General features: G+C 73.3%; 45 protein-coding genes and 2 pseudogenes (1 of these 47 running past the window's edge). 21 read left to right on the top strand and 26 right to left on the bottom strand.

The features are described 5' to 3' along the window. The 3 genes in view from HCJ94_RS13930 to xylA are tightly spaced (at most 55 nt apart) and all read right to left on the bottom strand, a layout consistent with a single transcriptional unit that may run on beyond the window. A protein-coding gene (locus HCJ94_RS13930; RefSeq protein WP_168001438.1) for an MFS transporter crosses the window boundary here: on the bottom strand, window positions 1–1,152 show its 5' portion. Its footprint begins 273 nt before the window's first position; 1,152 of the gene's 1,425 nt are visible here — the first part of the coding sequence; the start codon lies at window positions 1,150–1,152; its stop codon lies beyond the left edge, outside the window. 55 nt (window positions 1,153–1,207) lie between these two features. After that, window positions 1,208–2,653, bottom strand: a complete 1,446-nt coding sequence (xylB, locus tag HCJ94_RS13925; RefSeq protein ID WP_168001437.1) for a xylulokinase — start codon at window positions 2,651–2,653, stop codon at window positions 1,208–1,210. Further along, entirely contained in the window at window positions 2,653–3,840 is a 1,188-nt protein-coding gene (gene xylA, locus HCJ94_RS13920; RefSeq protein WP_168001436.1) for a xylose isomerase, read from the bottom strand. Before xylA ends, xylB begins: the two co-directional genes overlap by 1 nt. A 76-nt stretch (window positions 3,841–3,916) precedes the next feature. Here xylA and HCJ94_RS13915 point away from each other — a divergent pair, with 76 nt between their 5' ends. Beyond that, entirely contained in the window at window positions 3,917–5,158 is a 1,242-nt protein-coding gene (locus tag HCJ94_RS13915) for an ROK family transcriptional regulator (protein WP_309227272.1), read from the top strand. A gap of 840 nt (window positions 5,159–5,998) precedes the next feature. Further along, window positions 5,999–7,030: a PP2C family protein-serine/threonine phosphatase gene (locus HCJ94_RS31185; RefSeq protein ID WP_309227271.1), complete on the top strand. Its 1,032-nt coding sequence runs from the start codon at window positions 5,999–6,001 to the stop codon at window positions 7,028–7,030. Window positions 7,031–7,098: 68 nt separating this feature from the next. Here HCJ94_RS31185 and HCJ94_RS13905 read toward each other — a convergent pair whose 3' ends face one another. Further along, a complete protein-coding gene (locus tag HCJ94_RS13905) occupies window positions 7,099–7,620 on the bottom strand; it encodes a MarR family winged helix-turn-helix transcriptional regulator (protein WP_168001435.1) in 522 nt (173 codons plus the stop codon). 98 nt (window positions 7,621–7,718) lie between these two features. On the opposite strand from HCJ94_RS13905, the gene HCJ94_RS13900 reads away from it, so the two are divergent. Beyond that, the gene (locus tag HCJ94_RS13900) at window positions 7,719–8,849 is read left to right on the top strand and encodes a PP2C family protein-serine/threonine phosphatase (protein WP_168001434.1); all 1,131 of its coding nucleotides are present in this window, start codon (window positions 7,719–7,721) and stop codon (window positions 8,847–8,849) included. Window positions 8,850–8,856: 7 nt separating this feature from the next. Here the strand turns inward: HCJ94_RS13900 and HCJ94_RS13895 are convergent, their stop codons facing one another. From HCJ94_RS13895 to HCJ94_RS13860, 8 genes are all read right to left on the bottom strand, one after another. Then, window positions 8,857–10,338, bottom strand: coding sequence for a sugar transferase (locus HCJ94_RS13895; RefSeq protein ID WP_168001433.1), 1,482 nt, complete (start codon window positions 10,336–10,338; stop codon window positions 8,857–8,859). 214 nt (window positions 10,339–10,552) lie between these two features. Beyond that, complete coding sequence (locus HCJ94_RS13890; RefSeq protein ID WP_168001432.1) at window positions 10,553–12,310, bottom strand: substrate-binding domain-containing protein; 1,758 nt, start codon at window positions 12,308–12,310, stop codon at window positions 10,553–10,555. A 134-nt stretch (window positions 12,311–12,444) separates the two neighbouring features. Further along, on the bottom strand, window positions 12,445–13,482 hold the full coding sequence (locus HCJ94_RS13885) for a lactonase family protein (RefSeq protein WP_309227270.1): 1,038 nt from the start codon (window positions 13,480–13,482) through the stop codon (window positions 12,445–12,447). Between the two features lie 114 nt (window positions 13,483–13,596). Continuing rightward, the gene (locus tag HCJ94_RS13880; protein ID WP_168001430.1) at window positions 13,597–14,199 is read right to left on the bottom strand and encodes a GTP-binding protein; all 603 of its coding nucleotides are present in this window, start codon (window positions 14,197–14,199) and stop codon (window positions 13,597–13,599) included. Next, entirely contained in the window at window positions 14,180–14,566 is a 387-nt protein-coding gene (locus HCJ94_RS13875; protein ID WP_168001429.1) for a DUF742 domain-containing protein, read from the bottom strand. Before HCJ94_RS13875 ends, HCJ94_RS13880 begins: the two co-directional genes overlap by 20 nt. Then, a complete protein-coding gene (locus tag HCJ94_RS13870) occupies window positions 14,556–14,981 on the bottom strand; it encodes a roadblock/LC7 domain-containing protein (protein ID WP_309227269.1) in 426 nt (141 codons plus the stop codon). Before HCJ94_RS13870 ends, HCJ94_RS13875 begins: the two co-directional genes overlap by 11 nt. After that, window positions 14,978–17,623 (bottom strand): sensor histidine kinase, encoded by a 2,646-nt coding sequence (locus HCJ94_RS13865; protein ID WP_168001427.1) that lies wholly within the window; start codon window positions 17,621–17,623, stop codon window positions 14,978–14,980. The genes HCJ94_RS13870 and HCJ94_RS13865 overlap by 4 nt, the downstream gene beginning before the upstream one ends. A gap of 223 nt (window positions 17,624–17,846) precedes the next feature. Then, entirely contained in the window at window positions 17,847–18,185 is a 339-nt protein-coding gene (locus HCJ94_RS13860; protein ID WP_168001426.1) for a hypothetical protein, read from the bottom strand. A gap of 400 nt (window positions 18,186–18,585) precedes the next feature. Here HCJ94_RS13860 and HCJ94_RS13855 point away from each other — a divergent pair. The 8 genes and pseudogenes from HCJ94_RS13855 (at window position 18,586) to HCJ94_RS13825 (ending at window position 23,404) form a co-directional block, all read left to right on the top strand. Beyond that, a pseudogene (locus HCJ94_RS13855) lies at window positions 18,586–19,382 on the top strand (helix-turn-helix domain-containing protein). Next, on the top strand, window positions 19,369–19,557 hold the full coding sequence (locus tag HCJ94_RS13850; RefSeq protein WP_168001425.1) for a DUF397 domain-containing protein: 189 nt from the start codon (window positions 19,369–19,371) through the stop codon (window positions 19,555–19,557). The pseudogene HCJ94_RS13855 and the gene HCJ94_RS13850 overlap by 14 nt, the downstream one beginning before the upstream one ends. Window positions 19,558–19,739: 182 nt before the next feature. Next, window positions 19,740–20,441, top strand: coding sequence for a hypothetical protein (locus HCJ94_RS13845; RefSeq protein WP_240944211.1), 702 nt, complete (start codon window positions 19,740–19,742; stop codon window positions 20,439–20,441). Window positions 20,442–20,451: 10 nt separating this feature from the next. Continuing rightward, window positions 20,452–21,507: a hypothetical protein gene (locus tag HCJ94_RS13840; protein WP_168001424.1), complete on the top strand. Its 1,056-nt coding sequence runs from the start codon at window positions 20,452–20,454 to the stop codon at window positions 21,505–21,507. A gap of 354 nt (window positions 21,508–21,861) precedes the next feature. After that, complete coding sequence (locus HCJ94_RS30170) at window positions 21,862–22,326, top strand: sodium:solute symporter family transporter (RefSeq protein ID WP_309227268.1); 465 nt, start codon at window positions 21,862–21,864, stop codon at window positions 22,324–22,326. After that, window positions 22,259–22,570 (top strand): hypothetical protein, encoded by a 312-nt coding sequence (locus HCJ94_RS30165; protein WP_240944210.1) that lies wholly within the window; start codon window positions 22,259–22,261, stop codon window positions 22,568–22,570. The genes HCJ94_RS30170 and HCJ94_RS30165 overlap by 68 nt, the downstream gene beginning before the upstream one ends. A gap of 16 nt (window positions 22,571–22,586) precedes the next feature. Beyond that, window positions 22,587–22,919: a hypothetical protein gene (locus HCJ94_RS13830; RefSeq protein ID WP_240944209.1), complete on the top strand. Its 333-nt coding sequence runs from the start codon at window positions 22,587–22,589 to the stop codon at window positions 22,917–22,919. A gap of 101 nt (window positions 22,920–23,020) precedes the next feature. Further along, the gene (locus tag HCJ94_RS13825; protein ID WP_168001423.1) at window positions 23,021–23,404 is read left to right on the top strand and encodes a hypothetical protein; all 384 of its coding nucleotides are present in this window, start codon (window positions 23,021–23,023) and stop codon (window positions 23,402–23,404) included. A 148-nt stretch (window positions 23,405–23,552) separates the two neighbouring features. Here the strand turns inward: HCJ94_RS13825 and HCJ94_RS13820 are convergent, their stop codons facing one another. Further along, window positions 23,553–25,331: a glycoside hydrolase family 6 protein gene (locus tag HCJ94_RS13820; protein WP_168001422.1), complete on the bottom strand. Its 1,779-nt coding sequence runs from the start codon at window positions 25,329–25,331 to the stop codon at window positions 23,553–23,555. 534 nt (window positions 25,332–25,865) lie between these two features. Between HCJ94_RS13820 and HCJ94_RS13815 the strand changes: the two genes are divergently transcribed. Then, on the top strand, window positions 25,866–26,798 hold the full coding sequence (locus HCJ94_RS13815; protein ID WP_168001421.1) for a hypothetical protein: 933 nt from the start codon (window positions 25,866–25,868) through the stop codon (window positions 26,796–26,798). A gap of 1 nt (window position 26,799) precedes the next feature. Next, the gene (locus HCJ94_RS13810) at window positions 26,800–27,531 is read left to right on the top strand and encodes a class F sortase (protein ID WP_168001420.1); all 732 of its coding nucleotides are present in this window, start codon (window positions 26,800–26,802) and stop codon (window positions 27,529–27,531) included. Between the two features lie 58 nt (window positions 27,532–27,589). On the opposite strand, the gene HCJ94_RS13805 is transcribed toward HCJ94_RS13810, so the two are convergent. Further along, complete coding sequence (locus tag HCJ94_RS13805; RefSeq protein ID WP_168001419.1) at window positions 27,590–32,644, bottom strand: NAD-glutamate dehydrogenase; 5,055 nt, start codon at window positions 32,642–32,644, stop codon at window positions 27,590–27,592. Between the two features lie 289 nt (window positions 32,645–32,933). Here HCJ94_RS13805 and HCJ94_RS13800 point away from each other — a divergent pair, with 289 nt between their 5' ends. Further along, the gene (locus HCJ94_RS13800) at window positions 32,934–34,892 is read left to right on the top strand and encodes a penicillin-binding transpeptidase domain-containing protein (RefSeq protein ID WP_168001418.1); all 1,959 of its coding nucleotides are present in this window, start codon (window positions 32,934–32,936) and stop codon (window positions 34,890–34,892) included. Window positions 34,893–34,903: 11 nt separating this feature from the next. Here the strand turns inward: HCJ94_RS13800 and HCJ94_RS13795 are convergent, their stop codons facing one another. The 5 genes from HCJ94_RS13795 to HCJ94_RS13775 all read right to left on the bottom strand — a co-directional run bounded on the left by HCJ94_RS13795 (window position 34,904) and on the right by HCJ94_RS13775 (window position 41,430). Next, window positions 34,904–36,214 (bottom strand): arginase family protein, encoded by a 1,311-nt coding sequence (locus tag HCJ94_RS13795; protein ID WP_373684292.1) that lies wholly within the window; start codon window positions 36,212–36,214, stop codon window positions 34,904–34,906. A gap of 69 nt (window positions 36,215–36,283) precedes the next feature. Continuing rightward, window positions 36,284–37,204 (bottom strand): tetratricopeptide repeat protein, encoded by a 921-nt coding sequence (locus HCJ94_RS13790; protein ID WP_168001417.1) that lies wholly within the window; start codon window positions 37,202–37,204, stop codon window positions 36,284–36,286. A gap of 188 nt (window positions 37,205–37,392) precedes the next feature. Further along, window positions 37,393–39,081 carry a coenzyme B12-dependent isobutyryl-CoA mutase large subunit gene (icmA, locus tag HCJ94_RS13785; protein WP_168001416.1) on the bottom strand — a complete coding sequence of 563 codons (1,689 nt, stop codon included), beginning with the start codon at window positions 39,079–39,081 and terminating at the stop codon, window positions 37,393–37,395. A 103-nt stretch (window positions 39,082–39,184) separates the two neighbouring features. Then, window positions 39,185–40,186, bottom strand: coding sequence for a methylmalonyl Co-A mutase-associated GTPase MeaB (gene meaB, locus HCJ94_RS13780; protein ID WP_168001415.1), 1,002 nt, complete (start codon window positions 40,184–40,186; stop codon window positions 39,185–39,187). A gap of 44 nt (window positions 40,187–40,230) precedes the next feature. Then, entirely contained in the window at window positions 40,231–41,430 is a 1,200-nt protein-coding gene (locus HCJ94_RS13775; RefSeq protein ID WP_168001414.1) for an acetyl-CoA C-acetyltransferase, read from the bottom strand. Window positions 41,431–41,492: 62 nt separating this feature from the next. Between HCJ94_RS13775 and mce the strand changes: the two genes are divergently transcribed. From mce to HCJ94_RS13750, 5 genes are all read left to right on the top strand, one after another. Further along, window positions 41,493–41,966 carry a methylmalonyl-CoA epimerase gene (mce, locus tag HCJ94_RS13770; protein WP_168001413.1) on the top strand — a complete coding sequence of 158 codons (474 nt, stop codon included), beginning with the start codon at window positions 41,493–41,495 and terminating at the stop codon, window positions 41,964–41,966. Between the two features lie 291 nt (window positions 41,967–42,257). Continuing rightward, the gene (gene ccrA, locus HCJ94_RS13765; RefSeq protein ID WP_168001412.1) at window positions 42,258–43,613 is read left to right on the top strand and encodes a crotonyl-CoA carboxylase/reductase; all 1,356 of its coding nucleotides are present in this window, start codon (window positions 42,258–42,260) and stop codon (window positions 43,611–43,613) included. Between the two features lie 288 nt (window positions 43,614–43,901). Further along, window positions 43,902–45,146, top strand: a complete 1,245-nt coding sequence (locus HCJ94_RS13760; RefSeq protein WP_168001411.1) for a DivIVA domain-containing protein — start codon at window positions 43,902–43,904, stop codon at window positions 45,144–45,146. A gap of 166 nt (window positions 45,147–45,312) precedes the next feature. Further along, window positions 45,313–47,640 carry a hypothetical protein gene (locus HCJ94_RS13755; protein WP_168001410.1) on the top strand — a complete coding sequence of 776 codons (2,328 nt, stop codon included), beginning with the start codon at window positions 45,313–45,315 and terminating at the stop codon, window positions 47,638–47,640. Between the two features lie 152 nt (window positions 47,641–47,792). Then, window positions 47,793–49,109: an AI-2E family transporter gene (locus tag HCJ94_RS13750; RefSeq protein ID WP_309227267.1), complete on the top strand. Its 1,317-nt coding sequence runs from the start codon at window positions 47,793–47,795 to the stop codon at window positions 49,107–49,109. A gap of 1 nt (window position 49,110) precedes the next feature. Here the strand turns inward: HCJ94_RS13750 and HCJ94_RS13745 are convergent, their stop codons facing one another. The 5 genes from HCJ94_RS13745 to HCJ94_RS30920 all read right to left on the bottom strand — a co-directional run bounded on the left by HCJ94_RS13745 (window position 49,111) and on the right by HCJ94_RS30920 (window position 54,150). Then, on the bottom strand, window positions 49,111–49,920 hold the full coding sequence (locus tag HCJ94_RS13745; protein WP_168001409.1) for an alpha/beta hydrolase: 810 nt from the start codon (window positions 49,918–49,920) through the stop codon (window positions 49,111–49,113). A gap of 70 nt (window positions 49,921–49,990) precedes the next feature. Beyond that, complete coding sequence (locus HCJ94_RS13740) at window positions 49,991–50,317, bottom strand: Rv1322 family protein (protein WP_168001408.1); 327 nt, start codon at window positions 50,315–50,317, stop codon at window positions 49,991–49,993. A gap of 88 nt (window positions 50,318–50,405) precedes the next feature. Then, a complete protein-coding gene (locus HCJ94_RS13735) occupies window positions 50,406–52,196 on the bottom strand; it encodes a 3-hydroxyacyl-CoA dehydrogenase family protein (protein ID WP_168001407.1) in 1,791 nt (596 codons plus the stop codon). 223 nt (window positions 52,197–52,419) lie between these two features. After that, entirely contained in the window at window positions 52,420–53,487 is a 1,068-nt protein-coding gene (locus HCJ94_RS13730) for an alpha/beta hydrolase (RefSeq protein WP_205801238.1), read from the bottom strand. Window positions 53,488–53,586: 99 nt separating this feature from the next. Continuing rightward, on the bottom strand, window positions 53,587–54,150 hold the full coding sequence (locus tag HCJ94_RS30920) for an FHA domain-containing protein (protein WP_168001405.1): 564 nt from the start codon (window positions 54,148–54,150) through the stop codon (window positions 53,587–53,589). A gap of 287 nt (window positions 54,151–54,437) precedes the next feature. On the opposite strand from HCJ94_RS30920, the gene HCJ94_RS13720 reads away from it, so the two are divergent. After that, window positions 54,438–55,934: an aldehyde dehydrogenase family protein gene (locus HCJ94_RS13720; protein ID WP_168001404.1), complete on the top strand. Its 1,497-nt coding sequence runs from the start codon at window positions 54,438–54,440 to the stop codon at window positions 55,932–55,934. Between the two features lie 25 nt (window positions 55,935–55,959). Here HCJ94_RS13720 and nucS read toward each other — a convergent pair whose 3' ends face one another. Next, the gene (nucS, locus tag HCJ94_RS13715) at window positions 55,960–56,619 is read right to left on the bottom strand and encodes an endonuclease NucS (protein WP_168001403.1); all 660 of its coding nucleotides are present in this window, start codon (window positions 56,617–56,619) and stop codon (window positions 55,960–55,962) included. A 127-nt stretch (window positions 56,620–56,746) separates the two neighbouring features. Between nucS and HCJ94_RS13710 the strand changes: the two genes are divergently transcribed. Beyond that, window positions 56,747–57,361, top strand: coding sequence for a DUF4126 domain-containing protein (locus tag HCJ94_RS13710; RefSeq protein ID WP_168001526.1), 615 nt, complete (start codon window positions 56,747–56,749; stop codon window positions 57,359–57,361). Between the two features lie 99 nt (window positions 57,362–57,460). Here HCJ94_RS13710 and HCJ94_RS13705 read toward each other — a convergent pair. Further along, window positions 57,461–57,671: pseudogene (locus HCJ94_RS13705) on the bottom strand (hypothetical protein); the annotation flags it as partial.

Below are 57,671 nucleotides of genomic sequence, written 5' to 3'. Positions count from 1 at the left end.
GGCGATCAGCGCGAACCAGTTGGGCGAGTTGGCCGAGGTCAGCGCGAGCGCCAGCAGCGCCGCGAGCAGGCTGAGCCCGACCGTCGGCTCGGTCAGCACGCTGGCCAGCACCGCACGGACCACGGCGCCGCCGCCGGCGCCGTCGGGCACGTCGATGCGGATCGGCACGAAGAAGAGCACCAGGTAGAACGGGAGCGCCGCGAGGATGCCGACCGCCGCGACCAGCGCCCGGCCGGAGGGCGTACGCCGTTGCAGCGCGTCCCCGACCAGCCCGCCGACGATGGAGAAGACGCCGCCGAGCTGGAACAGGGTGGCGAAGACACTGCCGACCACGACCGCCGTGGCGGTCGAGTAGCCCTGCGCCTCGGCCCGCTCGGTGAAGAGCACGGGCAACCACACCAGCGACCCGAACGCGGCCTGCGCGGTGAGCCCCTGGAGGATCAGCCAGCGGTTCGTCCGCCGCCCCAGGATCCTCGGCAGGTCGGCCCGGCTGATCCGGTAGTCGTACTCCGCGCCGCCGGCGAGCACCTCGGCGAGTTCCGGTTCGCTCTGCCCGCGCCGGATGTCGTACGTGAACAGGTACGCCGCGGTGGCGGCGAGGCCGACCACGGTCAGCACCAGGAAGGGCCGCCGCCAGTCGGCCGCGCCGAGCAGGCCGCCCACCAGCGTGCCGGCCAGCGTCCCGACGCCCTGGGAGAGCCCCCAGAAGCTCATCACCAGGCCCCGCCGGCGCGGCGAGATGAGGTCGGTGACCACCGAGAACCCGACCGACCCGACCGCGCCCAGCCCGATCGCCCCGATCAGCTGGGCGGCCAGGAACGTGGGGTACGTCCCGGCGACCGCGCTGCCCCCGGTGCCCACAGCCCAGATCAGGGTGCCGAGCATGAGCAGTGGCTTGCGGTTCGCGCGGTCCCCGACGTACGCCCAGCCGACCGCCGCCACCGCGCTGACCAGGAAGCTGACGGCGGTGACCAGGCCGAGCAGGCGCTCCGGCACCTCGAACGCCTCGGCGATCGAGCCGTACAGCGGGGGAACCAGGCCGATCGCCACGTTGTCCAGCGAGGCGAGCAGCACGAACACCACCACGCTGTAGAACCGGTGCCCCGCGCCGCCGCCCCAGGCGCGTACCGTGCCGTCCCTGGCCACCGTCATGCCCGGCAGCCAATCAGGACGAGATCACGGCCCGGTCACCGGGGTCGGCGGCGCCTCACCTCCAGCGGTTCAGGACGTGCTCGCGGGCCTGCGCGTACCGGTCGCGGATCGCGGGGACGGGATCCGCCTCGTACGTCTCCGCGTCGCCGGGTGTCCACAGCGGCGGCTCCGCACCGCCCAGGGCGACCCAGGCGGCCTGGCGGGCAGCGCCGTCGGCGACGTACTCGCCGGGTGGCGGGACGACCACCGGGACACCGAAGACCTGCGGGGCGATCCGCCGCACCGCCGCCGACCGGGCCCCACCGCCGACGAGGATCACCCGGCGGACGGTGGCACCCTGCGCGACGAGCGCGTCCAGGCCGTCGGCGAGGGCGCACAGCATCCCCTCGACGGCCGCCCGGGCCAGGTGCGCCGGCGTCGAGGTGCGCAGGGTGAGCCCGTGCACCGCGCCGGTGGCGTCCGGCCGGTTCGGCGTCCGCTCCCCCTCCACGTACGGCACCTGGACCAGCCCGTCCGCGCCGGGCGGCGCGGCGAGCGCCAGATCGGCCAGTTCGTCGAGGTCGACCCGGAGCAGCCCGGCGGCGGCGTCGAGCACCCGCGCGGCGTTGAGCGTGCAGACCAGCGGCAGGAAGCGGCCGGTGACGTCGGCGAAGCCCGCGACGATGCCGCTCGGGTCCGCCGCCGGGGTGTCCGCGACGCTGAAGACCGTGCCGGAGGTGCCGATGGAGACGACCACGTCGCCGGGGCCGGCGCCGGCCCCGAAGGCCGCGGCGGCGTTGTCGCCGGCACCGGGACCGAGCAACGCCGGGGCGGGCCCCGCGGCCGCGCCCCCGAGGACGGTCCGGTCGAGCTGACCGGCCGCCTCGGCCGGGCCGAGCACCCGGGGCACCGCCACGACCCGGCCGAGCGCGCGCTCCAGCAGGTCCGGGCGGTACTCGCCGGTCGCCGGGGACCAGTAGCCGGTGCCGCTGGCGTCGCTGCGGTCGGTGCGCAGGGCGTCGAGGCCGGGGGCGCCGGCCAGCCGCCAGGTGAGCCAGTCGTGCGGCAGGCAGACCGCGGCCACCCGGGCGGCGTTCGCCGGCTCGTGCCGCGCCAGCCAGCGCAGTTTGGTGACGGTGAAGCTGGCCACGGGCACCGCGCCGACCGCGTCGGCCCAGAAGCGGCGGCCCTCCTCCCCGCCCCCGGCCTCGGCGACCAGGTCGGCGGCGGCGCCGGCCGAGCGGGTGTCGTTCCACAGCAGCGCCGGGCGGACCACCTCACCGGCCGCGTCCAGGCAGACCATGCCGTGCTGCTGGCCGGCCACGGAGACCGCCGCGACGTCGCCGAGCCCGCCGGCGCCGGCCACCGCGTCCCCCAGCGCGGACCACCACGCGGACGGGTCGACCTCGGTGCCGTCCGGGTGCGCCGCCCGGCCCTCGCGGACGAGGACGCCGGTCTCCGCGTCCCGGACGACCACCTTGCACGACTGGGTCGAGGAGTCGACCCCGGCCACGAGGGGCATCAGCGGGCGCCGAGCAGGTGCTCGACGGCGAGCTGGTTGAGCCGGACGAAGCCGAAGCCGCGGGCGGCGGCCGCGTCGACGTCGTACTCCTCGAAGGCGGACCGGTCGGCGAGCAGGTCGGCGTAGCTCTCGCCGTCGGCCAGCGTCGGCGTGGCAAGCTCGCCCACCCGGCTGGCGGCGAGGGCCTCGGCCACCTCCGGGTCCGCCCGGAAGGCGGCGGCCCGCTCCTTGAGGAGCAGGTACGTGCGCATGTTCGCCTCGGCCGAGGCCCACACGCCGGTCATGTCCTCGGTGCGGGAGGGCTTGTAGTCGAAGTGGCGGGGTCCGTCGTACGCCGGGCCGCCGTTCGGGCCGCCGTGCTCCAGGAGGTCGACCAGCGCGAAGGCGTTGAGCAGGTCGCCGTGGCCGAAGACCAGGTCCTGGTCGTACTTGATCCCGCGCTGGCCGTTGAGGTCGATGTGGAACAGCTTGCCCTGCCAGAGGGCCTGCGCGATGCCGTGCGCGAAGTTCAGCCCGGCCATCTGCTCGTGGCCCACCTCCGGGTTGAGGCCGACCCGCTCCGGGTGGGCCAGGGTGGAGATGAAGGCGAGGGCGTGGCCGACGGTGGGCAGCAGGATGTCGCCGCGCGGCTCGTTCGGCTTGGGTTCGAGGGCGAAGCGCAGGTCGTAGCCGCGGTCGACGACGTACTGGCAGAGCAGGTCGACGGCCTCGCGGTACCGGTCCAGGGCGGAACGGACGTCCTTGGCGAGGTCGTACTCGGCGCCCTCGCGGCCACCCCACATGACGAAGGTGCGGGCACCCAGCTCGACGGCGAGGTCGACGTTGCGGAGCACCTTGCGCAGCGCGTACCGCCGCACGTCCCGGTCGTTGCTGGTGAAGCCGCCGTCCTTGAACACGGGGTGGGTGAAGAGGTTCGTGGTGACCATCGGCACCACCAGCCCGGTCTCGTCCAGCGCTTTGCGGAAGCGGGTCAGGTGGGCGTCCCGGGTGGCCGCGTCCGCGCCGAAGGGCACCAGGTCGTCGTCGTGGAAGGTGATGCCGTACGCGCCGAGCTCGGCGAGCCGGTGCACGGCCTCGACGGCGTCCAGCTCGGGCCGGGTCGCGTCGCCGAACGGGTCACGGGCCTGCCAGCCCACCGTCCAGAGGCCGAAGGAGAACTTGTCGGCGGGGGTGGGACGGGGTGCCATGACAGACCTCCGGGGATGTCGTCCACTATTTGTTCAGTGGTTGAATTATTTGACCGGCGTATGGCACTGTCAAGGGGTGAGCCGTACCGCCGCCGTACCCGTCGGGGCCGCCCGGCAGGGCAGTCTGCGCGAACTCAACCTCGCGCTCGTGCTCGGCCGGATCGCCGACGCCGACCGCCCGCCCTCCCGGGCCGACCTCGCCGCCCGCACCGGGTTGACGCGCGCCACGGTCTCCGCGGTCGTCGAGGACCTGCTGCTCGGCCGGCTGGTGGCCGAGGTGGAGCCCGCACCGCGCGCCGGCGCCGGGCGACCCGCACGCGGGCTGGTCCTCGCCGGCGACGGCCCGGCCGGGCTGGGCCTGGAGGTGAACGTCGACTACCTCGCCGTCTGCGTGGTCGACCTCGCCGGCCGCGTGCGGCACCACACGGTCGAACGGGCCGACCTGCGCCCGGTCCCGCCCGCCGAGGCGCTCGGCCGGCTGGCCGCCCTGGCGGCGGCCGCCCGCGCCGACGCGGCCGACCAGGGCCTCACGCCGGCCGGCGCCGCCCTCGCGGTGCCCGGGCTCGTGGACGACGCCGGCCTGGTCCGCCTCGCGCCCAACCTGGGCTGGCGGGACGTGCCGGTGCCCGCGCTGCTGGCCCGGCACCCGGCGCTGACCGAGCACGTCGACGGCGTACCACCCCTGGTGGTCGACAACGAGGCCAACCTGGCGGCGCTCGGCGAACTGCACGCCGGCCCGTCCGGCGCGGCGAGCTTCCTGCACATCTCCGGCGAGGTGGGCATCGGCGCCGGCATCGTGCTGGACGGGAGGCTGTTCCGGGGCGTGCGCGGCTGGAGCGGAGAGATCGGCCATGTCCCGGTCCGTCCGGACGGGCGGCCGTGCCGCTGCGGCGGGCGCGGCTGCCTGGAACGGTACGCGGGCCAGGAGGCCGTCCTCGCCGCCGCCGGGCTGGCCGGGGCCGACCTGCCGGCGGACACCGCGGCGTACCGCCTGGCCGAGCTGGCGCGGGCCGGTGACGCGGCCACCCTGGCCGCGCTGCACGACGCCGGGACCGCGCTCGGCGTGGCGGTGGCCGGCGTGGTGAACCTGCTCGACCTGGACACCGTGGTCCTCGGGGGCGGATACGCCCCGCTCGAGCCGTGGCTGCGCCCGCCGGTGCTGGCCGAGATCTCCCACCGGGTTCTGACCGCCGCGTGGTCGCCGGTGACCGTGCGACCCGCGACCCTGGGCACCCAGGCAGCGGCCGTCGGCGCGGCCGGTTCGGTGGTCCGCCGCATCCTCGCCCGGCCCGGCGGCTGGCTGGCGCACCGGTCCTGATCCCAGCGGCCCGCGTCGATGTGCCGGCGCGAGCCGCCGAGACTCAGGCGGCGATCCGGCACGGCCGGGCGGTGCCATCGACACCGGCCCGGAGTCCGCCGTGGGCGTACGGCCGCGCGCCTCGGTACCCTTGCTGTCGAGCAACGACATCCACCCGAGGAGTGCACGACCAGCATGCGCACAGGTCGACGGACCCGGGCGCCCGGCGCCGCACGGTGACCAGGCCCCCGCGTGGGGGCGTCACCGGCCCGGTCGGCACCCGCGGGCGGACCGCCCGCCACGACGCTCCGCGCTCCCCCGGGATCTCCCTGCCGACCGACTCCGGACTGGCCCGGGAGCTGCTGGACGGGCTCACGGACGCCGTGGTGACGGCCGACGACACCGGGGTCGTGACGTTCGTCAACGGCAGGACGGCGGAGCTGCTGCCAGAGATCGTCCCGGGCACCGACCTGGCCGCCGGCGTCCTGCCCGTGCTCGCCGCGGCGGAGACGTTCGACGCCGAGCATCGCGGCCGGCGGCTGCGGGCGGTGCGGCGGTGCCTCACCGGCGGCCGGTACGCCTGGTACGTACGGGACGTCACCGACGAGTACGCGCGGACCGCAGCCCTGCTGGCGGAACGGTCGCGGACGGCGTTCCTCGCCCGGGCCGGCAGCCGTCTCGGGCTGTCGCTGCACCGGGACCACGCGTTACGCACCGCGGCCACGATCGCCGTTCCCTACCTCGCCGACCTGGCGCTGGTCGTGCACCGGCCGCCCACGCCGGCGGAGAACCTGCTGCCGCACTGGCTGCGGTACGCCGACGGCGACCCCGCCCCGGTCACCGGCGTCGCCCCCCTGGGCCGTGACGAGCGCCCTGCCCGGCCTCCGGGAGGCGTTCGCCGGTGCGGCCACCGACCCGAGCCCCTGGCCCCACGCCGACGTGGCCGACCTGGCCGACCTGCTCCCGGCCGGATTCGGCCGGCCCCGCACGGTGCTGGTCAGCCCGATGCTCGCCGCCGGCCGTCCCGCCGGGGCGCTGGTGCTGGTCCGCCGGGCCACCACGTTCGACGCGCGCGACGTCGAGGTCGCCCGGGAGTTCGCCGCCCGGGCCGGCGCCGCCCTCGCCACCGCCGACCTGTACGGGGAACAGGCGCACCTGGCACGCGTGCTGCAGGCCAGCCTGCGCCCGCCCGAACTGCCCGCCGTACCGGGCATCGCCCTCGCCGGCGGATACCGCGCCGCCGGGGACACCCTGCGGATCGGCGGCGACTTCTACGAGGTCTTCCCGACCGCCCGGGGCGCCATGTTCACCCTCGGCGACGCGTGCGGCAAGGGCGTCGGCGCGGCCGTCCTCACCGGCCGGGTCCGCCAGTCCCTCCAGACCCTCCGTCTGGTCGAACAGCGCCCGCTGGAGCTCATCCGGCTGCTCGACCGGGCGCTGCTCGACACCCCGGACGCGGCCCGCCGAAGCCAGTTCACCACGCTGCTGCTCGGCACGCTCGACCGGGAACCGGACGGCGGGCTACGGACCACGATCGCCGGCGGTGGGCACCCCTCCCCGCTACTGGTACGGCCGGACGGCACCGTCGAGCCGGTCCCGGTCGGCGGGATGCCGGTAGGTGCGCTCGCCGCCGCCCGCTTCGGTCAGGCCACCGTCCGGCTGGCCCCCGGCGAGCTGCTCCTCGCGTACAGCGACGGGGTGACCGAGGCGCGCGGCGGGCCCCGCGACGCCGAGATGTTCGGCGAGGGCCGGCTGGGCCGCGCGCTCGCCGCCGCCGCCGGCCTGCCCCCCGCCGCGCTGGTCGACCGGCTGCTCCAACTCGTCGACGAGTGGGCGGGCGGCCAGCGTCAGGACGACATCGCGATGCTCGCCGTGTGCGCGTCGCCCGGTTGACCCGGCAGGTCCACCACCCGCACCCCCGGCGGCGCCACCGGGCGGCAGACGGCGGCTCAGGCCGCCGCTCAGGCCGTCCGGGCCGCCGGCGGCTCTCCTGCCGTCCACTCGGCCGGCGGCGGCTCGACGTCCGCGGCGGGCCAGGGACCCGGCGGTTCGGCGTACGCGATCGACTCGTCCTGCCGGCGCGCCGCCTCGTCGAACTCGCGCAGGCCCCGCAGCAGGGCCTCCCGGCCCTCCTCGCTCATCCCGGCGAGGATCTCGGTCAACTGGCGCCGCCGGTGCTCGCGGAGCTCGGTGAGGAGGCGGCGGGACTCCACCGTCAGGTGCAGCGAGATCTCCCGCCGGTCGAGGCGGCCCGGCTCGCGTTCGAGCATCCCGGCCGCCACCAGCCGGTCGCAGAGCCGGCTGGCCGAGGAGAGCAGCATGCCGAGACGGTTCGCCAACCTGCGCAGGTTGATCCCGTCGTGCTGCTCCACCACCATGACCACCCGGAGCTGCGCTCCGGAGACCCGGCTGGTCGTGCTCTCCCGCGCCGTCTCCCAGACGGTCAGCAGGGCTTTCGCCGCGGCGTCGACCTCGGCAGCCATACTCGTCTGTGGTCCCGGCGGACCCTGTACTTCGACCATGGTGCGCCCGAGCGTACTCCGCCTTCGGCGATAAGCGGGCCTGTGATCAAGGAGCGGTGATGAGCGAACCGGTCGACCGGGCACGAAGCGTGCTCATTCAGGCCCCGGCCGACCTCCTGCTGAAGGGCATCACCGAGGTCATGGGTCAGGCGTACGGCATCGAGCGGGTGGAGCTGCTCCAGGTCGACTACCGCATGTCGGTGCTGATGCCGCTGGCCGAGGGTGAGCCGGTCACCGCTCCGGGTCACCCGGCGTGGCGCTGCTTCGACCACCAGGTCCCCATCGTCGCCGACGGCCACGCGTACCTGCCGGTCTCCATGCGGGGCGAGCGGCGCGGGGTGCTGCGGGTGGCCCCGGCGCCGGACGACGGTGCCGTACTCGCCGAGCTGGCGGAGATCGCCACGGCGCTGTCGCACGAGATCTCCGCCGTCACCGAAGGCACCGACGTGTACCGGGTCGCCCGGCGCAGCCGGCGCCTCACGCTCGCCGCCGAGATGCAGTGGGAGCTCCTGCCGGGCCGCAGCCGCGTCCGCTCCACCTTCAGCCTGGCGGGGCAGCTGGAGCCGGCGTACGCGGTGCGCGGCGACAGCTTCGACTGGTCCGACGACGGCGACCGCCTGTGGCTGGCCACGATCAACGGGTCGGGCACGGGGGTGGCGGCGTCGCTGCTGACGTCGCTGGCCACGTTCGCCCTGCGCAACGCGCGGCGGGCCGGCCTGTCCCTGGCCGACCAGGCGGCCCTCGCCGACCAGGCCGTGTACGAGGTGCACCGCGGCGAGCGGCACCTTGCCGTGCTCCTGATGGAACTCGACCTGCGCTCCGGGGTGATGACGGTGGTCGACGCCGGGTCACCCCGCCTGCTGCTGCTGCGCGACGGCGAGGTCCACGACCAGCCGCTGGACAAGCAGTTCCCGCTGGGCATGTTCGAGGACACCGACTACCGGGAGCAGCGCTTCGCGCTGCGCCGGGGCGACCGGCTCTTCGTGGTCAGCGACGGCGTGGTCGAGGCGACCGGCCACGACATCCGGTACGGCGAGACGGCCCTGGACCGCTTCCTGCGGCGCACCGGACCGATGCAGCCGTTGGACGCCGTCCGCTCGCTCATCGGCGACCTGCGCGCCTTCGTCGCCGGCGACCTGGTGGACGACGCGGTGGTGGTGTGCCTGGACTGGACCGGACCCCGGATCTGACTCGGCGTCAGTACGCGCCGCGGCTGTTGATCACCGCGCCGAAGGTTTTCCACAGGATCGTCAGGTCGGCCGCGAGCGACCAGTTCTCCACGTAGTAGAGGTCGAGCCGGATCCCGTCCTCCCAGCTCAGGTCGGACCGGCCGCTGACCTGCCACAGACCGGTCATGCCGGGCTTGACCAGCAGGCGGCGGGCCACGTCGCCGTCGTACCGGGCGACCTCCGACGGCAGCGGCGGGCGCGGGCCGACCAGGCTCATCTGGCCGAGCAGGACGTTGACGAGCTGGGGCAGCTCGTCCAGCGACCACTTGCGCAGCAGCCGGCCGATCCGGGTCACCCGCGGGTCGTCGCGCATCTTGAACATCAGGCCGTCGGTCTCGTTGCGGGTGGACAGCTCCGTCAGCAGGGCGTCCGCGTTCACCACCATCGTGCGGAACTTCCAGACGCCGAACTCCCGGCCCCCCTGCCCCACCCGGGTCTGCCGGAACAGGACGGGCCCGGGGCTGTCCAGCCGGATGGCGGCCGCGATGACCGCCAGCAGCGGCAGCAGCATCGCCAGCGCGAGGAACGCGGCGGAGCGGTCGACGAAGCCCTTGACGAGCTTGCGGGCGCCCCGGAACTCGGGCGCCTCGACGTGGATCAGCGGCAGGCCCGCCACCGGCCGGGTGTGGATGCGGGGGCCGGCGACGTCGGTCAGCGCCGGGGCCACCACCAGGTCCACGCCGGTGCCCTCCAACTGCCAGCCGAGCCGGCGCAGCCGGGTGGCGGTCAGCTCTCCCGAGGCGGTGACGGCCACGGTGTCCGCACCGATGGCGGTGGCGGCCTCCGGGATCCCCCGGAACGAGCCGACCACCGGGACGTCGCCCAGCCGCTGCGGGACCGGGGCGAGCAGCGCGTCCGGGATGCATGCTCCGACCACCTGGTAGCCCGCGTACGGCTCGCGGCGCAGTGTGTGCACCAGTTCCAGCACGTGTGCGGTGTCGCCGACCACGAGCACCTTCCGGGACCAGCCGCTGCCCCGCGAGCGGGCCCGGTGCAGGCTCTTGCGGGCGGCGAACCGGGCCACCTCGAGCCCGAGCGTGCCGACCGCCGCGGAGATGCCGAGGAACCCGCGCGAGACACCGACGTCGAAGATGTAGCCGGCGATCGCGATACCGCCGGCGAGCCGCAGGCTGGCCGAGCTCACCCGCCGGTACTCGTCGGCGCCGTACCCGAGGACGCGGTCGTCGTAGCACCGCAGGGCCTTCAACGAGATCAGCCAGGCCAGCACCAGGCCGGGCGCCACGACGACGTACGGGATCTCGGCGCCGCGCGGCAACTCGTCGCCGAAGCGGGCCACGTACCCCACCAGGACGGCGACGATCAGCACGGCGGTGTCGAGGACCACCAGCGCACGGACGTAGGACCGCTCAGCGGTGCGTGCCGCGGGCCGGGACTGTGGGCCACCCGCGGCCGACGATGCCCGGGCGGGGGTCAACAGCGTCGCCGACACCGGCCCTCCCCACTTCACCGTCACCGGCCGTAACAGGCCGGACCGGAGACAACCCGGTCGCCGTCCGAAGCACGACGACATCCTGCCCCGAGAATTATGGCGGCCGATTGCTTCGGACGTATTGCCGTCACTTTTCCCGGCCCGCAAGGAGCCGGAAAGGGGCCTGTCGTACGGAATTCACCGCCACGACAGGCCCCCGTCGCTGAGCAACCGGTCAGGCGCCGGTCTTCCGGAGCGCGATGGCCTTCAGGAAGATCGTGCTGATACCGGTCGGATCCTCGGTCACGAACGACCCACCGCCGGTGATGTCGGTGATCGACTTCAGCTCCGCCTTGCTGACGTCCCGGCCGATGCCGATCAGGACGACCTGCACCGGACGCTCCGGGTCCTTGATCCGCTCCAGCTCGGCGAGCAGTTGCTGCTGGCTGATGCCGTTGTCGTCGTCGTTCTTGCCGTCGGTGAACAGCACGACCGAGTTGACCTGGCCCGGGTCCCAGTCGCTCTGGACCGCCTTGTACGCCGCGAGCACCGTGTCGAACAGGCCGGTGTCGCCGTTGGACGACCGCATCCGGGCCAGCGCCTGCTCCAGCGGGGCGCGCTGCCTGGTCAGCGGGCCGATGTCGACCAGCTTCCGGTAGTCGCGCGGCCCGTCCAGGGTCGTGGAGAACTCCCAGAGGCCGATCTCCCAGCGGTCGTCGAACAGGCTGAGGCCGCGCCGGGCGGCGTCGACCGTCACCTGCTGGCGGGTCGCGCCGTTGGCACTGGCCACCTTCTCCTTCATCGAGCCGGAGACGTCGATGACGCAGAGCATCCGGCCGGACGCGGTGGCCACCGACCAGCTCGTCACCGCCTGCTCGACATTCCTGGGATCGAGGTCGCCGGCGGCGTTGCCGCCACCGACCTGCTGGGCCGACGCGCCGCCGGCCTCCGGGCTCGGCGCGCCCGGCGGGGCGCTGAACCCGGCACCCCAGTTGCCGTCCGGCGCGCGCAGCGACAGCGGCGCCAGCCGGTTCTTGAAACTGGAGTTGGTGAGCACCTCGAACAGCACCCGGGCCGCCCCCGCCTTGGCCGGCTCGATGCCGGGCAGCACCGCGTACGGGTAGTCCAGCGGCATCGCCGCCGGCTGGAGGTAGAGCGCCGCCAGCGGGACCGCCGGCTTCTTGCTGTTGTACGAGATCACGTCCTCCTCGGACAGCGCCGCGGCACCGAGGCTGCGGGCCACCGTGGTGGGATCCGCCGCGGTCGGGAACTTGGCGAGGAGGTCCTGACGGAGGTTGGAACTGCCCGTCGACAGCGCGCGGAGCGCGGCGACCCTGTCCTTGTCGGCGTCCTGGCTGGTGGCGGCGGCGGCCGTGGTCAGCGAGAGCAGGCCCGAGAGACCGGCGGCGTCGCGGGTCGGGTTGACGATGCCGGCCTTCAGCGGCTTGGAGTTGTTGACCTGACTGACGAGCTGCGCCCAGGTCAGCTCCTTCTGCGGCCAGCCGAGCCGGGAGGCGATCGGCTCGGGCATCGCCACGACCACCGGGCTGCGGGCGATGGACTTTCCGTTCGCCGGCTCGAAGGCGGTCGCGCCACCGGTCTTCAGCCGCAGCAGCCAGGTGGAGGAGTCCGGGACCCAGACGTCCGGGCTGACCGCCGTGCCCGGGGCCTGCCCCACGCCGGCGAGGATCGCGCCGTGCTTGGCCGCCACCGTGGCGGCCACCTCGACCGGGTCGGACGCGGAGACGTTCACCTCGATACAGGTGCCGCCGACCGCCGCGCCCTCCTTCTCCCAGTCGGTCGCGGCGGCGTCGACCGCCGGAGCGAGTTCCGTCGCCACGGCGACCGAGAGCTCGATCTTGCCCGAGCAGTCGGGCGACGCGAGCTGCTGGTAGCCGAAGTACCCGCCGGCGGTGACGACGAGTACGCCGACCGCTGCTGCGGCTCCGGCGGCATGGATGTTCGTGCGCATACGATGGCGGCCTGCTGACACGGAGACCATCTTGCGGACCCGATGCGAGCAACGCCACGTCCGTTCGGACGAAAGTTACGCAGAAGCAACAGTTGATCGCAGATTTGTGACACTGTGTGACCAGTCAGCCTCGGGCCGTTGCCCTGGACGGCGACTCAGGGTAGAACGCACGTGGGACTCGGCACCACCACGGGCTCGCCCACCGGGGCCGGCACGCCGTTCGTCGGGTCCACCCGGAAGACGCGGATCATGTCCGCCCGCTCGTCGGCGACGTACAGGTGCTTACCGGTGAGGGCGAAGTGCCGGGGCCACTCCCCGCCGGTGTCGACCTCGGCCACCGGCCGCGGCAGCGCGCCGTCGAGGACGAAGACCGCGATCGTGCCGACCCCGCGGTTGGCGACGTAGAGGAACCGCCCGTCCGGCCCCACCGCGATCTCGGACGGCTGTACGTGGCCCGGCCGCTCACTGGCGTCCACTCGGCCCTGCTGGTGCAGCGCGCCGTCGGCGGTCAGCTCGTACGCGAGGACCGAGCCGTCCAGCTCCCCGACCAGCCAGCAGCGCCGCCCGTCCGGGTGGCGGGCCAGGTGCCGGGGACCGGCGCCGGCGGGCGTCCGCACCCGCGGCGCCCGGGGCACCAGCCGTCCGGTCGCGGCATCAAGGTCGTACCGGTAGACCGAGTCGGTGCCGAGGTCGACCGCGAGCAGCGCGCCGCCGTCCCGGTCCGGGTTGACCATGTGGGTGTGCGCCTGCTCCTGCCGGTCCGGATCCGGGCCGTGGCCCTCGTGCCGTACCAGGTCGCTGCGCTCGCCGGGGATGCCCTGCTCGTCGAGCGGGAACACCGTCACGCTCCCGCCGCCGTAGTTGGCCACGAAGAGGTGCCGGCCGTCCGGGGCGACCGCCAGGTGGCACGGCTCGGCCCCGCCCGTCGGCCGCGTGCCGAGCAGGCTCAGGTCGCCGTCGGGGGCGACCCGGAACGCGCTGATCTCGCCGGTGGTCAGCTCGTTGACCGCGTACAGCACGGGCAGGCGGGGGTGCCGGGCCAGGAACGACGGTGAGGGCGTGACCGCGACGGTGCCGAGCGGGGTGAGCGCGCCGGAATCCGGATCCCGCCGGGCGGCGACGATGCCGCTGCCCCGGCCGCCGCTGGCCGCGGTGTAGCCACCGACATGGACGATCATGCCCTGACCTGTCACGGGTCCGCCCTCCGTCGATTCTTTCCCGATCAAACCAGAGGCTTCCCGGTCCGCCGGGTCGTCACGCCCGAAGTCGACCCCGATTTCGGTGCCGGCCGACCGCCGGGGGCGGGCTCAGGCCGCCGGTACCGGCTCGCCGCGCTGGCGTGCCACGTGCTCGACGAGCGCGATCAGCACCTGCTTACCCGACTGCCGGTCCCGCGCGTCGCAGAGCAGCAACGGCACGTCCGGGTCCAGGTCCAGCGCCTGGCGTACGGTCTGCAGGCCGAACCGGCGCGCCCCGTCGAAGCAGTTGACGCCCACCACGAACGGGATGCCGCGCTGTTCGAAGTAGTCGATCGACGGGAAGCAGTCGGCCAGCCGCCGGGTGTCGGCGAGCACCACCGCGCCGAGCGCCCCGAAGGCCAACTCGTCCCAGAGGAACCAGAACCGGTCCTGCCCCGGTGTGCCGAACAGGTAGACCTGGAGGTCCTCGTTGATGGTGATCCGGCCGAAGTCCATCGCCACCGTCGTCGTGGACTTCGCCTCCACGCCCGAGATGTCGTCGGTGCCGATGCCGGCCCCGGTCAGCACCTCCTCGGTCTGGAGCGGTCGAACCTCGCTCAACGCGCTCACCAGCGTCGTCTTCCCGGCGCCGAAGCCCCCGGCGATGAGGATCTTCAGCGCGACCGGGATGCGCGTACCGGTTCCCGCCAGGTCAGAGCGCACGGAGTCCACTGACCACCGCCTTGAGGATGTCGTTGTCGGGCAGGTACGGGTTGGCCGGGGGCTGGTGCACCGTCACCAGTCCCCGGTCCACGAGGTCGCCGAGCAGCACGCGGACCACCCCGACGGCGAGGTCGAGGTCGGCCGCGAGTTCGGCCACCGGCACCGGGCGGGCGGCCAGCGCCACCAGCTTCCGGTGCTCGGGGTGCAGGTCCCGGTGCGCGGCGGGGTCGGCGTCCCGCTCGGCCACCACGTACGCGACCAGGTCGAAGCCGTCGACGGCGGACCGGACGCGACCGCCGGTCAGGGTGTAGGGGCGCACCACCGGGCCGGCGTCGTCGTCCAGCCACTCGTGCGGCGAGCCCCCCTCAGCCCGCATCGCCGGTGCCCGCCGTGGACCGGGCCGGGGCGCTCATGTTCTCCCCGACGCGGGTGACCAGCATGGCCATCTCGTACGCCACCAGCCCGATGTCGGCGTCCGCGTCGCACACCACCGCCAGGCAGGCGCCCTGCCCGGCCGCGGTCACGAAGAGGTACGCCGACTCCATCTCGACGACCGTCTGCCGGACCGGACCACCCGCGACGTGCCGGCTCGCGCCCCGCGCCAGGCTGGAGAAACCGGAGGCCAGCGCGCAGAGGTGCTCCGCGTCCGCCCGCTCCTGCCCGGCGGACGCACCGAGGAGCAGCCCGTCCGCGGAGAGGAGCACCGCCTGTCGCGCGGACGGCACCCGCTCCACCAGTTCGTCGAGCAACCAGTCGAGATCGGCACTCTGCCTCGTCGATTGCAGCATCACGCGTCCCTCTCAGTCACGGTCGGGTTTTCGGGGTCCGCCGGCGCCGCGCCCGGCGCGGCGGACCGGGCCGGCCCGGCGGCCGACGGGGCCGGCGCCGTGCCTGGGGCCGGCGCGGCGGGTGGTGTCGTGGGCACGGTGACCGGTGTCGCGGCGGACGTGGCCCCGTCACCGCCCCGGGGCGCGGCGGCGGCCCGTCCCCGGGCCGTGCCCGCCTGCAGGGCCGACATGACCCGGCGCGCCTCCTCCGGCGTGCGCGGGGTCGGGTCGGCCGTCGGCGCCCACCAGGCGGGGCCGCCGACGGCGGGCTGCCGGAGCGTGGGGCCGTCCACCGCCGGCCGGCGAACCTCGACGGTCGTCTCGCCCGGACCCGCCACGTCCGCCGAGGTGGTCCGCGCCGACCCGCCGCGGGCGGTGCCGTCGGCCGGCGGGTCGCTCCCGTCGTGCCCGGGCGCCGCGGTGACCGTCGCGTCGGGCACACCGGCGTCGCCGTGGGCCGTCACGTCGCCGGCCGTCCGCCGGCCGCCGGGACGCAGTGGGGCGACCGGGCCACGGCGGCGGACCCGGCGGGGCAGCCCGTCGATCTCACCGGCCACCTCGGCCCGAGCAGGGCCGCCGCCGGGCAGGGTGTCGGCGGGCAGCGGGTCGGCGGGCAGGGACGTGGACGCCGCCGCGGCACGCGGGCGCCGGGGGCGCGGGAGCGTCTCCCGCCGGCCGGTCCGCCGCCCGTCCGGCGCGGGGTGCGGCGCCCCCACCGGCATCAGCGGCGGTTCCTCGGTGACCAGGTCGTTCGGGACGAGGACCACGGCGGTCAGGCCGGCACCGCCGGACGGGCGGAGCCGGACCCGTACCCCGTGCCGGGCGGCCAGCCGGGCCACCACGAACAGGCCGAGACGGGCCGTCCGGGTCGGGTCGAACTCGGGTGAGGACTCCAGGCGCCGGTTGGCGTCCTCCAACGCCTCGGTCGGCATGCCGAGCCCCTGATCGGTGATCTCCACGACGTAGCCGTTGGGCACCCGCTGTCCGGAGACCCGGACCCGGGTGTCCGGCGGAGAGAACGCCGTCGCGTTCTCGACCAGTTCGGCGAGCAGGTGGATCAGGTCACCCACGACGCGGCCGGCCGCACCCACGGGCTGGACGTCGGCGATGTCCACCCGGTCGTACGCCTCGACCTCGGAGATCGCACCCCGGATCAGGTCGACCATCGCGACCGGGTTGCGCCACCCGCGGCCCGGCGCCGCGCCGGCGAGGATCACCAGGTCCTCCGCGTGCCGGCGCAGCCGGGTCGCGAGGTGGTCGACGCGGAACAGCTCGGCCAGCTCGTCCGGGTCCTCGGTGCGCCGTTCCATCCGGTCGAGCAGGGCGAGCTGCCGGTGCACGAGGCCCTGGCTGCGCCGGGCGATGTTGAGGAACACCTCGTTGAGGCCCCGGCGCAGGTTGACCTCGTCCTCGGCGGCCCGGATCGCGGTCCGCTGCACGGACGTGAACGCCCGCCCCACCTGGCCGATCTCGTCCGCGGCGTACTCCCGGTGCGGCGCCTCGCGGGCGAGGTCCACGACCTCGCCGCGCCGCATCCGCGCCACCACCTCGGGCAGCCGGCGCTCCGCCCGCTCCAGCACGGTGCGGACCCGGGCGAGCCGGTACGCGAGCGAGCGACCGACCCGCAACGCCACGACGAGCGAGACGACGACGGCGACCAGGCCCAGCACCCCCGCGACGGCCAGTCGCACCAGGATCCGCACGGCCGTCGGGACCGACCGTTCGGCGAGGCCGTCGGCCTGGTCCAGCTCGAACTCGCGCAGGGACTGCTGGACCGTGTCGTAGTCGGCCAGCCACGTGTTCCCGTCGACCGGCGGCCGGGACGCCCCCGCGGCGATCAGGTCGTCCTGCATGGACCGCAGCCGGTCGAACGCCTCGCGCTCGGTCAGCCGCTGGTACGCCGCGCGATCCGCCTCGGGCAGGTCGGCCACCGCGGCCTGTACCAGGAACCGCTGGTTGGCGATGGTCTGCACGATCTGGGTGTGCTCGCCCTCGGCGAAGCGGCCGGACACGAACACCCCGGCCAGCAGGGCGTCGGTCTGACCGAGCAGTTCGCGGGAGCGGCCGAGGGCGGTGACCGCCAGCGCCTGCCGGTTGAGTTCCGGGTCGGGCAGCGCCGCCATCGCCGCGAACGCCTGGAATGCCGACGAGATCATGCCACTGTAGAGGCCGAGGGCACCGGCCCGGTCCACCGCCCGCCGGTCGATGAACTCCCGGCCGGCCGGCAGTGCCTCCAGAGCGGCGACGAGCTGGTCCAGCCGGGCGTCCAGCAGGTCCCCGGCGGCGTCGCGCAGGTCCTCGCCGGCGACGCGGCGGCGCAGCTCGGCGATGGCGCGGTCGGTCCGCTGCCGCTGCTCGGCCAGGCCGGGCAGGTCACGTCGGGTGGACAGGTGGACGACCGAGAGGCGGCGCTCGCGTTGCAGCTCCGCCACGACCGCCTCACCGGGCCGGCCGAGGTCGTACAGGAGCGTCCGGGCGGAGAGCAGGTCCAGTGCGGGTCCGAAGGTGAGCGTGGTGGCGAAGAGCCAGAGCGCGAGCAGCGCGGTCAGCGGCACCACGACCAGCGCGGTCAGCTTGGAGCGGATCGGCCAGTCGCGGGTGTTCACTCAAGACCTCGCCCGGAAGGTGTGGCTGCGGGGGCGCCGGCACCGGCCGGGCACGCCCGACGGGAGCGCGCCCGGCTGTGACGCCGGGACGTCATCGACGGACGCCTTGGGCAGGATACGTAATCAGCGCCGGTTGCACTACCGTCCGTCCATCATGCCGCAGCAGTGCGGACTCGCGGCTGTCCCGGCGCGCGCGTTGCCACCGTGGACGGCCGGCGGCGGGTCAGCTCCGACCCTCGGCGGCCGACCTGCGGAACGGCCCCCACGCGACGAACCGGTCGAACAGCTCGCGCGGGCGCGGCCCGTCGTGCGGGTTGAGGTGGTAGAGGTCGTGCATGGCCTCGTAGAGCAGGCCGGCGAGATAGATCGAGAGGCTGGGCAGCCTGCCCTCGAACTCGGCCTTCAGCAGGAGCCGGGCTTCGGCGCACGGCCACGGCTGACCGCACGACCGGCACGCCCACATCGGCCGCAGCGAGGTGTGCGGGGGCCGGGTCTCGGTGCGGTAGCGCGGATACTCGGGGTGCGGCCCGAGTCGGGGCTGCGGAAGCTGGGCGAAGATCACCACCGGCCTCCGTTCGCCCGCCACCGCTGGGCGGGGGTCAGCCAGCCGGCGCGGCCGGGCCGCGGGTACGCCTGGGTCGGCTCGGTCATCCAGGCCGGCAGGTTCCGGCCCCGGACCCGTCGCGGCAACTCCGGCGGTTCTTCGTCTCGGCACCGGAACCAGCTGATACGCACATCGACCTCCTCGACGGTGGGAAGGGGCCGCCCCGCCCGGGGGTGCGGGGCGGCCCCGGCAGGACCCGCCGCACCTCACCCCTCGGCGGAGCGGGTCCGCATGGGTGACAGTCTGCTGAGGACATCGCTACCCTCGGAAGGCATCGACGCAGGTCGCGGCGGGGGTCTGGGGATCACACACCCCGGCTGGCGACGGCTGGCGATCTTGACGGCTCTCTGGAGGTCCGGTGGAAGGCGAGAAGAACGCCGATCTGATCCGCGCCCAGCTCCGCAGGCAGCGGACGCTGGTCGGCATGAACCAGGAGGAGTTCGGCAAGCGCGCGAACTACTCGGCGTCGACGGTGTCCGCGGTGGAGACCGGCATCCGGCCATCGACCTGCCGTACGCCCGGCGAGCCGACGAGATCCTGGAAACCGGCGACCTCTTCGAGTCCCTCCTGCGGTCGGCGCAACGGGACGGCCTGCCGACGTGGTTCAAGCCCTGGCTGGAAGCCGAGCGCGAAGCCCAACAGCTCCGGTATTTCAACCCACTGTTGATCCCGGGTCTGTTCCAGACGGAAAACTACGCCCGCGCGGTGTTCCGGCTCGTCGACACCCGCCCGGAGCAGGAGGTCGAGCAACACCTGGCCGCCCGGCTGGAGCGGCAGGAGATCCTGACCAGGGAACACCCGCCCCAGGTCGTCGCCGTGATCGACGAGTCCGTGCTGCGCCGGGCCGACGCCATCATGGGGGAGCAGCTCGCCCACCTGCTGCGCATGGCTGAGCTGCCCTACGTTCACATTCATGTCGTCCCGGCGGGCGCCGGCCTGTACATCGGCCTGGACGGGCCGCTGGCTTTGGCTATGCTGCCGGACGGCGGCTGGGTCGGATGTCTCGACCACCAGGCCGGCAGTGCGGCGGTTGGCACCGAGGAAAAGGTGGCTACGCTGCTGGCCAGGTGGGAAGGCGTGCGCGGCGCGGCCCTTCCCGAAGCGATGTCGGTCGCCCTGGTAAAGGAAGTAGAGAGCCAGCATGGACCTCAGTAACGCCCGGTGGCGGACGTCCACGCGGAGCACCTCGGCAGGCGGCGAGTGCGTCGAGGTGGCTGACAACCTGCCCGGCGTGGTGGCCGTCCGCGACAGCAAGGACCCGGCGGGCCCGGTGCTCGCCTTCGAACCGTCGGCCTGGCAGGCGTTCGTCAGCCACGCGAAGCGACACTGACCGACTGACACGACAAAGCCCCCCAGCTCACGACTGGGGGGCTTCTTCGTGCCGGTACCCGACCGGACGTCCGCCTCCGGAAACCGCCCGGAGCGGGAGGTTTCACCGCCGCCGAGGAAAGTGCCCCGGATCGGGATTGGCGATCAGCAGGAAGAGGGAATACCGGGGGCGAAGGAGGAGCCATGTCGCCCACGCAGGTAATCGTCATAGTCGTCGTCGTACTGGTGGTCGTGGCACTGGCCGTCGCGGGCCGGACGTACGCCCGCCGCCGGGCCCTGCGGTCCCGGTTCGGCCCCGAGTACGACCGGCTCGTCGCGGAGCAGGACAGTCGCACGGCAGCCGAACGGGAGCTGCGCGACCGGGAGCGCCGCCACGCCGAGCTGACCCTCGTCCCCCTCTCTCCCGAGAGCCGCGCCCGGTACGCCGCCGCCTGGGAGGAACTCCAGGTCCGCTTCGTCGACTCCCCCGGGGAGACCGTCGGCGACGCGGACGAACTGGTCACCCGGCTCATCGCCGAGCGGGGCTACCCGACCGGTGACTTCTCCGACCAGATCGCCCACCTCTCCGTCGAGCACGCCCGCACGCTGACGCACTACCGCGACGCCCACGACATCCACCTGCGCAACTCGCGAGGCGAGGCGAGCACCGAGGAGCTCCGCCAGGCCGTCGTCCACTACCGCGCGCTCTTCGCCGACCTGCTCGGCGAGGACCCCGTCGGGCAGCACGACGAACCGGACGGGCACCGCGCCCACGCCGAGGAGCCGGCCGCGCACCGCACGCCCACCGACGAACCCGACGGGCACCACGCCCGCGACGAGAAGCCGGCCGGGCACCGCCTGCCCGAGCAGCGGGACCCCGAGCGCCCAGACGTCACGAGCCGCTGAGGAGACCACCATGCGTCAGGACGAGCAGCAGGCGACCGACCACCCGGAGGCCGTACGCTCCGCACCCGTACCGGTGCCGCCGCCCGGCGACCGCGCCGGCACGGCCGACACGGGCGGCAAGGCCGACACGGCGGACCGGGCGGACGTGCCCGAGGACGCCCTCGACGACCGCGGGACGTTCGACGACCCGCGGGTCGCCGGCGACCGGGACACCGGCGACCGCGACCGGGACCGGCGGGCCGATGCCGAGGGGCGCCCGGAGTTCCACGAGCCCGGTCCGGTGCCCACCGCCTTCGGCGCCACCACGGTGGGCGGCGCGGTCGCCGCCTCCGCGCTGGCCAGCGGCCGCCCGGAGGACGAGCCGGACCCGCGGACGGAATCGACCGCGCGGCCCGGCGACGGCGCCGAAGGCGGCGAGCGTGAGGGCTGGCGCGCGGACCCCACCGCCGAGTTCCGCGGTGGCCCGGGCTGGGAGGAGCGGCGCGAGCGGGCGGCGGCGTTCGACGGCGACGAGACGACGGGCACGGCCACCGTGGTGCCGCCGGGCGCCACCGAGGGGCGCCCGGAGCGGCGTGCCGACCTCACGACCTGGGGTGGCGACCCGGACGCCGCCGCGGCGGGGGCGGCCGGGTACGGCAGCGCGACCCCGAGCATGGTCGACCCGGACTCCGTCTCCCCTGACGCGGACCCCGCGCTGGCCGGCGCGAGAACCGACATCGACGCCGCCCGAGCCGGCGCGAACGGCTCGCTGGAGGCGGCCGGGACGGCCCGGCCGGCCGGGTCGACGGTGGCGGCCGAACCGGCGACGCTCTTCGAAACCGGCGTGGCGCAGGGCTTCCGGGACCGCTGGCGGGACGTCCAGCTGCGCTTCGTCGACGACCCGCGCGCGGCGGCCGGCGAGGCGCAAGCGCTTGTCGACGAGGCCATCCAGGCGCTCGCCTCGGCCCTGTCGGCACAGAAGCAGAAGCTCGGCGCCTGGCAGAGCGCCGGCTCGGCGGACACCGAACAGTTGCGGGTGGCGGTGCGGCGGTACCGGGACTTCCTGGACCGGGTGCTCGGACGCTGAACCGTACGGCGGGACGGGCGCCCACGGTCGGGCGCCCGTCCCGCCGTTTCCGGCGCACGGTCGGACCCGCATCCACATGAAACTTCGCAGTGGGGGTAATTGGGCGCGCACGTCCGGTGCGGGGCGGGTGCGACGAAGGGCGGACGAGGATGGACGGCGGCGGGCTCCGGCTGAACATGAACGTGCTCGACTACGGCCTCCTCGCGCTGTACTTCGTCACGGTGCTCGGCGTCGGCTTCGCCGCCCGCCGGGCGATCCGGACCAGCGTCGACTTCTTCCTCTCCGGCCGGGCGCTGCCCGCGTGGGTCACCGGCCTGGCGTTCGTCTATCGGCATCGTCTTCGGGCTGGGCTTCGTGCTCTCGTTCGGCTACTGGACCACGAACTTCGCGGAGGTGCAGCGGGCGCTGTCGGCGAAGGACATGAGCGCCGCCCGGCGGACGCCGATCATCGCCGCGTACCCGAAGCTACTGATCCCGGTCGTCACGGTGATCCCCGGCCTGGTGGCCCTGGTGACCGTGCAGGGGCTGGGCGCGGAGAGCGGCGACCTGGTCTACAACAAGGCGATCCCGCTGCTGATGCGGGACCTGCTGCCCAACGGTGTGCTCGGGATCGCGGTGACCGGACTCGTCGCCTCGTTCATGGCCGGCATGGCGGCCAACGTCAGCGGCTTCAACACGGTCTTCACGTACGGCATCTGGCAGGCGTACGTGCGGCGGGACCGCCCCGACGAGTACTACATCCGCATCGGGCATGGGCACCCTCGCCGCCCTGGCGACGTACCTGCTCTACAAGGGCGGCGTGATCCACTTCAACTCTGACCTGGAGGAGAGCTTCTGGGGCGCGGGGATCGCGTTCGTGACGGTCGCGGTGGTCGCGGCCGTGGTCACCCCGCTCACCGCGCCGAAGCGGGACGACGACCTGCGCGGCCTGGTGTACGGCCTGGGCGGCGTCGACGTGAAGGGCGACGTGCTGGCGGCGGACCGGGTCTGGTGGCGGTCCCCGGTGCTGCTGGGCGTGATCGCCCTGGTGCTCTCCGCCCTCCTGTACGTACCGGTCTTCTAGGGAGAGGTGCTCGGTCATGGCGATGGACAACCTGAACCCCCGCGGGCACGACAGGATGGTCGAGGCCACCGAGGAGGCCCGCCGCCGGTCGGCCGCCGCGCGGCTGTTCGACATCCGCCGGGTGATCGGTGGCCTCTTCGTGGTGTACGGGGTGATCGTCACGGTGATCGGCCTGTTCGACGGTGCCGCCGCCGTGGACAAGGCGCAGGGTGTGCGGATCAACCTCTGGGCCGGGCTGGGGATGCTGGTGTTCGGCGTGGTGATGCTGGTGTGGCAGTGGCGCAACCCGGCCGAGCCGCCGGCGACGTCGGAGGAGCGCCCGGACACGCCGCGGCCGACCGGGCACTGAGCCGGCACGCGTGCACCGGCCGGGCCGGGCCGCGCATGGCGTCCGCCGCACGGGGTACGCGAGGAGGCAGCGAACGCGCGTGCGGACAGGAGGGCGACACCATGACCGATCGTGACCGGGACCGACCGCTGGAGGAGAGCCCCGAGGTGGCCGCGGCGGTCGAGGACGACACGGGCGTCCCCCAGCTGATGACCGGCGGCGCCGCCGACCGGGACAATCCGGCCTTCACCGAGCCCGGCGACCGCCCCATCGGGGGCGGCGGGCCGGACGACATCATCGGCGACCCGTACGCCGCCGGCACCGGCGCGACCGGCACCGGCACGGGCGCCGGCGGGGACAACATCCGCACCGGCGCCGAGCAGCCCTGGGAGCCGGAGGACCTGGTGGCCGCGCGCGGTCAGGACCTGACGCCGGAGAACATCGAGAAGGCTCGCCGGGATCTGGCCGAGAAGGGCCGGGCGGCGATCGAACGCACGGTCCCCTGACCGGTCCGGCCGTACCCGTCGGGACGCCGGCCGGCGGCCGGGACGCACGAGGGGGCCCCTGGCCCGACCGGGACGGTCGGACCAGGGGCCCGGGGAACCTGCCGCCGGAGCGCCTCACCTGAGTCCAGCGGCGGGTGGGCGCCGGGGGTCAGGACAGCGGCGGGTAGGCGTTCTGCATGAGCTGCTGGAACTGCGCCGGGAACCAGGCCCCGGAGATCGGCGCGTCGGGCAGGGCGCCGCTCGGGTTGTTGCCGTTGCGGGCGTTGCCGCCGTACGTCGGGTCGCACATCCGGTCGAAGCCCTTGCCCTCGTTGTTCGGGATCTCCTTGCTGGAGCCGTCCGACTCGCCCGGGGGCTTCACCCAGACGTAGGCGTCGATGCCGGGCTCCGGCGCGGCCTTCGGCCGCTCGCCCAGACCCGCCCCGGCCTGGTTGCACCAGTTGCCGAGGTGGAGCCGGCGGTCGACCCGGCCGCCGTTGACGTAGGCGTCCACGCTGGTGGACGGGCCGGGGCCGGTCGGCCGGGCACTGCCGCCCCAGCCGTTGCGGGACGTGTCGATCAGCATGCCGATGTTGGCGTCGAAGCCGACCTGGACCAGCTTGTTCCGGAACGCCTGGGCGAAGGACAGCTCGTCGACGTACTGGTTCCAGTCGATCCACTTGGACTGCCGCACGCTGGTGCCGTTCACCGTGTCGGTGATCTTGACGTACGGCTCGCGCAGCGCCGAGTAGTTGGCGGTGTTGACGATGAAGCCGTGCACGTTCGCCACGGTGCTGCCGGAGGCGACGGCGGCCGACTTCAGCATGTCGGCCGTGGGACCGAAGTTGCTGTCCCACCCGATCCAGCCGTGGTGCGCGGCATCGATGTAGTTGTAGACGTTGGGGATGGCGCCCAGCTTGGCGAGGGCGTACCCGACACCGTTGACGTACGCACCGTTGGCCTTGACCGTGTCGCACATCACGGTGCCGCCGGCGTTGCCAGAGGTGTTGGTCACCAGGTTCGGCAGCGAGTCGATCTCGATGATGTTGATGATCCGAAGGTTGCGGTACTTCGCGTCACCCTGGATCGCGGCGATCGGGTCGATGTACTCCGCCTTGTAGCGGGGCAGCTCGTCGGGGCCCAGTTCACCGTTGGAGGCCAGCGCGGCGCAGTCCCGGCCGGGCAGGTTGTAGATGACGAACTGGATGTAGTTCGCGCCCTGCCCGAGCGCCGCGTCCAGGTGGTTCCGCACGCCCATGGCGCCGTTCGAGCTGCTGTCCGGCGTGCCGTTGATCGCGGCGATCCGGTCCAGCCAGACGGCGGTCGGGTTGTTCGACACCCGGTTGCCGCCGGCCACGGACTCGGCCTTGGCCTTCCACTCCGGGTTCACGTACCCCTTGGCGTTCAGGTACGGGTTGTCGACCCGGGAGCCACCGGGCGGCGGGGTGGTCGGCGGAGGCGTGGTGGGCGGCGGGGTCGTGGGCGGCGGGGTCGTGGGCGGCGGGGTGGTGGGCCCACCACCGCCGTTGCAGGTGACCCCGTTCAGGGTGAACGAGGTCGGCTTCGGGTTGCTGCCGCTCCACGAGCCGTTGAACCCGATGCTCACGGTGGCACCGTTCGCCACCGACCCGTTGTACGACTCGTTCTGCGCGGTGACGTTCTGGCCGGACTGGGTGTACCGGGCCGACCAGCCCTGCACCACCCGCTGGGAGCTGTTGGGGAAGGTGAAGCCGAGCGTCCATCCGTTGAGCGCGTCACCGACGTTCTTGATGTTGACGGTGGCGGTGAACCCGCCCGGCCAGTCGTTGGTCGTGTACGACACCTCGCACTGCGTCGCCGCGTGGGCCATGGTGACCGGTAGCGTCACCAACCCGCCCGCGACCAGGGCGCCCGCGCCGGTGAGCGCGAGGGCCCGGCGTGGGCCGGAGAGCCTTCTCCACACATTCATGCCACAGATCTCCTTGGGCGAGACCGGGACCGTCGAACGGCCCGGCGGGAACGGCCCGGTCGGCACGGACGGCCTACCGGCGCCATCGGGGGATGTCTTTCGGGGGTGCCCGACCCGGACGGGCGGTGGTGGTGCCGCGGACCGGCGACGCGACGACGGTCGGCCGGCGGGATCGTCGTCCGGCGGACCGGTTGCCCTCGACTCCCTGCCAATTTGCGGTGGCTCCCCGCGTTCGACGATTCTTGCATGGGAGCGCTTCCATAGCAATGCTCCGATGCGTCGCGCTCAGCCGGGCGGGACGTTCCCTCCTGAGCCGGCCCGGTCGGCACCGGTCCTCTCGACCGGTCGGGAACGGCCCATTTGCCGGCAGATCGGCTGGGGAGCCACTAAGGGCGTGTACCCCGCGGAAGGCCCCTGATCTCCATAAAATGGAAAACACGAATCTTTCCCTTCATATGTCGTGAACCGGTCTAACGTCGGTCGTAGCTCGGATGTCGCCGAGACAAGGACAAGAGGGATGGAGTGACGCAGGTCATGGCAAACAAGATGCTCGGGAAGGTCGTTGCGGGCGCGGCTCTCGGTGGCGCCTCCCTGCTCGTGTTCACGCCGGGAATCGCGTTCGCGGACGACAGCGACCACCACCGCCACGACAAGGACGGCAAGGTCATCGCCAAGCCGCACGTCGTCAAGCCGGGTGACGAGGTCAAGCTGCTGCAGATCTGCGAGGAGCCGCAGAAGCACGCGTTCGTCTGGTCGAAGGTGACCGGCAAGGTCAAGCTCAAGCCGGTCGACGACCGGAAGCATGACAAGAAGGACTGGAAGGACGAGCACGACAAGAAGGACTGGAAGGACGAGCACGGCAAGAAGGACGACCACGGCAAGGACCGCGAGCACGACGGCAAGAAGGACGACCACGGCAAGGACCGCGAGCACGACGGCAAGAAGGACGACCACGGCAAGGACGACGGGTACGGCTACGGCGGCGGCGCCGCCGACGACCGGGAGCGGGACCACAAGGACTGGAAGAGCGACGAGCACGGCCAGGACGGCGAGTACGGCCGTGACTCGAAGGACCACGAGGACAAGTCCCGCGACTACGGCTACGAGAGCGACGAGTACGGCAAGAAGGACGACGGCAAGAAGGACGACCACGGCAAGGACCGTGAGCACGACGGCAAGAAGGACGACCACGGCAAGGACGGCTGGGAGCACAAGAAGGACTTCGTCTACTACGGCGAGGCCAAGGTCGACAAGTGGGCCAAGCCGGGCGAGTACAAGCTCAAGGGCTCCTGCGGCGACGGCAAGCTGTACGTACTGCCGAAGGGCGGGGTCGACGGCGGTGACGGTGGCATGACCGCCGGCACCGACCAGGGCCTGGCCGCCGGTGGGGCGAGCCTGCTCGGCGCTGCCGCCCTGGGTGGCCTGGTGCTGCTGCGCCGGCGTCGGACCGATGGTGCCCTGGTCTGACGTGACGACGACAAGGGCCGGCGGCCGCCACGGATTTCCGTGGCGTGCCGCCGGCGCCGCTGTCGTCGTCCTGCTCGCCATGGTGGGCTCGGGCCTGATCGGGGCCTCGCTCAAGAGCGCGCCCGCTCCCCGGCCCCCGCAGCCGCTCGCCCAGGCCGGACCCGCCACCACCGGCCCGGTCGAGGCCGAGCCCGATGCCACCGGCCCGGTCGAGGCCGACCTTCCGGCCGAGGGCACCGATCCGGACGTGGCCGCCTCGCCGACCCCCTCCGGACTGCCCCGGTCCGCCCCCACCCGGATCGCCATCCCCCGGATCGGCGTCGACGCGTCGATCATGAAGCTCGGGACGAACCCGGACGGGACAGTCGAGGTGCCCCCGCTGGAGCAGGCCTACCTGGCCGGCTGGTACGAGCCGGGACCCAGCCCGGGCGAGGTCGGCAACTCGGTGATCGTCGGGCACGTCGACTCGGCCGCGATGGGCCCGGCGGTCTTCTTCTCGCTCGGCGCGTTGCAGCCGGGTGACCGGATCAACGTCACCCGGGCCGACGGGCGGCAGGTCGCCTTCACCGTCGAGCTGGTCAAGGCGTACCCGAAGACCGCATTCCCCACCGAACAGGTCTACGGCCCCAGCGACACGGCCGGGCTACGGGTGGTGACCTGCGGCGGCATCTTCGATCGGGCCGCCGGCAGCTACCCCGACAACATCGTCGTCTTCGCCCGTCGGGCGGAGTGACGCGCGGCGCGACGCGGCCCGGCCGTCGGACGAGCCGACGGCCGGGCCGCGTGCGACGTCAGGCGGCCGCGGAGGTCCGGACCAGCGTCCGGATCTGGCGCAGCAGCACCGAGAGGGCCGCCAGGTCGGCGCGGGACTCGTCGAACTCACCCATCGCCCGCTGCGCCCGGTGGATGGACGTGGCGTTCGACTGTTCCCACTGGTGCACCCGCTCGTGCGGCGGCAGGGTGTCCGGTGTCGAGTCCAGCACCTCGGCGGTGAGCGCGGCCAGCGCGGCGTACAGGTCGTAGCGCAGCGCCATCCGGGCCAGCGTCTGCCAGCGGTCCTCCCGCGGCAGCAGGGAGATCTTCGACAGCAGCGAGTCCACCCGGAACCGGTCGGAGAGCACGAAGTAGACCGACGCTACCTCGCCCACGTCCCGGCCGCTGCTCGCCGCCGTCTCCACCACGTCGAGCAGGCCGAAGCTGTACATCAGCCGGACGGCGTGCTCGGCCAGGTCCCGCGGCAGACCCTTGGCGGCCATCGAGTCGATGTGCGCGGCGATGGCCTCCCGCTCGCTGCCGTAGAAGAGGGTCTCCATCTCGGGCAGGAGGCGGGCCACCCCGTCGCGCAGACGGGCGATCTCCGCCGGCACGTCGATCGGCGAGCGGCGGTTGGTCACCAGCCACCGCACCGCCCGGTCGAGCAGCCGTCGGGTGTCCAGGTAGACACCCGTCTGGAGCTCGGGGGCGACCTTGTCGTCCAGAGCCTCCACCGCGGCCCACAGGTCACGCAGCCCGAACACCTCACGGACCACGACGTACGCGCGGATCACGTCGGCGGCGCTGGCGGCGGTCTCCTCGACGACCCGAAAGACGAACGAGATGCCGCCCCGGTTGATCGCCTCGTTGACCAGCACCGTGGTGACGATGTCCCGGCGCAGCCGGTGCCGGCCCATCCGGTCGGCGAACCGCTCCCGCATCGGGGTCGGGAAGTAGTTGACCAGGACGTCGGTCGCCCACTCCTCGTCCGGGAGCCCCTCGGTGAGGATCTCCTTCTCCAGCGCGATCTTCACGTACGCGAGCAGCACCGCGAACTCCGGCGCGGTCAGCCCGGACTCCGTCCGGATCGCGAGTTCCTCGTCCGGTGGCAGCGCCTCCAGCGCGCGGTCCAGCGCACCGGACCGCTCCAGCTCGGTGATCATCCGTCGGTGCACCGGAAGCAGCGAGGCCGCCTGCGCCTGGGCGTTGTTGATCGCCCGGGCCTGGTCGTAGTTGTCCCGCAGCACCAGGTCGGCGACCTCGTCGGTCATCTCGGCGAGCAGCTCGTCCCGCTCGGCGACGGTCAGCTCCCCGTCCGCGACCGCCGTGTTCAGCAGGATCTTGATGTTCACCTCGTGGTCGGAGCAGTCCACCCCGGCCGCGTTGTCGATGAAGTCGGTGTAGATCCGGCCGCCCGCCAGGGCGTACTCGATGCGCCCGTGCTGGGTGAAGCCCAGGTTGCCGCCCTCGCCGACCACCCGGCACCGCAGGTCCTTGCCGTTGACCCGGATCGCGTCGTTGGACTTGTCGCCCACCTCGGCGTTGGTCTGGCTGGACGCCTTCACGTAGGTGCCGATGCCGCCGTTCCAGAACAGGTCGACCGGCGCGGTCAGGATCGCCTTCATCAGCTCCTGCGGCGACATCTGGGTGACGTCGTCGTCGAGGCCGAGCACCGCGCGGACCTGCGGCGTGATCGGCACCGACTTGGCGGTACGCGAATGCACCCCACCGCCCGCCGAGATCAGCTCGGCGTTGTAGTCCTCCCAGGACGAGCGCGGCAGGTCGAACAGCCGCTTCCGCTCCTCCCACGAGGTGGCGGCGTCCGGGTCCGGGTCGAGGAAGATGTGCCGGTGGTCGAACGCGGCCACCAGCCGGATGTGCCTCGACAGCAGCATCCCGTTGCCGAAGACGTCGCCGGACATGTCGCCGACGCCGACGACGGTGAAGTCCTGCGTCTGGGTGTCGTGTCCCAGCTCGCGGAAGTGCCGCTTCACCGACTCCCACGCGCCGCGGGCGGTGATGCCCATCTTCTTGTGGTCGTAACCGGCGGACCCGCCGGAGGCGAAGGCGTCGCCCAGCCAGAAGGTGTGCGCGGTGGAGATCTCGTTGGCGATGTCGGAGAACGTCGCCGTTCCCTTGTCGGCGGCGACCACCATGTACGGATCGTCGCCGTCGTGACGGACCACGTCCTCCGGCGGCACGATCTCGCCGCTGACGATGTTGTCGGTGACGTCCAGCAGCGCGGAGACGAACTCCTTGTAGCAGACCACCGCCTCGTCCCGGTCGCCCGGCTTCTGCTTGAGCACGAAGCCGCCCTTCGCGCCGACCGGCACGATCACCGCGTTCTTCACCATCTGCGCCTTGACCAGGCCGAGCACCTCGGTCCGGAAGTCCTCGCGCCGGTCGGACCAGCGCAGGCCGCCACGGGCCACCGGCCCGAAGCGCAGGTGCACGCCCTCGAACCGGGGCGAGTACACGAAGATCTCGAACTTCGGCCGGGGTGCCGGCAGGTCCGGGATCGCCTGCGGGTCGAGCTTGACCGCCACGTACGACTTCGGCCGCCCGTCGGCCCGCTTCTGGTAGAAGCTGGTCCGCAGGGTGGCCTGGATCACCGTCAGGTACGACCGCAGGATCCGGTCCTGGTCGAGGCTGGCCACGTCGTCGAGCGCGGCGTGGATCTCGCTCACCAGCTCCTTGCTCTGCTGCTGGCGCTGCTCGGCGCTCGTCTCCCCCGGCGCGAACCGGACCTCGAAGAGCCGCACCAGCAGGGCCGCGATCCGCGGGTACGCGATGAAGGTGGACTCCATGTAGTCCTGCGAGAAGACCGTGCCGGCCTGCCGCAGGTACTTCGCGTACGCCCGCAGCACGACCACCTGCCGCCAGGTGAGGCCGCCACGCAGGACCAGCTCGTTGAACCCGTCCACCTCGGCCTCGCCGCGCCAGGCCGCCGCGAACGCGTTCTCCACGTGCGGGCGCACCTCGGCCAGGTCGTGGTGTCCCTCGGGCAGTTGCAGGCCGAAGTCGTACAGCCAGATCCGGCCGTCGACGCGCTCCACCTCGTACGGGTGCTCGTCGACCACCTTCACGCCGAGCGAGTGCAGCACCGGGAGCACCGCCGACAGCATCATCGGCTCGCCGTACCGGTAGACCTTGAACCGCACGTCCATCGACTCGTCGGTGTCCGTACCACGGCCGGCGCGCGGCGCCAGCTGCTTGCGGAACAGGTGCATCTCCAGCTGGCCGGGCTCCTCCAGCAGCTCCAGCTTCGCCAGGTCCTTCATCGCCTCGTACGGCGTGTGCCCGTCCTTGTAGCCCTCGGGGAAGGCGTCGGCGTACCGGCTGAACAGGTGCTTGGCCTGCTCGTCGCCGAGCTTGCGCTCCAGCACCAGCCGGTAGTCGTCGTCCCAGAGGCGGGTGGCGTCGGCCAGCTCCTCGGCGAGCAGGTCGGCGTCGATGTCGCCCGGCGGCTTGGTCGGGTCGGTACGGACGATGAAGTGCACCCGGGCGAGCATCGACTCGGTGACCCGGGTGGTGTAGTCCACCCCGACACCGTTCAGCTCCCGCAGCAGGATGTCCTGCATGCGGAGGCGGTTCTGGGTCGTGAACCGGTCCCGTGGCAGGTAGATCAGGCAGGAGATGAACCGCCCGTACGCGTCCCGCCGCAGGAAGACCCGCAACTGGCGGCGGCCGGCCATGCGCAGCACGCCGATCACCGCGTGGTACAGGTCGTCGGTCTTGATCTGGAACAGCTCGTCGCGCGGGTAGGTCTCCAGGATCTGGAGCAGGTCCTTGCCGGAGTGGCTGCGCTGGCTCAGGCCGGACCGGTCGAGCACCTCCGCCACCTTGCGGCGGACCACCGGCAGCTCGCGCACGCTGGTGCGGTACGCGGCGGTGGAGAACAGGCCGAGGAAGCGCCGCTCCCCGACCACCTCGCCGGCCTCGTCGAACACCTTGAAGCCGATGTAGTCGAGGTACGCGGAGCGGTGCACGGTGGCCCGCGAGTTCGCCTTGGTGATGATGAGCAGGCGCTTCTCGGTGACCTTCTCGTGCGCCTCCGGTGTCATCGACGACAGCGCGCGGGCCTCCGTGGAGTCCGAGCGCAGGATGCCGAGGCCGGTCCCGAGGACGGCCTGCAACGCCTTGCCGTCGCCCTCGCCGGGCGCGTCCACCAGGCGGTACTCCCGGTACCCGAGGAACGTGAAGTGGTCGTGGGCCAGCCAGCGCAGCAGCTCGACCGAGTCGGTGATGTCCTTCTCCGGAACCGGCGGCCGGTTGTCGCTGGTCCGGGCGGCGGCCAGCTCGTCGGCGAGGGCCAGGGCGCGCTGGCGCATCTTCGGCCAGTCCTCGACCGCCTCGCGCACGTCGGTGAGCACCCGCTGGAGCTCCCGGCGCAGCTTGTCCCGCTCGCCGGCGTCCCGGACCGGGTCGATCTCGATCCGCATCCAGCTCTCGACCAGGTCACCGGCGATCGCGTCGTCGGGCTCCACGTCGGCGGCCACCTCGACCAGGCGGCCGAGCGGCTCGCGCCGGACCACCAGCAGCGGGTGGACCAGCAGGTGCACGTCGAGGTGGTGCGAGTTGAGCAGGGCGGTCACCGAGTCCACCAGGAACGGCATGTCGTCGGTGACGATCTCCACGACCGTGTGGTGCTGGTCGGCGTCGGGTGAGTGGATCCGCAACTTCAACTCGCCCGGTACCCGCTGCTCGGCCAACTCCCGGTGGGTGCGGGCCGCGTCGAGCATCTCCTCGGCGGTGAAGCCGATCAGCTCCTCGTCCGGCGCGAACCGCCAGTAGCGGTCGACCAGGGTCGCCAGGTCGTGATCGTCGCCGGCGTGCGCGACCGCCTGGGCCACCAGGCGCTCCGCGTTGGGTACCGGTTCGTCGAGTTCCGCGTCCTCCACGTCCTCGGCCAGCGCGTCGGCGGGCAGGCCCAGGTCGTAGATCGTGTCGACGCTCGAACCGGTCAGACCGGTCACGCCGGTGTCGACCTCGCCGTAGCCGTCGGAATCGGTTGCCGAATCGAAGTTGTCGTCCCGGCCGGTGTCAACCTGCCGGAGATCGGGTTCCGGTTTAGTAGCCGGACGCCGGTCCATCGGTGCCACTCCCCTCGACCCACCGCGTTGTGGGTCACTCTGCCGCCAGCCTAGGCCCTGCCGATACGCGCCTTGGTCGGCGGACCATGGTGCAGACGTCCGGATCGGGACTGTCGTCCTTTCACCTGGTTGCGGGTACGCGGTTGGCCCGTCCCGGGGATACCCCGCCGCGGGATGTTCATCACACCGTCACGGGTCCGTCTTTCCGCCCAGGCACCCTGTCCGGGGACGATGCGGACGGCGGGGCCATACTACGGTGCAGGCAGTCCATACTTCGGGGGATCATTCCATGCGCCTGTCGTACCGCCGCCGTCACCGTCCGTCACACTCCCCGTTCGCGCTCCTCGCCGCCGCCCTGCTGCTCGCCGGCGGGCTCACCGCCTGCTCCGGCGAGGACGGGCCGGCGCGCAGTGTCGACGCCTTCCTGAAGGGCTGGCGTACCGGGGACCTGCAGGCCGTCGGCTTCGTCGACGCGACCGGCGCGCGGGTGCCGGCGGCCGACGTCGCGCGGGAGATCAAGGAGCTGTCCGGTGAGCTGGCGGCCACCCCGCCGGAGCTGCGCCGCACCGGCGAGCCGACGGTCACGTCGGGCACCGCGACGGTCACCGTGCGCGTCGAGTGGACGCTGCCCGGCGACACCCGCTGGGCGTACGACCGCCCGGTGCGGCTCACCCGGGGCGGCGGCGACGAGTGGCAGGTGATCTGGGAGCCGCAGGTCGTGCACGAGCAGCTCACCCGGGGCGACCGGCTGGGCCTGCGCCGGGAGTCCGGTCCCCGGGCGGCGGTGCTGGACGGGGCCGGCCAGCCGCTGGTGGCTCCCCGGCCGGTGGTCCGGGTCTCCCTCGTGCCGCAGGAGGTGAAAGACGTACCCGGGGTCGCGCGGAAGCTCGACGCGGCGTTCAAGGCGATCCGGCCCGCTCTCGTCCCGCCGGTGGACCTCGCCGACCTCCCGAAGCGCCTGGCCGAGGCCGAGCCCGACGCGCTGGTCGAGGTCGTGACGCTGCGCGACGAGGCGTACCGGCAGATCAAGCCCCGCATCTACGAGCTGCCCGGCACCCGCTTCCCGACCGACAAGCTGGACCTCGCGCCGACCCGCGAGTTCGCCCGCGCGGCGCTCGGCACGGTGGACCCGGCGCAGGCCGACGACCTGGCCAAGCACCCTGACCGGTACGTGCGCGGCGACCTGGTGGGCCACGGCGGCCTCCAGGGCCGGTACGACGAGCGGCTGCGCGGCACGCCCGGCCTCACCGTCGTCGTCAACCGCCCCGGCCCGGAGGGCACGCTGGCCCCCACCGGCACCGAGCTGTTCCGCCGGGAGTTCCGCCCGGGCGAGCCGCTGAAGACCACGCTCGACGTCGCGACCCAGAAGGCCGCCGACACCGCGCTGGGCACCGAGAAGCGCCGCGCGGCCCTGGTGGCCGTCCGCGTCAGCGACGGCGCCGTGCTCGCCGCGGCCAACGGCCCCGGCCCGGCCGGTGAGAACCTCGCCTTCACCGCCCAGGTCCCGCCCGGCTCCACCTTCAAGATGGTCAGCGCGCTGGCCCTGCTCGACCGGGGCGCGGTCACGCCGGACCAACCGGTGGAGTGCCCGAAGACCCGCGAGGTCGACGGCCGGTCCTTCAAGAACGCGGACGACTTCGCGCTCGGATCGGTCCCGTTCCGCACCGACTTCGCGAAGTCCTGCAACACGGCCTTCGTGGCGCTGGCGCCGCAGCTCGGCGCGGACGGGCTCGCCGTCACCGGCCGTGCGCTGGGCCTGGAGGGCACCTGGGACGTCGGCCTGGACGCGTTCCCGGGCAAGGTCTCGACGAACGGCGGCCCGACCGAGCAGGCCGCCGCGGCGATCGGTCAGGGCACCACGGTGGTGAGTCCGCTGGCCATGGCCTCCGCCACCGCGGCGGTCGCCCGGGGGCGGTTCGTCCAGCCGAAGCTCGTGCTCGACCCGGCCCCGGCGAAGCCGGCCGCCGACGGGCCGGAGCTGAAGGCCGAGTCGCTGACCGCGGTGCGGGCGATGATGCGCGAGGTGGTCACGGCCGGCAGCGGCAGCGCCCTGGCCGACGTGCCGGGCGGCCCGGTCCACGGCAAGACGGGCACCGCCGAGTACGACGACAACCCGAAGAACACGCACGCCTGGTTCGTGGGTTGGCAGGGCGACATCGCCTTCGCGGTCTTCGTCGAGCGGGGCGGCTCCGGCAGCGGCACGGCGGTACCGATCGCCGAACGCTTCCTGCGCGCCCTCCCCCGCTGACCGGGGAGCGGTCAGGCGGTGCCGGCCGCCGCCTGCGGCGGGTCGTCGTCCGTCGCCGGCCGGCCGTCACCGTCCGGGCCGAGGCCCGGCGGCAGCGTGCGGCGCAGCAGGCCGGGCCCGGCCGAGGCGGGCGGCCCGACCGGCTCCAACCGGTCGGCGTGCGGGATCTCCGGGACGCCGGGCAACTCCCGCCGCTCACCGTCCGGGACGGCGGCCGGCTGCTGCCGGTCGACGCCCGGCTCCGGAACGGCCGGCGACTCCCGCCGGGCACCGTCCCGGGCTCCCAGGACCGCGGGCCCCAGCGGTGGCACCGGATCCGGGCCGGCGACGGCCACGGGACGTGCCGTACCTCGCCGTGGAGCGGGCGCGGCGGGCGCCTCGGCCAGCAGCCGGGGCGGCACCGATTCCGGGGCGGAGACCGGACGCAGGCCGGCCACCAGGGTGTTGACGATCTCGGCGGCGTACGACCCGTCCGGGTCGTAGTCGGGGTCGAAGACGGTCAGCTCGACACCGAGGCAGTGCGGGGTGTCGACCAGGCCGGCGAGCAGGATCTCCAGCTCGGCGAAGGCGATGCCGCCCGGGTCGGGGGCGTCGACCGCCGGCATCACCGCCGGGTCGAGCACGTCCACGTCGACGTGCACCCAGTAGCCGGCGCAGTCGGCGAGCTGCTCGTGCGCCCACTGGGCCGTACGGGCCGCGCCCTCGGCGCGCAGCGCCGGCACCGGCCGGGTGGTGATCCCGGCGGCCTGGAGGTCCAGCCGGTACTCGTCCTGGGCGCGGATGCCCAGCACCACGACGTCGATGTCCCGGAAGTACGGGCGCCGCCCCTCGACGGCCGCCAGGTCGGCCTGGCCCCGGCCGGTGACCAGGGCCAGGTCCTCGCCGGCCGCCGCGCCGACGTACGAGGCGTTACCCGGGTGCCGGAAGTCGGAGTGGCCGTCGACGAAGACCAGCCCGATCCGGCCGCCGACCGCCTCGCCGAGCCGGTGCATCGCCAGCGCCGAGCCGAGCAGCACCGAGCAGTCACCGCCGAGCACCAGCGGGAACTCCCCCCGGTCGATGATCGCCCCGATGCGCTCGGCCAACGCCACCGAGTAGTCGGCGATCTCCCGGGCGTGGCAGACGCCGTCGCCGGGCCGCCAGTCGCCGGGGTCGTAGCGGGGTGGGGTCAGGCAGCCGGCGTCACGCGCGCGGAGCCGGGCGAGCAGCCCGTGGTCGCGCAGGGCGCCGGGGGCCTTGGCGCAACCCGGCACCGAGGTGGGCGTGGGCGGGCGCAGGCCCAGGTTGCTGGGCGCGTCGAGGACGGCGATCCGGCGCATCATGGGCTCCCGTCCTCGAGGTGTCGAGGCGGGCCGGCCGGGGTGCACCGGCCCGCGCTGGCGTGGTCAGGGTCAGAACAGGGCGCTGGCCAGTGCCCGGCGGGCCGAGGCCACGGCGGGGTCGTCGGGGCCGGCGATCGTGAAGAGGCCCACCAGGTGCTGGCGTACCTTCTCCCGCTCGTCGGCGGCGGTGCGGCGGACCAGGCCGACCAGGCGCTGGTAGGCCTGCTCCGCCATGCCGCTGAGCACCTCGATGTCCGCGGCCAGCAGCTGCGCGTCGACGTCGTCGGGGGCCGCGGCCGCGGCGGCGAGCGCCGCCTGCGGGTCGGCGCCGGCGACCCGGCGGGCCAACCCGACCTGGGCCAGCCCGGCCTCCGCCGCGACGTCCGACGGGGTCTCGGCGAGGATCTTCCGGTACGCGCGCTCGGCGGCGTCCAGGTCGCCGCTCATCAGCGCGTCGTCGGCCTCGTCCAGCCGGGGGTCGGTCGGCTCGGCCATGGTCACGCCGCCGGCCTTGAGGATCGCCTGGATCCACTGCCGCAGCTGCGCCTCCGGCACCACCCCGGAGAACGCGTCGACCGGCTGGCCGCCGACGACCGCGTACACCATCGGGATGCCCTGCACGCGGAACATCTGCGCGAGCCGGGGGTTGGCGTCCACGTCGACCTTGGCGAGCACCCAGGCGCCGCCGCCCTCGACGGCCAGCCGCTCCAGCACCGGGGAGAGCTGCTTGCAGGGCTCGCACCACTCGGCCCAGAAGTCGACCACGACGGGTGTGCTGAGCGACCGTTCGAGGACCTCGGCCTGGAAGGTCGCCTCGGTCACGTCCACGACGGTGACGGCGCTGGCGGGGGCGCCGCCGGGCGCGCCGGCCGGCGGGCCGGACTGGACGGGTGCGGACGCCGGGGCGGGGGCGGGGGCGGGGGTGCGCAGCGCGCTGAGGTCGACCGCGCCGCGGGTGAAGATCGACGAGGTGATCCGTGGGTCGCTCATGGTTATCTAGTCTCGCACGCGCTACGCCGATCGCCCTTCATCGGCGACGCCGAAGGTCACAGTTCTCACCCCAGCTCAGGGCACTGCCGCCCCACCCCCGCGATCTTGCACATTCGGCCCCTGGTTCGCGGCGTACGCGGCTTTTGCCGGGGCAGGAAGTGCAAGATCGCGGTGAGCGGGGGCGGGGGTCAGAAGCGGGCGGGTTCGCGGTAGACGCCCCATTCGGCGCGGAGGGCGTCGCAGATCTCGCCCAACGTGGCCTCGGCGCGGACGGCGTCGAGCATCGCCGGGATCATGTTCTCGTCGGTACGGCTGGCCGCCACCATCCGGTCGAGCGCCGTCTTGACGGCCGCCTCGTCCCGGGTGGCCTTCCGCTCGGCGAGGACCCGACGCTGCTCCAGCTCCACCTCGTGCGAGATGCGCAGGATCTCCAGGTCCTTGGCGACCGTGTTGGTGTGGCAGTTGACACCGACGATCTTCTTCTCGCCCTTCTCCAGCGCCTGCTGGTACGCGAAGGCCGACTCGGCGATGTGCCCGGTGAACCAGCCGTCCTCGATGCCGCGCAGGATGCCGGACGTCATCGGGCCGATCTGGTGCGGCCCGTCGCCGCCGAGCTGCTTGATCCGGGCGAAGATCTCCTCCGCCTCGGCCTCGATCCGGTCGGTGAGCGCCTCGACGTACCAGGACCCGCCGAGCGGGTCGGCCACATTGGTCACCCCGGTCTCCTCCATCAGCACCTGCTGGGTCCGCAGGGCGATCTCGGCCGACTCGTCGGTGGGCAGCGCGAGCGTCTCATCGAGGGCGTTGGTGTGCAGCGAGTTGGTGCCGCCGAGCACCGCCGCCAGGGCCTCCACGGCCGTACGGACGACGTTGTTGACCGGCTGCTGCGCGGTCAGCGAAACCCCGGCGGTCTGCGTGTGGAACCGCAGCCACTGGGCCTTCTCGCTGGTGGCGCCGTAGACGTCACGCAGCCAGCGGGCCCAGATCCGGCGGGCTGCCCGGAACTTGGCGATCTCCTCGAAGAAGTCCACGTGGGAGTCGAAGAAGAAGCTCAGGCCGGGCGCGAAGACGTTGACGTCCAGCCCTCGCGAGAGCCCCAGCTCGACGTAACCGAACCCGTCGGCGAGGGTGTACGCGAGTTCCTGCGCGGCGGTCGAGCCGGCCTCGCGGATGTGGTAGCCGGAGACCGAGAGCGGCTTGTAGCGCGGGATCTCCCGGGCGCAGTACTCCATCAGGTCGCCGATGAGGCGCAGGTGCGGCTCGGGGTCGAAGAGCCACTCCTTCTGCGCGATGTACTCCTTGAAGATGTCCGTCTGGAGCGTGCCGTCCAGCTTCGACAGGTCGGCGCCCTGCCGCTCGGCGGCGACCAGGTACATGCAGAACACCGGCACGGCCGGCCCGGAGATGGTCATGCTCGTGGTGACGCCGGCCAGGTCGATGCCGTCGAAGAGCACCTCCATGTCGGCGGCGCTGTCGACGGCGACGCCGCAGTGCCCGACCTCGCCGAGTGACTGCGGGTCGTCGGAGTCGCGGCCCATCAGGGTGGGCATGTCGAACGCGACGGACAGCCCGCCACCGCCCGCGCCCAGGATCATCTTGTAGCGCTCGTTGGTCTGCCGCGCGTTCCCGAAGCCGGCGAACTGCCGGATCGTCCAGGTCCGCCCGCGGTAGCCGGTCGGGTGCAACCCCCGGGTGTACGGGAATTCGCCCGGCCAGCCGATCCGCTCGAAGCCCGGCCAGGCCATCCCCTCCGGCGGCCCGTAGACCGGGTCGACGGTCATCCCGGAGAGGGTGGTGAAGTCGGCGTCCCGCTTGCGCGCGGCGTCGTAGCGGGCCTGCCAGCGTGCCCGTCCGGCGGCGATCTCGTCGGCGTTCATCCGCGGGGCTCCTCCTCGAGTCCTCGAACTGCACCCCGAGTGTAGAGCGCCGACCTGAACGATCGCTAAGGAAGTTCGTACCGGTGGGTAACGTGACCCGCCGTCAGGAGGCGATCTGGGTCAGCAACTGGTCGGCCGCCGCGTACGGATCCAGGGAGCCCTCCGCCACCTTGGCGGCGAGCGCCGGCAGCTCCGTACCGTCGCGGAGTGAGCCGATGCGGTCGCGCAGCGCGCCGAGCGCGATCGCCTCGATCTCGGCGGCGGCCCGCGCCTCCTGCCGGCGGCGCAGCTCGCCGTGCTCGACCAGCCAGCCGCGGTGCTTGTCGATCGCGGCGGCGATGTCGTCGATCCCCTCGCCGCGCGCGGCGACCGCCCGCACCACCTGCGGCCGCCACTGCCCCGGCCCCCGCTCGCCCAGGGCGATCATGCCCTGGATGTCGCGGACCGTGGCGTCGGCGCCGTCCCGGTCGGCCTTGTTGACCACGAAGACGTCGGCGATCTCCAGGATGCCGGCCTTCACCGCCTGGATGGCGTCGCCCATGCCGGGCGCGAGCAGCACCAGCGTGGTGTCCGCGAGCGAGGCGACCTCCACCTCGGCCTGGCCGACGCCGACCGTCTCCACCAGCACCACGTCGCAGCCGGCGCCCTCCAGCACCCGTACCGCCTGCGGTGTGGCCGCCGAGAGCCCGCCGAGGTGACCCCGGCTGGACATCGAGCGGATGTAGACGCCGGGGTCGGTGGCGTGGTCCTGCATGCGGACCCGGTCGCCGAGGATCGCCCCGCCGGTGAACGGGCTGGACGGGTCGATGGCCAGCACCCCGACCCGGTGGCCCCGCGCCCGCAGCGCCCGGACCAGCTCGTTCGTGGTGGTGGACTTGCCCACGCCGGGCGAGCCGGTCAGGCCGACCACCTGGGCCTGACCGGCGTACGGCGCGAGCGCCGCCGCGATGCGCGGCAGCGTCTCGTCGCCGGACTCGACCAGCGTGATGAGCCGGGCCACCGCGCGGGGGTCACCCGCGCGGGCCCGCTCGACGAGCATGGGTACGTCCCGGCTGCGGCGCACGGGCGTCGCCGCGGCCGGAACGTGGTCGACGGCGTCAGTCACCGTGCCTCTTCCGTATCAAGCCTGCGGGACTCGCAGGACCGTGCTCACTGCTCGCTCTCGGCCCCGGCCGGGACGTGGATGATCAGGGCGTCGCCCTGGCCGCCACCGCCGCAGAGCGCCGCCGCGCCGGTGCCGCCACCACGCCGCTTCAGCTCCAGCGCCAGGGTCAGCACCAGCCGGGCACCGGACATGCCGATCGGGTGCCCCAGCGCGATGGCGCCGCCGTTGACGTTGACCTTCTCCGGGCTGACACCGAGGTCCCGCGTGGACTGGATGCCCACCTGGGCGAACGCCTCGTTGATCTCGATCAGGTCGAGGTCGTCGACGCTCAGGCCGCCCTTGCGCAGCGCGTGCTGGATGGCGTTGGACGGCTGCGAGTGCAGCGAGTTGTCCGGGCCGGCGACGTTGCCGTGCGCGCCGATCTCGGCCAGCCAGGTCAGCCCCAGCTCCTTGGCCTTGGCCTTGCTCATCACCACGACGGCGGCGGCGCCGTCGGAGATCGGCGACGAGCTGCCGGCGGTGATGGTGCCGTCCTTGGTGAAGGCCGGCCGCAGCTTGGCCAGGGACTCGGCCGTGGTGTCCGGGCGGATGCCCTCGTCCTCGCTGATCACCAGCGGGTCGCCCTTGCGCTGCGGGATGACCACCGGGGTGATCTCGTCGGCGAAGTGGCCGTTCTTCTGGGCGGCGGCGGCACGCTGGTGGCTGGCCGCGGCGAAGGCGTCCTGCTCCTCGCGGCTGATGCCCTTGGTGGTGCCGTGCCGCTCGGTCGACTCGCCCATCGAGCAGCAGTCCCAGGCGTCGGAGAGACCGTCGAGCGCCATGTGGTCCTTGATCACCACGTCGCCGTACTTGTAGCCGTCGCGCTGGCCCAGCAGCAGGTGCGGGGCGTTGGTCATCGACTCCATGCCACCGGCCACCACGATGTCGAACTCGCCGGCCCGGATCAGCTGGTCGGCCAGCGCGATCGCGTCCAGCCCGGAGAGGCACACCTTGTTGATGGTGAGGGCCGGCACGGACATCGGGATGCCCGCCTCGACGGCCGCCTGGCGGGCCGGGATCTGGCCGGCGCCGGCCTGGAGCACCTGCCCCATGATCACGTACTGGACCTGCTCGGGGGCGACGCCGGCGCGCTCCAGCGCCGCCTTGATGGCGACGCCGCCGAGCTTGGTCGCGGGGAGGTCCTTGAGGTTGCCCAGCAGGCGCCCCATGGGGGTCCGAGCGCCGCTGACGATCACCGAAGCCATACCTGCCTCCGAGGGGGGTGCCGACCTGTACGCCTTAACGATTGTTCGGCCAGACTAGCGCCATGGCTGAGAACTCCCCCGTCGAGTCCGCTGCGGACTACATCACAGACATCGGGCTGCGCCGCATCGACCACGTCGGTGTCGCGGTCCCCGACCTGGACGCCGCGATCGACTTCTACCAGCGCACCTTCGGGATGCGCTGCGTGCACACGGAGACGAACGAGGAGCAGGGCGTCCGGGAGGCGATGCTGGCGGTCGGTCCGACCACCGAGGGCGGCTGCGTGCAGCTGCTCGCCCCATTGAGCCCGGAGAGCACGATCGGGCGGTTCCTCGACCGTAACGGGCCCGGGGTGCAGCAGGTGGCGTACACCGTGGCCGACATCGACGTCGCCTGCGCGAAGCTGCGCGAGCGCGGCGTACGGCTGCTGTACGAGGAGCCGAAGCGGGGCACCGCGAACTCCCGGATCAACTTCGTCCACCCGAAGGACGCCGGTGGCGTCCTGGTCGAGCTGGTCGAGCCCGCCGCGAGCCACTGAAAGGAAGGGCCCCCTGTTAACGCCTCGTGTCGAGCAGGGGGCCCTCTCGACAACCCGCCGAGCACGGCGCTGCGCGGTTCACCGCCCACCCGGGCAGCTTCACGCATCGACCGATGCAGTTTTTCACAGAGGACTTCCGACTCTAGCTACCGTTCAGTAACGTCCGGCCCCACAGCAACGCGGCCGGTGCCGGATGTGTCGGATGCCGACATGGTGGGCGGGCCGCACCGGCGCCGACGATGGCAGCACCTGTGCCCGCGACGCGCGGGTGCGGACGAACGGGAGGTCGACGTGCAGGACATCCTCGAAGCGATCATGGCGGCGGAGGGCTCGGCGCAACCGGAGCGCGAGCTGGCCGGCGTCGCCGGACTTCCGGTACCGGAGTCCTACCGGGGCGTCGTCGTGCGCGCCGACGAGGCGCGGACGTTCGACGGGATGGCGTCCCGGGACAAGGACCCGCGCAAGGCGCTGCACGTGCAGGAGGTGCCCACCCCGGAGCTCGGCCCCGGTGAGGCGCTGGTCGCCGTGATGGCGAGCGCCATCAACTACAACACCGTCTGGACCAGCATCTTCGAGCCGGTGTCGACCTTCAAGTTCCTCCAGCGCTACGGCCGGCTCTCCGAGCTCACCAAGCGGCACGACCTCCCGTACCACGTGGTCGGCTCGGACGCGGCCGGCGTCGTCCTGCGCACCGGCCCGGGCGTGACCCGGTGGAAGGCCGGCGACGAGGTCGTCGCGCACTGCCTCTCGGTGGAGCTGGAGGACGCGGCCGGCCACGACGACACGATGCTCGACCCGCAGCAGCGGATCTGGGGCTTCGAGACCAACTTCGGCGGCCTCGCCGAGCTGGCCGTGGTCAAGGCCAACCAGCTCATGCCGAAGCCCCGCCACCTGACCTGGGAGGAGGCGGCGAGCCCGGGCCTGGTCAACTCGACCGCGTACCGGCAGCTCGTCTCCCACCACGGCGCCAACATGAAGCAGGGCGACGTGGTGCTGATCTGGGGTGCCTCCGGCGGCCTCGGCAGCTACGCCACCCAGATGGCGCTGAACGGCGGCGCGATCCCGGTCTGCGTGGTCTCCTCGCCCGACAAGGCGGAGCTGTGCCGGAAGATGGGCGCCGAGCTGGTCATCGACCGGGCCGCGGAGGGCTTCCGGTTCTGGAAGGACGAGCAGACCCAGGACCAGGACGAGTGGCGCCGCTTCGGCGAGCGGATCCGGGAACTGACCGGCGGCGAGGACCCGGACATCGTCTTCGAGCACCCGGGCCGGGAGACCTTCGGCGCCAGCGTCTACGTCACCAAGAAGGGTGGCACCATCGTCACCTGCGCCTCGACCAGCGGCTACCAGCACCAGTACGACAACCGTTACCTGTGGATGCACCTGAAGCGGATCGTCGGCAGCCACTTCGCCAACTACAAGGAGGCGTGGGAGGCGAACCGGCTCGTCGCGCTCGGCAAGATCCACCCCACCGTCTCGAAGACGTACGCGATGGAGCAGACCGGCCAGGCCGCGTACGAGGTGCACCGCAACGCGCACCAGGGCAAGGTCGGCGTCCGCTGCCTCGCCCCGGCCGACGGGCTCGGCGTCCGCGACCCGGAGTTCCGGGCGCGGCACGAAGAGGGGATCAACCGGTTCCGCGGCCACTGACCGTTCGGACGACGCGCCGGCGACCATTGCGGTGACGGTGATTGCCTTTCCACCGGCTGCACCGGGCGCCCATTCGAGTGATACCCGGTCACGACGAGAAAGGGCCGCGGGGTGATCCCCGCGGCCCTTTTCCGTGCCGGGCCGCGGGCTCCCCGCCGCGGCCGGGAGCTGCCAAGATCGCCGGCCGGTCCGGCCCACGGGACGCCACCGAGTTGACCATGTAAAGAGGACCCGAAAGCTCCGGGACGCTCTTGCGAAGGACCCCGGGGCGTCTGCCAGTATGTCCCAATGCCCCAGCAGCAGTCCTCCCCTCTTGCGTTCTTCGATAACGCGAACACCCAGCCCGATTTCACTGTCGGCCTCCGCGGTTACAACACCGGCCAGGTGGACGACTTCATCGGCCGGCTGACCGCCGCCCTGACCCAGTCGGAGCAGGCGCGGGCCGAGGCCGAGCAGCGGATGAACGACGCCCAGCGCCGGCTGCGCCAGGCCGAGCAGCGCATGAGCGCCCTGGAGCAGAAGCTCACCGAGACCAACAAGCAGCTCGAGGAGAACAGCCGGCCGACGCTGTCCGGCCTGGGCACCCGCGTCGAGCAGATCCTCCGGCTCGCCGAGGAGCAGGCCAACGACCACCGCAACGACGCCAAGCGGGAGTCCGAGGGCATCCTCTCCGCCGCCCGCCTGGAGGCGCGGGAGATCACCGACAAGGCGCGCGCCGAGGCGGCGGCGATGAAGGCCACCGCCGAGCGCGAGGCGGGCAGCGTCCGCACGGCGGCCGAGCGGGAGGCGGCCGAGGTCCGCGTCCAGGCCCGCCGCGAGGCCGACACGCTGCGCGCCGACGCCGAGCGGGAGACCAAGCAGCTGCGCACGGTCACCGCGCACGAGGTCGCCGAGCTGAAGTCGACGGTCGAGCGGGAGGTGGCCACGCTCCGCGCGACGGCCGAGCGGGAGATTACCCAGCAGCGGGCGAAGGCCGCCCGCGAGGCCGAGGAGAAGCGCGCCGAGGCGACCAAGCTCCTCACCGACGCGCGGGACAAGCGCGACAAGGACCTGCAGGCCCTGGAGCTCCAGCTCGCGGAGCGCCGCGAGAAGGCCGAGCGGGAGGAGTCGGAGCGGCACGCCGCCCAGGTCGCGCAGACCCAGAAGCTGGTCAGCGAGGCGGAGCAGCGGGCGCGGGCCGCGCAGGAGCGGGCCAAGGAGATCGAGCAGCGGGCCGAGGCCCGCCGGGTCGAGTCGGAGCGCACCTCCAGCGAGACGGTGGAGAAGGCGAAGGCGCTCGCCGAGAAGACGCTCAGCGAGGCGAAGGCCGAGGCGCAGCGCCTGCTGACCGAGGCCCGCACGGAGGCCGAGCTGACCACGCAGGCGGCTCGCCGCGAGGTCGAGGACCTGACCCGCCAGAAGGACGCCGTCACGTCCCAGCTCGGTCAGATGCTGTCCGGGCTCGCCGGCATCGTGCCCGGCGTGCCGACCGCGAAGCCGGAGACCAAGACCGAGGGTACGGAGGCGCGGGCGACCGCCGAGGCGTCCAGCTGACCGGCCCGACCGGGGCATGATTCACGGCGCGGGGTGACACCGGGTGACCGGTGCCGCCCCGCGCCGTTACGCGTTTCCCAGCAAGTGAAACCGGCGCAGTGAAGCAGCTCCCATCCGGCGCGTCCGTATCGCCCCAGGAGGGCCCGTTGCGTGTGAGGATGGGGGCATGTCGCACGGCGAGGAACTGTTCGCTCTCGGCGGGGATGTGACCACGGAGCCCAGCTTCGAGTCCGCGCTGCGGGGATACGAGAAACGACAGGTCGACCGGTACGTCGCTCGCGCCGAGCACGAGATCGCCACCCTGACCGCCGAACGGGAGCAGGCCTACACCCAGATCCACAAGTTGGCCGGCCAGGTCGAGGTGCTCCAGCGGGATCTCGCCCTGGTGCGCAAACAGGTGGGCGTCGTCGACCGCGCCGCGTTCCGCCACCTCGGCCCGCGGGTCGAGCAGATCCTGAGCCTGGCGGAGGAGCAGGCCGAGGACATCCTCGCCGCCGCCAACGAGGAGATCGAGGCCCGCCGGGCGGCCGCCGAGCACATCATCGACGAGGCACGGGAACAGGCGGCCAAGGCCCTCAAGGACTTCGAGATCGCGCTCGCCGCCCGGCGCGCCGAGGAGGAGCGGCAGACCGCCGCCCGCCGGGCCGAGGCGGACGCCGCGGTCAAGGCGGCCACCGAGGAGGCCGCCCGGCTGCGCAAGGCCGCGCAGGAGGCGCTGGCGAAGGCGCAGCAGGAGGCGACCCACCTCCGGGACACCGCGAAGGAGATCCACACGCGGGCCCAGCAGGAGGCCACCAAGCTGCGCGAGGCCGCCAAGGAGGTGCACGCGAAGGCCCAGCAGGAGGCGACGGACCTGCGCGAGGCCGCCAAGGAGGTGCACGCCACGGCACAGCAGGAGGCCAAGCGCCTCGTCGAGCAGGCCACCGAGGCGAGCCGGGCCACCCACGCCAAGGCGCAGCAGGAGGCCAAGCAGATCATCGACGACGCCAGCACCGCCGGCCGGGCCACCCGCAACAAGGCCCGCCAGGAGGCGGAGCGGCTCACCACGCAGGCAGCGGAGGCCGCGAAGCGCCAGCGCGCGGAGATCGAGGCGTACGTCCAGCGGATGCGCACTGAGACCGAGACGTACGTGCAGCACGCCCGCGCCCAGACGCAGCAGGAGCTGGGTGCCTGGCGGGCCGGCGTGGAGAAGGAGGTCAACAGCCGTCGCGAGGCGGCCGACCGCGAGCTGGTCCAGCGGCGTACCGCCGCCGACCACGAGTTCGCCGAGCGCCGCGACGCGCTGGAGAAGCAGTACAAGTCGCGGCAGGTCGAGCTGGAGAAGCAGCACAGGTCGCGCCAGCAGGAGCTGGAGTCGGGCTTCACGGCCCGCAGCGCCGAGCTGGAGTCCGGCTTCGAGACCCGGCGCGCCGAGCTGGAGTCGCGGTACACCGCGCTGAAGAACGAGATCGAGGGCGCGGCCGCCGACATCCGCCGGTCCGCCGAGCAGGACGCGCTGACCATGCGACGCGAGGCCGAGGAGGAGGCGGCGGCGCTGCTCGGCCGGGCCGAGGAGGAGGCCACCGAGAAGCGTCGCAAGGCCGACGAGCACGTCGCGATGTCCCGGCGGCAGTTCGAGGAGTACGCGGCCACGACCCAGCAGGCCCTGGCCACCACGCAGCAGCACCTCGCCGCCACGCAGCAGGAGGCGGCGGCCGGCCGCCAGCAGCTCGCGCAGGTGATGCTGGAGATCGCCCAGGCCCAGCAGCAACTCGCCGACCTGCGGCAGGAGACCTGGCGCTCGCGGCAGGAGTCCGACGAGCTGCAGCGGCAGGTGGCCGAGCTGCGGCTGGAGCTGGCGGGCGCCCCGGGCCGTCCGACCGGCGCCGCGACGCCCGGCGCCGACGGTGTGACGGCGGCGGTCACGGTCCGGCCCCCGACGCCGGCCTCCGGTGACGGTGCGGGCCCGGCGAAGGCCGTCACGGCACCGGCCACCGGCAACGGCGCGAGGCCGGCGAAGGGTTCGGCGGCGGTGGTCGCCGGTGACGGCGCGGGCCCCGCGAAGGGTTCCGCGGCGGTGGTCGCCGGTGACCGCGCCGGTCCCGCGAAGGGTTCCGCGACGCCGGCCGCCGCCGGAGCCACCACCACCGCACCCACCGACGTGCGGGGCACCTCGACAGCGAAGCCGGAGGCCGCTGCACCGGCCGGCCGGGCCGGGTCGGGCGCCGGAAAGGTCGAGCCGGCCGAGGCCGGTCTGCCCGCCCGGGGACGGATCGAGCCGGCAACCGGAGAACCGGACCGGGAGAAGGTGGCGTCGGTGACCACCAAGGACGGTGGGACCGCCAGCGCCGGAGTGGACGGCGAGTCGACCGTCGCGGCCGTGCCGGGCGAGGGCGGCCGGGACGCCGCACGCGCGAAGATCACCAGCACCGGTGAGAACGGCAACCGCCCCGCGAAACCGACCGCCGACGAGCGCAGCGCCAAGCCGAGCAAGGTCGTCGTCGAGAAGGACTGAGCCGTCCGGGCGGGTCGGGCCCTCCGGAGGCCGTGACCGTCCACGGTCTGCTGCTGGCCGGCCGGGGCGGCTACGCTCCCGGTGGGACCCGCAGTCGCGGGCCGGTGTCGGGTTCTCCGGCGGCCGCCGGAGCCTGGTCTTCGGGAGGTCCGGTGGCACAGCGCGAACCGGAGTCGCACGAGCCGGCCGACCGGTCCGATCGTCAGCCGTCGGGGCCGGACTGCACCGGCGGCCCGGCCCGGCGGTCCGCCCCTCCGCCCGACGACCCGCCGCACCCCGACCCGGAAGCCGGCCCGACGCACACCGCCGACTCCGATCCGGGTGACTCGGACCCGGACGACAGCCTGGGCTCGACCCGCGCCGGCGGCTCCGCGCCCACCGGCCCGGACGACCCGGACGACACCCCGCCGGACAACGGCTCGGGACGGTTCGGCACCCCGGGGCGGCCGTTGCGGCGCAGCAGCTTTCTGGTCGGGTTCACCGGTGGGCTCGGCGTGCTGTTGGCGTACGCGCTCTTCCTGGGGCTGCGTAACGCCGCCGGCGTCCTCGTCCTGGTGGTGATCGCCCTCTTCCTCGCGGTCGGGCTGTACCCGGCGGTGGCGCGGTTGCGCCTGCTCGGGCTGCCGCACGGCCTCGCGGTGGCGGTGGTCGCCCTGACCGTCCTGCTGCTGCTCTGCGGTGGCCTGTTCGCCCTGGTGCCGCCGGTCGTCACACAGTCCGGCCAGTTCGTGGAGCAGCTCCCGAGCTACCTGGAGTCGCTGCGGCGCAACGAGACGATCAACGACCTGGTCGAGCGGTACGGCCTGATGGAGCGGGCGCGGAACGCGGCGAGCGCCGACATGGTGGGCCGTGCCCTCGGCGGGGTGCTCGGCGGTGCCCAGCTCATCTTCGGCACCGTCTTCCGGACGCTGACCGTGCTGGTGCTCACCATCTACTTCCTGGCGTACTTCAACCGGCTCCGGGCACTCGCGTACGCGCTGGTGCCCCGGTCCCGCCGGCAGCGGGTCCAGCTCATCGGCGACGAGATCATCACCAAGGTCGGCGCGTACATGGTGGGCGCGCTCGCCATCGCCGTGCTCGCCGGGACGGCCACGTTCGCGTTCGCGGTGATCGTGGGGCTGCCGTACCCGTTCGCGCTGGCCGTGGTGGTGGCGGTGACCGACCTGATCCCGCAGATCGGCGCCACCCTCGGTGCGGTGATCGTGACCCTGGTCGGTTTCGCCACCGACCTCCCGGTGGGGATCGCCTGCGCGGTCTTCTTCCTGATCTACCAGCAGTTGGAGAACTACCTGATCTACCCGAAGATCATGCGCCGGTCGGTCCAGGTCAACGAGGTGGCCGCCCTGGTCGCCGCGCTGCTCGGCGTCGCGCTGCTGGGCGTGATCGGGGCCCTCGTCGCGATCCCGACGGTCGCGGCGATCCAGCTGATCCTGCGGGAGGTGGTCCTCCCCCGCCAGGACCGGCGCTGAGTCAGCTCGCCCGGCCGGCCTCCGGGCCGGGCACCGGACGGTCGGCGAAGGCGGCGACCGTGCGGTCGGCGTACGCGCTGACGTCGCCGGTCTCCATCGGGCCGTCCCAGGTGGTCGGCAGCGGCAGCGGGGCGGCCGGGTTGACCCGCCGGACGATCTCGTCGAGCGCGGTCTCAGCGTCGCCGACCCAGAGGTGCTTCGCACCGGGCACACCGACCACCTCGGCCTGCGGGACCGCCGCGAACCGCTCGCGGGCCTCGTCGGGCCGCAGGTAGTCGTCGAACTCGGGCACCAGCGCGGTGAGCGGCTTGCCGGAGGCGGCCCACTGCGCCAGGTCATCCGGGGTGGAGTAGCGCAGCGGCGGGGAGAGCAGGATGGCCCCGGTCACCGCCGGGTCGCAGCCGTACTTCAGGGTCAGGTCGGTGCCGAACGACCAGCCCAGCAGCCAGATGTCCGGCAGCTCGTGGAACTCCGCGTACTCGATGGCGGCGGCGACGTCGTACCGCTCGCCGACCGCGTTGTCGAAGGAGCCCTCGCTGGTGCCGCGCACGCTGCTGGTGCCCCGGGTGTTGAACCGCAGCACCGCCAGGTCGGCCAGGGCCGGCAGGCGCCAGGCGGCCTTGCGGAAGACGTGGCTGTCCATCATCCCGCCGTGCGTGGGCAGCGGGTGGAGGCAGACGAGCGTCGCCACCGGCTCGCGGTCGGCGGGGCGGGCCAGCTCACCGACCAGGCGCAGGTCGTCGGCGGTGTGCAGCTCGATCTCCTCCCGGCGGCCGGGCAGGATCGACGAGGCGCGGATGGGTGTGCTCACCGGTCCAGTCTCCCGCGCCGCCGGTGCGGCCGCCCGTCCGGGCGGAAACACGGTGATCCAGATCGCCCGCTCAGCCGTACCGCGGCGCGCCGCGACCGCGCTGCACGATCGGCGCCCGCCGGTCCCGGGCCCGCCAGCAGCCGCTGTGCCAGTGCCGGTGGTCGGTCAGGTCGCCCCGCCCGTCCGCCGGCCAGGCCACCACGTGCGCCACGCCCGGCCGGATCTCCTGGTCGCAGCCGGGGCAGCGGTACGTCTTGACCGACGCACCGCCGCTGATGCCCCGGACCTGCCAGTCCCCGTCCCGCCACTGCTGGACCGACGCGACGCCCTGGCGCGCCCGCTCGGAGTCCAGGTGCGCGGTCTCGTCACGGCGGGGTCGGTTGCGACGGGGACTCACGCATCCCAGCGTACGGCCCCGGGGGCGCCGGACCGGCCACGCGGCCGGCAGGGGCGGCGCAGCGTACACCCGACGCCGGCCGGCCCGGTCAGCGGCGGGTGTGGTCGCGGAAGCCGCGGCCGGTCTTGCGGCCGAGGTACCCGGCGGTGACCAGGTGCTCCAGCAGCGGCGCCGGCGCGAAACCGGGCTCGCGCAGCTCCAGGTACAGCTCCCGCTGGATGGCCAGCGACACGTCCAGGCCCACCACGTCGAGCAGCTCGAACGGGCCCATCGGGTAGCCGCAGCCCAGCTTCATCGCGTGGTCGATGTCGTCGGCCGTCGAGTAGCTGGCCTCCAGCATCTTCACCGCGTCGTTCAGGTACGGGAAGAGCAGCGCGTTGACGATGAACCCGGACCGGTCCCCGCAGACGACGCCGGTCTTGCCCAGCTTGGCGCAGACCGCCTTGGCGGTGGCGGTGGTCTCCGTCGACGTGCGGATGGTCTGCACGATCTCCACCAGCGGCATGATCGGCGCGGGGTTGAAGAAGTGCAGGCCCACCACGTCGGCCGGCCGCTGGGTGGCCATCGCGACGTCGATCACCGGGAGCGACGAGGTGGTGGTGGCCAGCACCACCCCCGGCTTGCAGATCTCGTCGAGGCTGGCGAACAGCGCCTTCTTGACGCTCAGCTCCTCGACCACGGCCTCGACGACCAGGTCGACGTCGGCCAGGTGCTCCAGGGTGGCGGACCAGGTGATCCGGCCCAGGGCGGCGTCCCGGTCGGCCTCGCTGAGCTTGCCGCGCACGACGCCCTTGTTGAGCGAGGTCTTGACCGACTCGAAGACCTTGGCGGACTTCTCCGCGCCCCGGGTCACCGAGACGACCTCGTACCCGGCCTTGGCGAACACCTCGATGATGCCGGTGGCCATCGTGCCGGAGCCCACCACGCCGACCTTCGCGATGCCGCGCGTGCCGTCGGCGAGCGCCGACTCCGTGGTCACCGGCGTCTGCTCGTCGGGTACGACCACGGGCGAGCCCGGTCGCTCGTAGGTGTAGAAGCCCCGCCCGGACTTCCGGCCGAGCAGCCCCGCGGTGACCATCTGCTTGATCAGCGGCACCGGGGCGTGCCGGCGGTCCCGGCCACCGCGCCGGTACATCGTGTCGAGGATCTCGTACGCGGTGTCCAGGCCGATGAGGTCCATCAGCGCGAGCGGGCCCATGGGCAGGCCGCAGCCGAGCTTCATCGCGGCGTCGATGTCCTCGCGGGTCGCGTACCGCGACTCCAGCATGCTGACGGCGTGGTTGAGGTAGCCGAAGAGCAGCGCGTTGGCGATGAACCCGGCCCGGTCGCTGATCGTCACGTCGACCTTGCCCAGCCGTTCGCAGAGCGCCTCCACGTCGGCGACCACCTCGGAGGAGGTGACCACCGTACGGACGATCTCCACGAGCTTCATGACCGGCGCCGGGTTGAAGAAGTGGATGCCGATGACCTGGTTGGGCCGGGTGGTGGCCACCGAGATCTCGGTGACCGACAGCGACGACGTGTTGGTGGCGAGGACCGTCTCGGGCTTGCAGACGCGGTCCAGCTCGGCGAAGATCCGCTGCTTCAGGTCGAGGTGCTCGGGGACGGCCTCGATCACCAGGTCGACCGAGTGCAGCGCGTCCAGCCCGACCTGCCAGGTCACGCGGGACAGCAGGGCGTCCCGGTCGGCCTCGGCGAGCTTGCCCTTGGCCACCGCCCGGTCGGTCGAGCCGGTCAGGGTGGCCCGGCCGCGCTCCAGCGCGGTCTCGGAGATCTCGACCGCGACGACGTCGATGCCGTTGCGGGCGAAGACCTCGACGATGCCGGCACCCATGGTGCCCAGACCCACCACACCCACACTGGTGAACTCGCGCGCCACGACCGGCCTCCCCTGGTTCGCTCCGCGCAGCCGACATGAACGGCCGCTAAGTTAAGCGGAGTCTGCCACGTGACGCACAGTTGTCGAGACGGCGTGGGATATTTCACGGCTCCGTCGCCGTCGATGAACGCCGGCCGTCACAACCGGTCCCGGTCGGCTCCGCCGGCCGGGTTCCGGCCGGCGGAGCCGGCCGTCCGGTGCCGCCGATCGCGGTCGGCCGGCGTCAGCGCCGGCGGTCGACCAGGGCGAGCAGTTCGGCGACGAACTCGACCGGGCACTCGATGTGCGGGCTGTGACCGCAGCCGGGCAGCACCACCTCCCGGTACGCGCCGCCGGCGGCCGCGTACCGCTCCAGCACCGCGCGGGTCTGCCCGACCATCGGCTGCGGCGGGCAGTCCGCCTCCCCCGGCCAACCGGACACCACGCCCAGCGCCCCCAGGTACGCCAGGTCGAACAGCGAGGTGTCCGAGACGATCACGTCGGCGTCTCCGCGGACCCAGGTGACCGGCGGCTTGCCGGCGACGGCGACCAGCTCGTCGGCGACCCGGAAGTACGCCGGCGCCAGGGCGTTGAGCACACCCCGCCGACCGGGCGCGGTCCCCGGCCAGTTGGCGGACGGCTCGGCCGTCCCCGGGTAGTTGTCCTCGCCGGTGGCGGTGGACAGGACGGTGTCCAGCAGCAGCTCCTCGTCGTCCCCGAGCGACGACGGGTCGGCGACGTACGCGCTCCGCAGCACCGCCCGCGGGCTGGTCGGGGCCTCGTCGCCACGGTCCTTGGCGGCCAGCCGGCGGACGAAGTCCGCGCTGGCGGTGCCGGCGCCGGTGCCCGCGAAGTCGGGCGTGGTCGGCGCGCCGTCGAGGTCGCGGGTGCCGCCGAAGCCGTACGGCGAGACCGGCGCCGACAAGAGCAGCCCGGCCACCCGGTCGGGGCGGTCGACCAGCAGCCGCATGGCCACTCCCGCGCCCAGCGAGTGCCCGACGACCACGGGCCGCGCGCCGGCCGGGAGCAGCGACTCCTGGTCGAGCAGGGCGGCGACGTCGTCCGCGAAGTCGGCCAGCCCCCGTGTCGCGTCGACCGGGGCGGTGTCGGTGTCCCCGTAGCCGCGCAGGTCCGGCGCGATCACCCGCAGGTGGCCGGGCAGCCGACGCACCAGGGGCTCCCAGAAGAGGGCGGACGAGCAGTTGCCGTGGATCAGCAGCACCGGTACGCCGTCCGGCGGCCCGGCCACCCGTACCGCCTGGGTGATCCCGTTCGCCGACACGACCTGCTGCTGGCTCTCCATCCGCGGCATGCTGCCAGGCCGTCGGCCCGCCCGTCCATGGCCCTCATCGACATGACACGGGTGCCGGACGTGTGGCGCCGGACGCTGCCGGCGGCGTCCCGCCGCTGCTCAGGCCGAGACGGCGTCGGCCGGCTCCGGGACGGGGGCGACCGGCTGCGCCACGACCGGGAACTCCGGCGCGACCGGCTGCGCCGCGATCGGGAGTTCCGCAGCCACCGGCTGCGCCGCGACCGGAAGCTCCGGAGCGACAGGCTGTGTCGCGACCGGAAGCTCCGGTGTGGCGATCGGCAGCGGGAGGGTCGGCCGGTGGTCCCGGCGCGCCAGGCCGAAGGTCAGCCCGACGGGGTCGGTCCGGGCCACCCCGGGGTCGTAGACCCGGAGTTCGGTGCGGCCGATCCGGATCACGTCACCGTCGGCGAGCCGTTCCACCCCGGTGATCCGCCGGTCGTTGAGCCAGGTGCCGTTGGTCGAGCCGAGGTCGGCCACCGACGCTCCCTCCGGATCCAGCCACATCTCGGCGTGCCGTCGGCTCAGGTGCGCGTCGGCCAGGACGACGTCCGCCGTCGGAGCCCGCCCGATCACCAGCCGGCCCCGCCCGAGCCGGAAGCTCAACCCCCGCATCGGCCCGCCGGCCACCGTCAACAACGGCAGGAACTCCGGATGCTCCTCCATGGACAGTCCGCCCTCCACCCCGCACGATCACCCCGCGCGTCAGCTTGCCACCACACGGTAGTCGCCCCCACCGCCCGGGCGGCCATCTCCCTGTCGCCAGCCGGACACCTCGTGTTCGGTTCTTCGGTCCCCGGTGTCCGGTTTCGAGGGGCGTACACCTCACCCGTCGCGGCCCCGCCCCCTGACACGGGGCGGGCGCCCGTTCCGTTCAACGGCTCGGCACCATCGGGTGTCACCGCCCCACGCGACCCCTACCGGTGAGTAATCCTCGGGTCTAGACTTCCGCCATGACGGCTGTGCATGTCCCGGGGACCCCGATCATCGAGGACGGGCGGCTCGTGTCGACGAGCCCGGCGACCGGCGCGGAGGCCGGCCGCTTCCCCGTCGCGAGCGTGGCGGATGTCGAGGCGACGGTGGCCCGCGCCCGTGCCGCCGCCCCCTGGTGGGCCGGGCTGGGCTTCACCGGTCGCCGGGAGCGGCTGCTGCGCTGGCGCGCCCTGCTCGCCAAGCGGATCGAGGAGCTCGCCGAGCTGGTGCACGTCGAGGGCGGCAAGCCCATCGCCGACGCGATCGTCGAGATCGTCACCGCCATCGAGCACGTCGACTGGGCCGCCCGCAACGCCCGGCGGGTGCTCGGGCCGCGCCGGGTGCGGTCCCGTCTGGTGCTGGCGGAGTTCTCCGCCCACCTGGAGTACCAGCCGCACGGCGTGGTCGGCGTGATCGGCCCGTGGAACTACCCCGTCTTCACCCCCATCGGCTCCGTCGCGTACGCCCTGGCCGCCGGCAACAGCGTGGTGCTGAAGCCCAGCGAGTACACGCCGGCCGTCGGGCAGTGGCTGGTCGACACGTTCGCCGAGGTCGTCGACGAGCAGCCGGTGCTCAGCGCGGTGCACGGGCTCGGCGACGTCGGGGCCGCGCTGTGCCGGTCCGGAGTGGACAAGGTCGCCTTCACCGGCTCGACGGCCACCGGCCGGAAGGTGATGGCCGCCTGCGCGGAGTCGCTCACCCCCGTCCTGATCGAGGCGGGCGGCAAGGACGCGATGATCGTCGATGCCGACGCCGACCTGGACGCCGCTGCCGACGCGGCGGTCTGGGGAGCCCTCACCAACGCCGGCCAGACCTGCATCGGCATCGAGCGGGTGTACGCCGTCGAGCCGGTCTTCGACGCCTTCGTCGACAAGGTGGTCCAGCGGGCCGGCCGGCTCACCGTCGGCGCCGACGGCGCGGACATCGGGCCGATCACCATGCCGAGCCAGCTCGACGTGATCCGCCGGCACATCGACGACGCGCTGGCCCGGGGAGGCCGCGCGGTGCTGGGCGGGGCCGAGGCGGTACAACCGCCCTACGTCCGGCCGACCGTCCTGGTGGACGTCCCCGAGGACTCGGCGGCCGTCCGCGAGGAGACCTTCGGCCCGACGCTGACCATCAACCGCGTACGCGACGCCGACGAGGCGGTGACGCTCGCCAACGCCCTCTCGTACGGTCTGGGCGGTTCGGTCTTCGGCCGGCGGCGGGCCGTGGCGGTCGCGCGGCGCCTGCGCTCCGGGATGGCCTCGGTGAACTCGGCCCTGACCTTCGCCGGGATGTCCACCCTGCCCTTCGGCGGTGTGGGCGACTCCGGCTTCGGACGCATCCACGGCGAGGACGGGCTCCGTGAGTTCGCGCGGGCCAAGGCCATCACCCGCCGTCGAGCCCGGTCGCTGCTGCCGGCGATGACCTTCGACCGCACCGACGCCGACGTCGCCCGCCTGGTCAAGGTCGTCAGGATGATGTACGGGCGCTGAGCCGCGCCGGGGCGCGGCGGGCGGGTCAGAACAGGGTCAGCTCGTCGCGTTCAATGCCGCGGAGCTTGTCGTAGTCCACCACCACACAGCGGATGCCGCGGTCGGTCGCGAGCACGCGCGCCTGCGGCTTGATCTCCTGGGCCGCGAAGACACCGCTGACCGGGGCGAGCAGCGGATCCCGGTTCATCAGCTCCAGGTAGCGGGTGAGCTGCTCCACGCCGTCGATCTCACCGCGCCGCTTCACCTCGACGGCGACGGCCGCGTTGCTGGCGTCCCGGCAGAGCAGGTCGACCGGCCCGATCGCCGTCATGTACTCGCGGCGGACCAGCGTGAAGCCCTCGCCCAGCGTCTCCGGGTTGGCCGCCAGCAGCTCCTGGAGGTGCGCCTCCACGCCGTCCTTGCGCAGCCCGGGGTCGACACCCAGCTCGTACGACGTGTCCTGGAAGACCTCCTCCAGGGTGATCCGCAGCTCCTCGCCGGCCTTGTTGACCACCCGCCAGACGCCCGGTGCCTCCTCCAGCCGGCACGGCGGGCTCATCCAGTTCAGCGGCTTGTACGCCCGGTCGTCCGCGTGGATCGACACCGACCCGTCCGCCTTCACCATGAGCAGCCGCGTGGCCGGCGGCAGGTGGGCCGACAGCCGTCCGACGTAGTCCACCGAGCACTTCGCAATCACCAACCGCACCCGACGAGGGTAGCGGAGGGCCGGCCCGGAGGCTGTCGGGCAACCCCGGGGCGAGTGAGGTTTCCCGACTGCCCCAAGCCCCCAACGCCACCGAGCGCCACTGGCGTGCCGGTGCGATGCTGAGATGGTGCTCGAAGTGCTCACCGGTACCGGCCTCGCCGCCTCGGCGGGTCTGAACGCGTACATCCCGCTGCTCACCATGGGTCTGCTCGCCCGCTACACCGCCCTGATCGACCTGCCCTCGGGGTGGCAGTGGCTCGGCAACGGCTGGGTGCTCTCCATCCTGGCGGTGCTGCTCGCGATCGAGGTGGTGGCCGACAAGGTCCCGGTGGTCGACCACGTCAACGACGTCGTCCAGACGGTGGTCCGGCCGACCGCCGGCGGTCTGGCGTTCGGGGCCGGCGCGACGTCCGAGACGGTCACGGTGAGCGACCCGGCGAGCTTCTTCTCCTCGAACCAGTGGGTGCCGGTGGCGACCGGCGTCCTGATCGCGCTCGGCGTGCACCTGCTCAAGTCCGCCGCCCGGCCGGTCGTCAACGCGACGACCGGCGGGGTCGGTGCGCCGGTCGCGAGCACCGCCGAGGACGCCACCAGCGTGGTGATGTCGGTGGTCGCCATCGTCCTGCCGGTCCTCGTCCTGGCGTTCCTGCTGGGCCTGGCGCTCGTCGTCTTCCGGTTCCGCCGCCGGACCGACCGCCGCCGCGAACGGGAGGCGGCCCGCGCCGCCGGCTTCCGCGTCTGACCCGGCCGGCCGGCGCCCCGTCGTCGGGCGCCGGCCGGGGCGTGGAGACGCCGCTGGCCGGCACCCAGGTTCGGGTGCCGGCCAGCGTGGTGTTCCGGGTCAGCTGTTCCAGTGCCCGGCGACGAGGTCGGCGGCCTGGGTCTCCCACTGCGCGTAGTGGAACGGGTAGGCCGAGACCTGCACGGTCTGGGCGGCCTCGGTCAGCGGCATGTCCTGCCAGCCGTCGACCTGCTTGAGACCCTTCAGGAACGCCATCGTCGAGTACTCGGGGTCGGTGATCTGCTCCACCGTGCCCCACCCGCTGGAGGGA

Source organism: Micromonospora thermarum (assembly GCF_012034245.1).
Lineage (GTDB): Bacteria > Actinomycetota > Actinomycetes > Mycobacteriales > Micromonosporaceae > Micromonospora > Micromonospora thermarum.
Note: the sequence above shows the minus strand (reverse complement) of the source record. Positions and strands in the feature narration are given on the sequence as shown.

Coding starts and splice junctions, on each gene's coding strand:
- HCJ94_RS13815 (WP_168001421.1), top strand. CDS start 25,866: ATGGCAAACAAGATGCTCGGGAAGGTCGTTGCGGGCGCGGCTCTCGGT.
- HCJ94_RS13905 (WP_168001435.1), bottom strand. CDS start 7,620: ATGGCTGCCGAGGTCGACGCCGCGGCGAAAGCCCTGCTGACCGTCTGG.
- HCJ94_RS13830 (WP_240944209.1), top strand. CDS start 22,587: ATGGCGATGGACAACCTGAACCCCCGCGGGCACGACAGGATGGTCGAG.
- HCJ94_RS13720 (WP_168001404.1), top strand. CDS start 54,438: ATGACGGCTGTGCATGTCCCGGGGACCCCGATCATCGAGGACGGGCGG.
- HCJ94_RS30165 (WP_240944210.1), top strand. CDS start 22,259: ATGGGCACCCTCGCCGCCCTGGCGACGTACCTGCTCTACAAGGGCGGC.
- HCJ94_RS13850 (WP_168001425.1), top strand. CDS start 19,369: ATGGACCTCAGTAACGCCCGGTGGCGGACGTCCACGCGGAGCACCTCG.
- HCJ94_RS13795 (WP_373684292.1), bottom strand. CDS start 36,214: ATGATGCGCCGGATCGCCGTCCTCGACGCGCCCAGCAACCTGGGCCTG.
- HCJ94_RS13775 (WP_168001414.1), bottom strand. CDS start 41,430: ATGGCTTCGGTGATCGTCAGCGGCGCTCGGACCCCCATGGGGCGCCTG.
- HCJ94_RS13755 (WP_168001410.1), top strand. CDS start 45,313: ATGTCGCACGGCGAGGAACTGTTCGCTCTCGGCGGGGATGTGACCACG.
- HCJ94_RS13730 (WP_205801238.1), bottom strand. CDS start 53,487: ATGCCGCGGATGGAGAGCCAGCAGCAGGTCGTGTCGGCGAACGGGATC.
- HCJ94_RS13875 (WP_168001429.1), bottom strand. CDS start 14,566: ATGCGGGCTGAGGGGGGCTCGCCGCACGAGTGGCTGGACGACGACGCC.
- HCJ94_RS13820 (WP_168001422.1), bottom strand. CDS start 25,331: ATGAATGTGTGGAGAAGGCTCTCCGGCCCACGCCGGGCCCTCGCGCTC.
- HCJ94_RS13840 (WP_168001424.1), top strand. CDS start 20,452: ATGCGTCAGGACGAGCAGCAGGCGACCGACCACCCGGAGGCCGTACGC.
- HCJ94_RS13805 (WP_168001419.1), bottom strand. CDS start 32,644: ATGGACCGGCGTCCGGCTACTAAACCGGAACCCGATCTCCGGCAGGTT.
- xylB (WP_168001437.1), bottom strand. CDS start 2,653: ATGCCCCTCGTGGCCGGGGTCGACTCCTCGACCCAGTCGTGCAAGGTG.
- HCJ94_RS13825 (WP_168001423.1), top strand. CDS start 23,021: ATGACCGATCGTGACCGGGACCGACCGCTGGAGGAGAGCCCCGAGGTG.
- HCJ94_RS13800 (WP_168001418.1), top strand. CDS start 32,934: ATGCGCCTGTCGTACCGCCGCCGTCACCGTCCGTCACACTCCCCGTTC.
- mce (WP_168001413.1), top strand. CDS start 41,493: ATGGCTGAGAACTCCCCCGTCGAGTCCGCTGCGGACTACATCACAGAC.
- HCJ94_RS13900 (WP_168001434.1), top strand. CDS start 7,719: ATGAGCGAACCGGTCGACCGGGCACGAAGCGTGCTCATTCAGGCCCCG.
- HCJ94_RS30920 (WP_168001405.1), bottom strand. CDS start 54,150: ATGGAGGAGCATCCGGAGTTCCTGCCGTTGTTGACGGTGGCCGGCGGG.
- HCJ94_RS13760 (WP_168001411.1), top strand. CDS start 43,902: ATGCCCCAGCAGCAGTCCTCCCCTCTTGCGTTCTTCGATAACGCGAAC.
- xylA (WP_168001436.1), bottom strand. CDS start 3,840: ATGGCACCCCGTCCCACCCCCGCCGACAAGTTCTCCTTCGGCCTCTGG.
- HCJ94_RS13845 (WP_240944211.1), top strand. CDS start 19,740: ATGTCGCCCACGCAGGTAATCGTCATAGTCGTCGTCGTACTGGTGGTC.
- HCJ94_RS13790 (WP_168001417.1), bottom strand. CDS start 37,204: ATGAGCGACCCACGGATCACCTCGTCGATCTTCACCCGCGGCGCGGTC.
- icmA (WP_168001416.1), bottom strand. CDS start 39,081: ATGAACGCCGACGAGATCGCCGCCGGACGGGCACGCTGGCAGGCCCGC.